This window comes from Rhizobium sp. GCM10022189 (assembly GCF_042656325.1).
In the GTDB taxonomy this organism is placed as follows: domain Bacteria; phylum Pseudomonadota; class Alphaproteobacteria; order Rhizobiales; family Rhizobiaceae; genus Rhizobium.
In genome coordinates this window covers 57,368-115,038 of the sequence record NZ_JBHSOR010000058.1, presented here as the reverse complement: position 1 = coordinate 115,038, position 57,671 = coordinate 57,368, and the positions used below count along the sequence as shown (strand labels likewise).

At 62.1% G+C, this 57,671-nt stretch carries 50 protein-coding genes, 1 tRNA gene and 1 riboswitch (2 of these 52 running past the window's edge); of the genes, 17 read left to right on the top strand and 34 right to left on the bottom strand.

All coding sequences use genetic code 11. The features are described 5' to 3' along the window. The 3 genes from ACFPWW_RS29520 to tesB form a co-directional block, all read right to left on the bottom strand. Window positions 1–849, bottom strand: partial view of an ammonium transporter gene (locus tag ACFPWW_RS29520; RefSeq protein WP_377314744.1) — the 5' portion only. Its footprint begins 585 nt before the window's first position; 849 of the gene's 1,434 nt are visible here — the first part of the coding sequence; it begins with the start codon at window positions 847–849; its stop codon lies off the left edge, out of view. 28 nt (window positions 850–877) lie between these two features. Then, complete coding sequence (locus ACFPWW_RS29515; protein ID WP_085990525.1) at window positions 878–1,216, bottom strand: P-II family nitrogen regulator; 339 nt, start codon at window positions 1,214–1,216, stop codon at window positions 878–880. Window positions 1,217–1,439: 223 nt separating this feature from the next. Further along, window positions 1,440–2,324, bottom strand: a complete 885-nt coding sequence (gene tesB / locus ACFPWW_RS29510; protein WP_377314742.1) for an acyl-CoA thioesterase II — start codon at window positions 2,322–2,324, stop codon at window positions 1,440–1,442. 85 nt (window positions 2,325–2,409) lie between these two features. Between tesB and ACFPWW_RS29505 the strand changes: the two genes are divergently transcribed. After that, window positions 2,410–3,624, top strand: a complete 1,215-nt coding sequence (locus ACFPWW_RS29505; RefSeq protein WP_377314777.1) for a ubiquinone biosynthesis hydroxylase — start codon at window positions 2,410–2,412, stop codon at window positions 3,622–3,624. 23 nt (window positions 3,625–3,647) lie between these two features. On the opposite strand, the gene ACFPWW_RS29500 is transcribed toward ACFPWW_RS29505, so the two are convergent. From ACFPWW_RS29500 to ACFPWW_RS29485, 4 genes are all read right to left on the bottom strand, one after another. Continuing rightward, complete coding sequence (locus tag ACFPWW_RS29500; protein ID WP_112545684.1) at window positions 3,648–3,836, bottom strand: Trm112 family protein; 189 nt, start codon at window positions 3,834–3,836, stop codon at window positions 3,648–3,650. Between the two features lie 8 nt (window positions 3,837–3,844). Beyond that, a complete protein-coding gene (locus ACFPWW_RS29495; protein WP_112564459.1) occupies window positions 3,845–4,516 on the bottom strand; it encodes an LON peptidase substrate-binding domain-containing protein in 672 nt (223 codons plus the stop codon). Window positions 4,517–4,618: 102 nt separating this feature from the next. Next, complete coding sequence (trxA, locus tag ACFPWW_RS29490) at window positions 4,619–5,590, bottom strand: thioredoxin (RefSeq protein WP_377314740.1); 972 nt, start codon at window positions 5,588–5,590, stop codon at window positions 4,619–4,621. A 57-nt stretch (window positions 5,591–5,647) separates the two neighbouring features. Then, on the bottom strand, window positions 5,648–6,157 hold the full coding sequence (locus ACFPWW_RS29485) for a prolyl-tRNA synthetase associated domain-containing protein (RefSeq protein WP_112702661.1): 510 nt from the start codon (window positions 6,155–6,157) through the stop codon (window positions 5,648–5,650). Between the two features lie 258 nt (window positions 6,158–6,415). Between ACFPWW_RS29485 and ACFPWW_RS29480 the strand changes: the two genes are divergently transcribed. Continuing rightward, a tRNA-Gly gene (locus ACFPWW_RS29480) sits at window positions 6,416–6,490 on the top strand. Between the two features lie 67 nt (window positions 6,491–6,557). On the opposite strand, the gene ACFPWW_RS29475 is transcribed toward ACFPWW_RS29480, so the two are convergent. From ACFPWW_RS29475 to ACFPWW_RS29465, 3 genes are read right to left on the bottom strand one after another with little or no spacing between them, the layout of a single operon-like run. Beyond that, entirely contained in the window at window positions 6,558–7,427 is an 870-nt protein-coding gene (locus ACFPWW_RS29475) for an ABC transporter permease (RefSeq protein ID WP_377314738.1), read from the bottom strand. Beyond that, window positions 7,427–8,347, bottom strand: coding sequence for an ABC transporter permease (locus tag ACFPWW_RS29470; RefSeq protein ID WP_112702663.1), 921 nt, complete (start codon window positions 8,345–8,347; stop codon window positions 7,427–7,429). Before ACFPWW_RS29470 ends, ACFPWW_RS29475 begins: the two co-directional genes overlap by 1 nt. A 59-nt stretch (window positions 8,348–8,406) precedes the next feature. Next, window positions 8,407–9,957, bottom strand: a complete 1,551-nt coding sequence (locus ACFPWW_RS29465) for an ABC transporter substrate-binding protein (RefSeq protein WP_112702664.1) — start codon at window positions 9,955–9,957, stop codon at window positions 8,407–8,409. A 138-nt stretch (window positions 9,958–10,095) separates the two neighbouring features. On the opposite strand from ACFPWW_RS29465, the gene ACFPWW_RS29460 reads away from it, so the two are divergent. The 10 genes from ACFPWW_RS29460 to ACFPWW_RS29415 all read left to right on the top strand — a co-directional run bounded on the left by ACFPWW_RS29460 (window position 10,096) and on the right by ACFPWW_RS29415 (window position 23,111). Further along, complete coding sequence (locus ACFPWW_RS29460) at window positions 10,096–11,229, top strand: ROK family transcriptional regulator (RefSeq protein WP_112757032.1); 1,134 nt, start codon at window positions 10,096–10,098, stop codon at window positions 11,227–11,229. A gap of 8 nt (window positions 11,230–11,237) precedes the next feature. Continuing rightward, window positions 11,238–12,680 (top strand): M81 family metallopeptidase, encoded by a 1,443-nt coding sequence (locus ACFPWW_RS29455; RefSeq protein WP_112564447.1) that lies wholly within the window; start codon window positions 11,238–11,240, stop codon window positions 12,678–12,680. Window positions 12,681–12,875: 195 nt separating this feature from the next. Continuing rightward, entirely contained in the window at window positions 12,876–13,601 is a 726-nt protein-coding gene (locus ACFPWW_RS29450; protein ID WP_377314735.1) for a FadR/GntR family transcriptional regulator, read from the top strand. A gap of 79 nt (window positions 13,602–13,680) precedes the next feature. Beyond that, window positions 13,681–15,189, top strand: coding sequence for an ABC transporter substrate-binding protein (locus tag ACFPWW_RS29445; protein WP_377314733.1), 1,509 nt, complete (start codon window positions 13,681–13,683; stop codon window positions 15,187–15,189). Window positions 15,190–15,252: 63 nt separating this feature from the next. Next, window positions 15,253–16,200 (top strand): ABC transporter permease, encoded by a 948-nt coding sequence (locus tag ACFPWW_RS29440; protein ID WP_112564441.1) that lies wholly within the window; start codon window positions 15,253–15,255, stop codon window positions 16,198–16,200. Further along, entirely contained in the window at window positions 16,197–17,081 is an 885-nt protein-coding gene (locus tag ACFPWW_RS29435; protein WP_112564439.1) for an ABC transporter permease, read from the top strand. The genes ACFPWW_RS29440 and ACFPWW_RS29435 overlap by 4 nt, the downstream gene beginning before the upstream one ends. Window positions 17,082–17,102: 21 nt before the next feature. After that, window positions 17,103–18,887, top strand: coding sequence for a gamma-glutamyltransferase family protein (locus ACFPWW_RS29430; RefSeq protein ID WP_377314731.1), 1,785 nt, complete (start codon window positions 17,103–17,105; stop codon window positions 18,885–18,887). Between the two features lie 2 nt (window positions 18,888–18,889). Next, window positions 18,890–19,645, top strand: coding sequence for a DUF1028 domain-containing protein (locus ACFPWW_RS29425; RefSeq protein WP_112702670.1), 756 nt, complete (start codon window positions 18,890–18,892; stop codon window positions 19,643–19,645). A 38-nt stretch (window positions 19,646–19,683) separates the two neighbouring features. Next, window positions 19,684–21,522, top strand: coding sequence for an ABC transporter ATP-binding protein (locus ACFPWW_RS29420; protein WP_377314729.1), 1,839 nt, complete (start codon window positions 19,684–19,686; stop codon window positions 21,520–21,522). A gap of 257 nt (window positions 21,523–21,779) precedes the next feature. Next, window positions 21,780–23,111 carry a glucoamylase family protein gene (locus ACFPWW_RS29415; RefSeq protein WP_377314727.1) on the top strand — a complete coding sequence of 444 codons (1,332 nt, stop codon included), beginning with the start codon at window positions 21,780–21,782 and terminating at the stop codon, window positions 23,109–23,111. Window positions 23,112–23,211: 100 nt separating this feature from the next. Here ACFPWW_RS29415 and ACFPWW_RS29410 read toward each other — a convergent pair whose 3' ends face one another. From ACFPWW_RS29410 to ACFPWW_RS29385, 6 genes are all read right to left on the bottom strand, one after another. Further along, complete coding sequence (locus tag ACFPWW_RS29410; RefSeq protein ID WP_112757020.1) at window positions 23,212–24,249, bottom strand: ABC transporter ATP-binding protein; 1,038 nt, start codon at window positions 24,247–24,249, stop codon at window positions 23,212–23,214. After that, window positions 24,246–25,826 (bottom strand): ABC transporter permease, encoded by a 1,581-nt coding sequence (locus ACFPWW_RS29405; RefSeq protein ID WP_112564524.1) that lies wholly within the window; start codon window positions 25,824–25,826, stop codon window positions 24,246–24,248. Before ACFPWW_RS29405 ends, ACFPWW_RS29410 begins: the two co-directional genes overlap by 4 nt. A 150-nt stretch (window positions 25,827–25,976) precedes the next feature. Further along, entirely contained in the window at window positions 25,977–27,002 is a 1,026-nt protein-coding gene (locus tag ACFPWW_RS29400) for an iron ABC transporter substrate-binding protein (protein WP_112564421.1), read from the bottom strand. Between the two features lie 205 nt (window positions 27,003–27,207). After that, window positions 27,208–28,746, bottom strand: coding sequence for an aldehyde dehydrogenase family protein (locus ACFPWW_RS29395; protein WP_112702676.1), 1,539 nt, complete (start codon window positions 28,744–28,746; stop codon window positions 27,208–27,210). 25 nt (window positions 28,747–28,771) lie between these two features. Beyond that, complete coding sequence (locus ACFPWW_RS29390; protein WP_377314724.1) at window positions 28,772–30,055, bottom strand: NAD(P)/FAD-dependent oxidoreductase; 1,284 nt, start codon at window positions 30,053–30,055, stop codon at window positions 28,772–28,774. A gap of 69 nt (window positions 30,056–30,124) precedes the next feature. Beyond that, on the bottom strand, window positions 30,125–31,531 hold the full coding sequence (locus ACFPWW_RS29385; protein WP_377314722.1) for a VOC family protein: 1,407 nt from the start codon (window positions 31,529–31,531) through the stop codon (window positions 30,125–30,127). Between the two features lie 103 nt (window positions 31,532–31,634). Between ACFPWW_RS29385 and ACFPWW_RS29380 the strand changes: the two genes are divergently transcribed. From ACFPWW_RS29380 to ACFPWW_RS29370, 3 genes are all read left to right on the top strand, one after another. Then, the gene (locus ACFPWW_RS29380) at window positions 31,635–32,543 is read left to right on the top strand and encodes a LysR family transcriptional regulator (RefSeq protein WP_377314720.1); all 909 of its coding nucleotides are present in this window, start codon (window positions 31,635–31,637) and stop codon (window positions 32,541–32,543) included. A gap of 70 nt (window positions 32,544–32,613) precedes the next feature. Beyond that, on the top strand, window positions 32,614–32,850 hold the full coding sequence (locus ACFPWW_RS29375) for an Lrp/AsnC ligand binding domain-containing protein (protein WP_007825394.1): 237 nt from the start codon (window positions 32,614–32,616) through the stop codon (window positions 32,848–32,850). Between the two features lie 103 nt (window positions 32,851–32,953). Then, window positions 32,954–34,120, top strand: coding sequence for a glycosyltransferase family 4 protein (locus ACFPWW_RS29370; protein WP_377314717.1), 1,167 nt, complete (start codon window positions 32,954–32,956; stop codon window positions 34,118–34,120). Window positions 34,121–34,233: 113 nt separating this feature from the next. On the opposite strand, the gene ACFPWW_RS29365 is transcribed toward ACFPWW_RS29370, so the two are convergent. From ACFPWW_RS29365 to epmA, 9 genes are all read right to left on the bottom strand, one after another. After that, on the bottom strand, window positions 34,234–37,542 hold the full coding sequence (locus ACFPWW_RS29365) for an oligosaccharide flippase family protein (protein WP_377314715.1): 3,309 nt from the start codon (window positions 37,540–37,542) through the stop codon (window positions 34,234–34,236). A gap of 88 nt (window positions 37,543–37,630) precedes the next feature. After that, a complete protein-coding gene (locus ACFPWW_RS29360) occupies window positions 37,631–38,809 on the bottom strand; it encodes a glycosyltransferase family 4 protein (RefSeq protein ID WP_377314775.1) in 1,179 nt (392 codons plus the stop codon). Window positions 38,810–38,855: 46 nt separating this feature from the next. Beyond that, window positions 38,856–41,330 carry a glycoside hydrolase family 2 protein gene (locus ACFPWW_RS29355; protein ID WP_377314713.1) on the bottom strand — a complete coding sequence of 825 codons (2,475 nt, stop codon included), beginning with the start codon at window positions 41,328–41,330 and terminating at the stop codon, window positions 38,856–38,858. A 16-nt stretch (window positions 41,331–41,346) separates the two neighbouring features. Further along, window positions 41,347–42,327 (bottom strand): DUF1839 family protein, encoded by a 981-nt coding sequence (locus tag ACFPWW_RS29350; RefSeq protein WP_377314773.1) that lies wholly within the window; start codon window positions 42,325–42,327, stop codon window positions 41,347–41,349. Beyond that, window positions 42,318–43,226, bottom strand: coding sequence for an amino acid--[acyl-carrier-protein] ligase (locus ACFPWW_RS29345; RefSeq protein ID WP_112756101.1), 909 nt, complete (start codon window positions 43,224–43,226; stop codon window positions 42,318–42,320). The genes ACFPWW_RS29350 and ACFPWW_RS29345 overlap by 10 nt, the downstream gene beginning before the upstream one ends. A gap of 4 nt (window positions 43,227–43,230) precedes the next feature. Continuing rightward, window positions 43,231–44,412, bottom strand: a complete 1,182-nt coding sequence (locus tag ACFPWW_RS29340) for an acyl-CoA dehydrogenase family protein (RefSeq protein ID WP_112702685.1) — start codon at window positions 44,410–44,412, stop codon at window positions 43,231–43,233. After that, window positions 44,412–44,663 carry an acyl carrier protein gene (locus ACFPWW_RS29335; RefSeq protein ID WP_377314710.1) on the bottom strand — a complete coding sequence of 84 codons (252 nt, stop codon included), beginning with the start codon at window positions 44,661–44,663 and terminating at the stop codon, window positions 44,412–44,414. Before ACFPWW_RS29335 ends, ACFPWW_RS29340 begins: the two co-directional genes overlap by 1 nt. 264 nt (window positions 44,664–44,927) lie before the next feature. After that, window positions 44,928–45,980, bottom strand: coding sequence for a lysine-2,3-aminomutase-like protein (locus ACFPWW_RS29330; RefSeq protein ID WP_377314708.1), 1,053 nt, complete (start codon window positions 45,978–45,980; stop codon window positions 44,928–44,930). Beyond that, a complete protein-coding gene (gene epmA / locus ACFPWW_RS29325) occupies window positions 45,977–47,041 on the bottom strand; it encodes an EF-P lysine aminoacylase EpmA (protein WP_112564395.1) in 1,065 nt (354 codons plus the stop codon). The genes ACFPWW_RS29330 and epmA overlap by 4 nt, the downstream gene beginning before the upstream one ends. A gap of 150 nt (window positions 47,042–47,191) precedes the next feature. Here epmA and efp point away from each other — a divergent pair, with 150 nt between their 5' ends. Beyond that, on the top strand, window positions 47,192–47,761 hold the full coding sequence (efp, locus tag ACFPWW_RS29320) for an elongation factor P (protein WP_112564393.1): 570 nt from the start codon (window positions 47,192–47,194) through the stop codon (window positions 47,759–47,761). Between the two features lie 134 nt (window positions 47,762–47,895). On the opposite strand, the gene ACFPWW_RS29315 is transcribed toward efp, so the two are convergent. From ACFPWW_RS29315 to metA, 6 genes are all read right to left on the bottom strand, one after another. Beyond that, window positions 47,896–48,624 carry an SIS domain-containing protein gene (locus ACFPWW_RS29315; RefSeq protein ID WP_112564391.1) on the bottom strand — a complete coding sequence of 243 codons (729 nt, stop codon included), beginning with the start codon at window positions 48,622–48,624 and terminating at the stop codon, window positions 47,896–47,898. A 12-nt stretch (window positions 48,625–48,636) separates the two neighbouring features. After that, window positions 48,637–49,788 carry an N-acetylglucosamine-6-phosphate deacetylase gene (nagA, locus tag ACFPWW_RS29310; RefSeq protein ID WP_377314705.1) on the bottom strand — a complete coding sequence of 384 codons (1,152 nt, stop codon included), beginning with the start codon at window positions 49,786–49,788 and terminating at the stop codon, window positions 48,637–48,639. After that, window positions 49,788–50,819 (bottom strand): SIS domain-containing protein, encoded by a 1,032-nt coding sequence (locus ACFPWW_RS29305; protein ID WP_112564387.1) that lies wholly within the window; start codon window positions 50,817–50,819, stop codon window positions 49,788–49,790. The genes nagA and ACFPWW_RS29305 overlap by 1 nt, the downstream gene beginning before the upstream one ends. Then, window positions 50,816–51,589, bottom strand: coding sequence for a GntR family transcriptional regulator (locus ACFPWW_RS29300; protein ID WP_112702690.1), 774 nt, complete (start codon window positions 51,587–51,589; stop codon window positions 50,816–50,818). The genes ACFPWW_RS29305 and ACFPWW_RS29300 overlap by 4 nt, the downstream gene beginning before the upstream one ends. Before the next feature lie 114 nt (window positions 51,590–51,703). Then, window positions 51,704–52,726 carry an aldose epimerase family protein gene (locus ACFPWW_RS29295; RefSeq protein WP_112756997.1) on the bottom strand — a complete coding sequence of 341 codons (1,023 nt, stop codon included), beginning with the start codon at window positions 52,724–52,726 and terminating at the stop codon, window positions 51,704–51,706. 140 nt (window positions 52,727–52,866) lie between these two features. Then, window positions 52,867–53,790 (bottom strand): homoserine O-acetyltransferase MetA, encoded by a 924-nt coding sequence (gene metA / locus ACFPWW_RS29290; RefSeq protein WP_112564522.1) that lies wholly within the window; start codon window positions 53,788–53,790, stop codon window positions 52,867–52,869. A gap of 47 nt (window positions 53,791–53,837) precedes the next feature. After that, window positions 53,838–53,915, bottom strand: a riboswitch (SAM riboswitch). A gap of 146 nt (window positions 53,916–54,061) precedes the next feature. Between metA and ACFPWW_RS29285 the strand changes: the two genes are divergently transcribed. Beyond that, a complete protein-coding gene (locus tag ACFPWW_RS29285) occupies window positions 54,062–55,903 on the top strand; it encodes an ABC transporter ATP-binding protein/permease (RefSeq protein WP_377314702.1) in 1,842 nt (613 codons plus the stop codon). Between the two features lie 67 nt (window positions 55,904–55,970). Here the strand turns inward: ACFPWW_RS29285 and ACFPWW_RS29280 are convergent, their stop codons facing one another. The 3 genes from ACFPWW_RS29280 to ACFPWW_RS29270 all read right to left on the bottom strand — a co-directional run. Continuing rightward, entirely contained in the window at window positions 55,971–56,600 is a 630-nt protein-coding gene (locus tag ACFPWW_RS29280) for a hypothetical protein (protein WP_112756089.1), read from the bottom strand. 164 nt (window positions 56,601–56,764) lie between these two features. Further along, window positions 56,765–57,163, bottom strand: coding sequence for a VOC family protein (locus ACFPWW_RS29275; protein WP_112564377.1), 399 nt, complete (start codon window positions 57,161–57,163; stop codon window positions 56,765–56,767). Between the two features lie 104 nt (window positions 57,164–57,267). Then, window positions 57,268–57,671, bottom strand: the 3' portion of a protein-coding gene (locus tag ACFPWW_RS29270) for an ABC-F family ATP-binding cassette domain-containing protein (RefSeq protein ID WP_377314700.1). It continues 1,420 nt past the right edge of the window; only the last 404 of its 1,824 coding nucleotides appear in the window; the start codon falls outside the window, past its right edge — the gene reads right to left on this strand; its stop codon occupies window positions 57,268–57,270.

Here is a 57,671-nt window from a genome sequence, read left to right as displayed (position 1 = left end):
CAGGTTGGAGCCGGCGTTGAAGCCGAACCAGCCGACCCACAGGAGCGATGCGCCGACCATGGTGAGCGTCATGGAGTGCGGTGCCATGATTTCCTTCTTATAGCCCGTGCGCTTGCCGAGCATGATGGCGCCGATCAGGCCGGCAATACCGGCATTGATGTGAACGACCGTGCCGCCGGCGAAGTCGATCGCGCCATACGAGAAGATGAGACCAGTTGGTGCAGTGTAAGCGCTCGGGCCGCCCCAGAACCAGACCATGTGCGCCATCGGGAAGTAGACGAACGTGACCCACAGGATGACGAAGAGCATGACGGCCGAGAACTTGATACGCTCGGCGAAGGCGCCGACGATCAGGGCCGGCGTGATGCAGGCGAAGGTCATCTGGAAGCAGATGAAGGTGAGTTCCGGAATGGCCACACCCTTCGAGAAGGTTTCGGCCAGCGAGGATGGCGTCACACCGGCAAGGAAGGCCTTGGAGAAGCCGCCGACGAAGCTGTTGAGCGAGCCGCCATCCGTGAAAGCGAGCGAATAGCCGTAGGTGACCCAGATGATCATGACGACGGCGGTGATCATGAAGACCTGCATGAGAACCGAGAGCATGTTCTTGGCGCGGACGAGACCGCCGTAGAACAGAGCAAGGCCCGGGATGGTCATCAAGAGAACGAGAACCGTGGAGACCAGCATCCACGTATTGTCGCCCTTGTCCATCGTCATGGCCGGAGCAGCGGCGGCTGCAGCATCGGCGGCTGCCGGGGCGGCTTCCTGCGCGAAAGCGATAACCGGCGCCAGCAGAGCGGCCGACAGGGCGCCTACCCGTGCGATGTTGGAGGAAAACTTCGAAATTGACATTGGAAATAGCTCCTTGATCTGCCGTTCTTTACAGCGCTTCTGAATCGGTTTCGCCCGTACGGATGCGCACGGCATGGTCGATCGAGTAGACGAAGATTTTGCCGTCACCGATCTGGCCGGTCTTGGCAGATGCTGCGATGGCCTCGACTGCCTTGTCGACGATCTCCGATGCGACCGCGATTTCGATCTTGAGCTTCGGCAGGAAGCTGACCGCATATTCAGTGCCGCGATAGATTTCGGTGTGCCCCTTCTGGCGACCGTAGCCCTTCACTTCGGTCACAGTCAGGCCCTGAATGCCGATCGCCGTGAGGGCTTCGCGGACCTCATCGAGCTTGAACGGCTTGATAATGGCCATCACAATTTTCATCTGTATCCCATCCTTCGTTATCCTCGGCGCGGAGCCGACTCTCCTTGCCGCTGACGGTTTCATGAACAGCGACCGGCGATAGACATTCAAAGGACGTGCCAGATTCGTGACAGTCTATAAGTTATTGAAATCTAAAGGCTATAACAGAAGGCGCCAATAAACAGGCAAATGATGGGCCAATAAGCGCATAAATAATGCGCAAATTTATAAATATGCACATTATTTATTCATTTGCCTTTTTCCGAATCAGGCCCTCCTGCGCGACCGACGCGATCAGGACACCCGATCGCGTAAAAAGGCTGCCGCGGGTCAATCCCCGGGCACCCGACGCCGAAGGACTGTCCTGCGTATAGAGCAGCCAGTCGTCGAGCGTGTCGGGGCGATGGAACCACATGGCATGGTCGAGGCTTGCAACCTGCAGGCTCTGATCGAAAATGGACGTTCCGTGCGCATGCAGCGATGCATCGAGCAGCGTCATGTCCGAGATATAGGCAAGCACCGCGGCCTGATAGAGCCGGCTGTCCGGTACCGGACCGGTGGCCCGCACCCAGACATCCTGCCGCGGTTCGAGCTTCTCCCGGGTAAAATAGTGCTTGAGCGAAACAGGCCGGATTTCGATCGGCCTTTCGCGCTCCCAATATTTGCGCACCGCCGCCGGCGCATGGGCAAGATATTGTTCCTTGATCTGCTGTTCGCCGAGCAGTGATTCCGGCATCGGCACCGACGGCATGAGGACCTGGTGGTCGAAACCCGGCTCCTCCAGCTGGAACGAGGCCGAAAGCGCAAAGATCGCCTTGCCGTGCTGGATCGCGACGGCCCGGCGCGTGTTGAAGCTCGATCCGTCGCGGATACGCTCAACCTGGTAGACGATGGGCACCGAAGGGTCTCCGGGACGCATGAAATAGGCATGCAGCGAGTGAATGAAACGCTCGCTGTCCACCGTGCGCTGTGCTGCCATCAGAGCCTGTGCGATCACCTGCCCGCCGAACACGCGCTGCCAGCCGACCTGCGGACTGCGGCCGCGAAAGATATCGACCTCGATCGGCTCGATATCGAGCGTCGCGATCAATGTTTCCATGGCGGTCGGTCTGCCCGTCTGTTCCGTCATTTTGTTCGGCTCCCGGCGGTAGGAAGTGATAACGTCATGATCTATATAGATCGCATCTGGTCGTAGGAAGTAACAGGAGCTGATGATGCTGGACATGCTGGTTGTGGGCGGAGGTTATGTCGGCCTGTCCGTGGCCGTGGCGGTCAAGCAGGCAGCACCTCATCTCGATATCGCCGTCATCGAGGCAGCACCCGACCATGTCTGGAAGAAAGACATGCGCGCTTCCGCCATCATCGCGGCCGCAACGAAGATGCTCGAAGTCTTCGGCATATGGGATGAAATCGAGCCGGAGGCTCAGCCGATCAACAAGATGATCGTGACCGATTCCAGGATGTCCGATCCTGTCCGCCCGATCTTCCTGACCTTCGACGGCGAAGTGGCCGATGGCCGGCCGTTTGCCCACATGATCCCCAATGTCGCCATGGTCGGCGCGCTGCGCGGGCTGTGCGAGCGGCTCGGCATCGAGATCCGCCACGGCCTCAGCGCCACGGGGCTGAAGACCGGCGACACCAGCATCGAGGTCAGCCTTTCGGACGGCAGTACGCAGCAATCGCGCCTGCTGGTCGCCTGCGACGGCGTACGCTCGACGCTGCGTGACTTCGCCGGCATCAGGACGGTGACCTGGGACTATGGCCAATCCGGCATCGTCACGACCGTCGAGCACGAGCGCCCGCACCATGGCTACGCCGAAGAGCATTTCCTGCCATCCGGCCCCTTCGCCATCCTGCCGCTGCGCGACAACCGCTCCTCTCTGGTCTGGACCGAGCGGACGAACGACGCCAACCGCCTCGTTGCCGCCGACGATCTGGTCTTCGAGGAGGAGCTGGAACGCCGCTTCGGCCACAAGCTCGGCGCTCTCAAGGTCGTCGGGGACAAGCGCGCCTTCCCGCTCGGCCTCACGCTTGCCCGCTCCTTCGTCGCCCCGCGCTTTGCGCTCGCCGGCGACGCAGCGCACGGCATCCACCCGATCTCCGGCCAGGGCCTCAATCTCGGTTTCAAGGATGTGGCAGCGCTTGCCGAAACCATCGTGGAGGCCGATCGCCTTGGCCTCGATATCGGCGCCATCAACATTCTGGAGCGCTACCAGAGCTGGCGCCGTTTCGACACGTTCCGCATGGGCGTCACGACAGACGTGCTGAACCGGCTGTTTTCCAACGACACGGCGCCGATCCGCATTGCCCGCGACTTCGGCCTCGGCATCGTCGACCGGCTGCCCGGTCTGAAATCCTTCTTCATCGGCCAGGCAGCCGGAACGACAGCCAGGGACAATCCGCGGCTGCTTTCGGGCCAGACGATCTGACAGAGAGCATCTGCAGGAAGAAATCAGTCTTCGAGACTGCGCGCTTCCGAAACCAGCATGATCGGAATGCCGTCCCTGATCGGATAGGCAAGCCGTGCCTTTTCCGAGACCAGTTCATTGTGCTCGCGATCGTATGAAAGCCGCCCCTTGGTGAGCGGGCAGACGAGCAGCTCGAGAAGTTTGGGATCGACGCGGCTCAGTTTTTCGTCCATCGCGCCCTCTACTGCAAAACGGTATCGGAATCGCCGAAAACGCGGGCAAGCACGATTTCGGTGATGGCGATCAGGGTTTCGGCCCGCGTCTTGAGGTCGGGCGCTTCGAGCAGCGCCTGTTTTTCCGCCGGGCCGAACGGCGACATCATCGCGAGCGAATTGACGAGGGTAAGGTTGCTCGCCCGCTCAACGCTTTCCCAATCCGCCTCGAGCTTGTTGGCATCGAGATAGGCCTTGAAGGCCGTCAGCAGCGCGTTGCGATCGACAGCATCCTCTTCGTTCTCGGCAGAAAGATCCGATATGAACGGCGCGATGCGAAAGCTGCGGAACGGTTGACCATGCGATTTTTCCTCCAGCAGCCGGAAGCGGCATACGCCCGTCAGCGAGACGATGTAACGCCCGTCGCCGGTTTCGGCATAGGAGGTAATTCGGCCGAGGCAGCCGACGGCCGCAAGCTCGGGGGCATGCGTCTTGTCTTCATGCTCGCCATGCGCCGGCTGCACCATGCCGATCAGACGGTTTCCGGTCAGCGCCGCATCGAACATCGCAAGATAACGCGGCTCGAAGATATTGAGCGGCAACTGCCCCGCAGGCAGGAGAAGCGCCCCCGTCAGGGGAAAAACTGCAATCTCATCCGGTAAATCGCCGGGCTTAAGATATCTCGCATTGCCGACTTGCATGAAGACTGGTCCCGCACTCTTCGGCGGGCGCATCTGCGGCGCCCGTCCTCACGAGAAATGTGGTGCCCTTGTGCAAAAACGCAAGGGCGGATGCGGCAAACCTCAGGAAAACAGGATCGAGGAAAGCTTGCGGCGCGCCGAAACCGTCGCCGGATCCTTGAAACCCCAGACTTCGAAGAACTGCAGGAGCTGGCGACGCGCACCGTCGTCATCGAAGGCACGATCCTTGCGCATGATGAAAAGCAGGTGTTCGGCTGCCTCCTCGCGCCTGCCCTCGACATTGAGAATCTTGGCGAGTTTCAGCCGGGCTTCGTGATGATCCGGGTTCAGCGCCAGCTCGCGTTCAAGCGCAACGGGATCGCCGAGCTTGCGGGCTTCTTCGATCTGGTCGAGCTTCGTCAGGACTGCCTGGATGCCGGCATCCTTGCCAAGCTCTTCCGGCAATTCGCTCAGCATCTGGCGGGCTTCTCCATGCTGGTCGGCTGCGATCAGGCATTCGGCCATGCCGGCAAGCGCCTTGGCATTTTCCGGATCCGCCTGGATCACCGCACCATAAAGCTGGCCCGCTTCATTGACGTTGCCGGCAGCGAGCAACTCGCCGGCCTCGGCCAGCGCGGCTTCGATCTCGCCAGCCTGGTCGGCGCCGGCCGGGCCTGCGAGACGATCGATGAACTGACGAACCTGGCTTTCCGGCACGGCACCCATGAAACCATCCGCCGGGCGGCCGTTGACGAAGGCGATGACGGCGGGGATCGACTGGATGCCAAGCTGGCCGGCGATCGAGGGGTGATCGTCAATGTTCATCTTGACCAGCTTGACGCGGCCCTGTCCCTCGTTGACGACCTTTTCCAGAACCGGCGTCAGCTGCTTGCAGGGACCGCACCAGGGCGCCCAGAAATCGACCAGCACCGGCTGGTTGCGCGATTCCTCCAGCACGTCCTTCGCGAAATTCGCCGTCGTCGTGTCCTTGATATGGCCGCCTGCGGCCACCGGCTGGGGTGGCACGCCATAACTTGCCGTCGCCGACATCTGATTGCCGAAGGAGCCGTTGTAAGGATTGTCGCTGCCGCTCATAGGTATCTCCCGCCGCGCCGATCTGCCGGCGTTTCTGAATAGCGCTAAAATCGTATGTCAGGACGTCACTTTCAAGACAAGCGGCTTATGCCCCGTCGCTTCCATGAATCGTATCAGGTCGGCCCTGCCGATCGAGGTTGTCGCATCGTTGGAAAGCGGGTGGCAATTGATAATCTCGTCATGCATCAGATCCGCGTCGAGCACGAAGGTGACGTTGTTGCCGGTATCGTTGATCGCGCCGAGTGCGGTGACAGCACCTGGAATGACGCCCAGATATTCCATCAGTTTCTCGGGCTTGCCGAAGGAGACACGGCCGGAGGCACCGATGATAGTGTGGACCTGCTTGAGATCGACCGTGGCGTTTTCCTCCACCGTCAGCAGGAAGTAGCGGTCCTTCTTATCCTTCACGAACAGGTTCTTGGTATGCCCGCCGGGAATCTCGTCCCTGAGAGCAACCGATTCGGCCACCGTGAAGACGGGCGCGTGGTCCTTTGTGCTGTGGGCGATGCCGAGGTCGTCGAGAAAGGCAAGAAGATCCTGGCGGGTCTTGGGCTTGTTGTCGGTCATCGTCGTTCCATGAAGCGCGAGAAGGGCAGATCGGATTGCCTGCTTACGTCCGCCTCGCAAGCTTGGCAATCTTCAGGACCGACGCTTTGCCCTGCATTCGCGGCGTTTCCGGACGTGGTTTTCCACTGCTGGAATTTTTCTTCGTTTTTCCGTCATTTCCCTGTTGCATTTGAAAATCGTTTGGGCGATATAGCGCCCGTCGCCGCAAGGTGGCGCCCACGGTCCGCTACTTACTACCCCGGACCGATGAGGATTTGAGCGGGTGTAGCTCAGGGGTAGAGCACAACCTTGCCAAGGTTGGGGTCGAGGGTTCGAATCCCTTCGCCCGCTCCAGTTTCTCCAAATTTCCCAACCGACACGACAAAATGCTCAGCGCGCCGCGCCTTTGCATCTTCGTTTCTTATTTTCTCGGATCGAGCAGGTCGCGCAGGCCATCGCCGAGGATGTTGAAGCCGAGCACGGTCAGCATGATCGCCAGTCCCGGAAAGAGCGACATGTAGATGTTAAGGCCGAGATAGTTGCGGCCGTCGCTCATCATCGCGCCCCATTCGGGAAGTGGCGGCTGCGCACCGAGACCCAGGAAGGAGAGGCTTGCGGCCGACAGGATGACGGTACCGGCCGTCAGCGTTGACTGCACGATGATCGGGCCGATCGCGTTACGCAGGATGTAATGTGTCATGATTCGGTGGCGCGAGACGCCGAGCGAAATGGCCGCTTCCACATAATCCATTGCCTTGAGGCCGAGTGTGAGGTTGCGGCTGAGCCGCGCATAGACTGGCACCGAGAAGATCGCAATCGCGATCAGCAGGTTGACGAGGCTGGTGCCGAGCACGCTGACGATCAGGATCGCGAGCACGATGCCCGGAAAGGCGAAAAGGATATCCATGCACCACATGATCGCCTGATCGGCATAACGCCCCGCCATGCCCGAAATAATGCCGAGCGGCACGCCGACGACTATGGCAAGCCCGACGCTGAGAACGACCTCCAGCAGCGAGATGCGCGCGCCATAGAGCACGCGGGCGAAAATATCGCGACCATTGTCGTCGGTACCGAACGGATGCTCGAAGGAGGGTTCCAGCATCGTCGAGAGCAGGTCCTGCGAATAAGGATCGGCCGAGGTGATGAGCGGCGCCAAGATTGCCATCAGCACGATGATGCCGATGAGCCCGCCGCCGATGGTGATGCCCCTGTGCGAGGCGAGCCAGCGCAGGATGCCGCGCAGGCTCCCGCTGCCGGTCGAAACCTGTTCCGCTTCGCTCATCGCCATCAGTCGAACCTTATTTTCGGATTGAGCGCGGCGATCGCCATTTCCGCCAGGAAATTCATGACGACAACGCCGGTGACGGCCACAAGCGTCACACCCTGAATGACCGGATAGTCACGATAGCGCACCGAATCGACCAGCAGCCGACCGATACCCGGCCAGTTGAAGACGGATTCGGTGACGACGGCACCGCCGATCAGGCTGCCGAAGTTCAGACCGACGATGGTCACGATCGGGATCAGGGCGTTGCGCAGCGCGTGGCTCCAATAGATCGAGCCGGGCGCGACACCCTTGGCCCGCGCCGTGCGGATATAGTCCTGTGCCAGCACTTCGATCATGCTGGAGCGCGTCATGCGCGCGATGACGGCCATCGGCAGCACTGCGAGCGTGATCGAGGGCAGGACGAAGCTTTTCCAGGACGTGGCGCCGAGAAGCGGCAGCCAGCCGAGACTGACCGAGAATGTATTCATCGCCATCAGCGCCAGCCAGAAATTGGCGATGGAGGCGCCGGCAATCGCGAGAAGCATGACGGCCTGGTCCGGCCAGCCATGCCGGTAGATCGCACCGATCATGCCGGCCGGCACACCGATCGCAATCGCCAGCAGATAGGCGGTGACGGCAAGGCCGAGCGTAAAGGGCATGCGCTCGGCAATCTCATCGACAACAGGCAGTTTCGACTTGATCGACATGCCGAGATCGCCCCTGACCGCGCCATAGGCGAACGAGCCGTATTGCTCGGCAATACTGCGATCGAGACCGAGGCGGGTGCGCATGTTGTCGACCGCCTCCTGCGTGGCCTCGGGACCGGCCATCATGCGGGCCGGATCGCCAGGAAGCGCGCGAATGGCAACGAAGATCAGCAGCGACACGCCGACAAGGATCAGCGGCAAGGCGAGCAGCTTCTTGAGAATATAGGCTTTCATCGGACCGTCATCGTCAGTGAATCGGGTGGGCGGCACAGCACCGCCCACCCGGTTACGCATCAGTCCTTGGTGGCTTCCTCGACCACGACCTGGCCACCCGGAATGACCCAGGCACCCTTCACATTCTTGCGAGCGGCGTAGAGATCCTGCGTCGTATAGAGGAGAACATGCGGCGCCTGCTCGTTGACCTCCTTCTGGGCATCGACATAGATCGCGTTGCGCGCCTTCTCGTCCAGCGTCGAGGCTGCCTTGTCGATCAGTTCATCGAGCTTGGGATCGTTGAAAAAGCCGAGATTGGCGCTGGCAGGCGAAGCGCTTGCCGAATAATAGAGCGGGCGGAACTGCAGGTCGGCACCGTTGACGCCCGAAGACCAGGAGGCAATGACGGAACCCGTGTTCGCGGCCGCCTTGCCGGCCGGATCGGCGAAGGCCGCCTTCGACCAGACGCCGCTTTCCATGCGCTGCACGTCGAGCTTCACGCCCGCTTTCGCCCACATGGCCTGCAGCAGTTCGCCGATACGCGCTTCCGGCTCCTGCACGATCGTCGTCATTGCGAAACCGTCGGGATAACCGGCATCGGCAAGCAGCTTCTTCGCCTTGTCGATATCATAGGTATAGGGCGCGAGCGTCTTGTCATAACCGGGCGTGACAGGCGCGAGCGGCGAATTGGCCGGCGTCGCGTTGCCCTGCATGATCGCCTTGACGAGGCCTTCGCGGTCGGTCGCATAGTTCAGCGCCTGGCGCACGCGCACGTCGTCGAGCGGCTTCAGCTTGGTGTTGAGCGACACCCAGAAGACCGCCGAACCGTCCGACTTGTTGACCACCATGTCCGGATTGGCTGCAAGCTGCTTGGCGAAAGCGGCCGGCAGCGGATTGACGATATCGGCATCGCCCGTCTGCAGCGCCATGTTCATGACCGACGGCTCGGCCGTCCAGGTCCACTTGATCTCGTCTGCGCCCTTCGGCGCACCACCCCACCAGTCCGCGTTCTTGGTTTCCAGCACATATTCGCCGGACTTGTATTCCTGCAGTTTGTAGGGACCGGTACCGACCGCCTTGCTGCCGATCGTACCGGCGGCATCCGCCGTCGGGCTGACCATCCAGCAGGCGCCGGTGGTCAAAAGTGCGAGGAACGCCGGATAGGGCTTCTTGAGTTTGAACTGGACGGTCGACGGATCGACGGCGGTGACGCTGTCGATGAAGGTACGCAGACGACCGCTGGCGGCAAGGCCGCGCTTGGTATCGAGATGGCGGGCGAAGTTCTTCACCACCGCATCCGCATCGAAGGGCGTACCGTCATGGAATTTTACCCCCTGGCGCAGCTTGAAGGTCCAGACGATGCCGGCATCGTCGCTCGACCATTCGGTGGCGAGCGCCGGCTGCAGGCTCAGATCCTTGGCGCGGACAAGAAGCCCCTCGTACATCGGATCCAGAACAGCAGCCGTGAAGGTCGCGGTCTGATCGCCCGGATCCATTGAACGGGGCGCTTCGGTCTGCATGATCGTCAGCGTGGAAGCGAAGGCCGAAAGCGGCGCAAACAGCGCTCCGGCAACAGCGCAACGCAAAGCGAATTGGCGGGTTCTAATAAATCTCTTGCGAATGATTTCCATTGGTTCACCCTCTTGCTGATTCTTGAAACCGGCCCTTCGGTCGGCTTTGATCAATTTTGTAATTTATTTTGGTTGATTGGTTCATTTTGTGAACTTATTGTCAAGGCGAAATCACTAGCGGCAGGATCAGGGATTTTAATGTTCAACTCATCGCAGCGTGAGCTTCTGCGGGTCATAAGCGAGTCCGGCCCCTTGAGCCGGACCGATCTTGCCTCCGCGATCGGGCTCAGCAAGGCGGCAATGAGTGGCATCGCCCGCGAGCTGATCGACCGTGGCGTTCTACACGAAACGCAAACCGTGTACGGCCAGGGCCGGCCTTCCGTCCTGCTCGACCTGAAGCCGGAATGCGCCTTCTTCATCGGCATCTCGCTTCTGGAAGAGCCGGCGCCGATGATCCTCAGCGATCTGAACGGCAATATCATTGCTCGCCAGCAGCTGCCCTATTCCAGAGATCCCAAGGTCATCGCGAACGCCATCGCCTACGGCCTGCCGGAAATTCTCAGAGCCCATCCGCAGGCGAGCTCCAAGCTGGCGGGCATCGGCGTGGCGCTGTCCGGCTTCGTGGACGAAAAACAGGCAACCTGTGTCCAGTCCACCCTGCTCGGCTGGCAGGATGTGCCGCTTGCCGAAATCATTCGCCAGGCAAGCGGCGTCGATACGTTCATCGAGAACGACGCCAAGGCCGTGGCCGTCAGCGAAAAACTCTTCGGCATTGCCCGTGATACACCGAACTTTTCGGTCGTGTCGCTCGGAGACGGCATCGGCTGTGCCCACTTCATCGACGGCCGGCTCTATCGCGGCAACCATGGCGGCGCCGGCGAAATCGCCCATGCCACGATCGAGCCGGGCGGCGCGCCCTGCCGCTGCGGCAAGCGCGGCTGCCTGGATACGATCGCTTCCATGAAGGCGATCAAGGAGATGGCGAGGGCTGCCGGCCTGAAATGCACCTCGCTGTCGGAGCTCGAAGAGGAAGCCTCGCACGGCACCGCCGAGGCGATCGCCATCATCCACAAGGCCGGCGCAGCGCTCGGCCTGGCGATCTCGCACCTGATCCAGATGAACGATCCCGGCATGATCCTCGTCACCCATGTCGAGGGCTCCTTCGACGGCCTGTTCGGCACCGTCGTGCAGCAGGCGATCGAAGCCAATGTCCTTCCGCGTTATGCCGGCCAGACGCCGATCCGCACCCGCCGCGTCGACAGCGACGTCTGGGCGCGCGGTGCCGCCAGCATTGCCGCCCATAATTTTCTGATTGGTCCTAATGTAAGCTGAGGTTTTCCATGCGCATCGCCGTTGGGGGCATTCATATCGAATGCAGCACGTACAATCCCGTCCTGAACGAGGAGAAGGATTTCCGGGTGGTGCGCGGCGATGGCCTGCTGGCAGCCCCCTATTTCGCGTTCTTGAAGGATTACGACGCCGAGTTCCTGCCGACCATCCATGCCCGCGCCATTGCCGGCGGTCCGGTCGCGCGCCACACTTACGAGGCCTTCAAGGCTGAATTCCTCGAGCGCCTGAAGCCGCTTCTGCCGCTCGACGGCCTCTATCTCGCCATGCACGGCGCCATGTATGTCGAGGGCATGGAGGATGCGGAAGGCGACTGGATCAGCGCTGCCCGCGCGCTCGTCGGCGACGATTGCACGGTTTCGGCAAGCTACGACCTGCACGGCAATGTCACCCAGCGCATCCTCGATGCGCTCGACATGTACTCCACCTATCGCACCGCCCCGCATATCGACGTCGAAGAGACGATGCGCCGCTCGGTCTCCATGCTGGTGAAGAGCCTGAAGAGCGGTGTGAAGCCGACCCTGCTCTGGGCGCCGATCCCCGTCGTCCTGCCGGGGGAACGCACGAGCACCGTCGACGAGCCGGCAAAGAGCCTCTATGCCGAATTGCCCGGCATCGATGCGCTGGATGGCGTCTGGGATGCTTCGCTGATGGTCGGCTACGTCTGGGCGGATGAGCCCCGCGCCACCGCTGCCGCGATCATGACCGGCACCGACCGCGCCGTGCTGGAGCGCGAGGCAAAGCGCATGGCGAAGGCCTATTGGGATGTGCGCGAAGAGTTCGTCTTCGGCTGCGAGACCGGTTCGATCGAGGAATGCGTCGCCAGGGCGATCGCCAGCCCCACCGGCCCCGTCGTGCTCGCCGAATCCGGCGACAATCCGACCGGCGGCGGTGTTGGCGACCGCGCAGACGTGCTCGCCGAGCTGATTGCAAGGGGCGCAACCGGCGTCGTCTTTGCGGGCATTGCCGACAGGGCCGCAACGGAGACCTGCTATGCGGCGGGCGTCGGCGCGACGCTGGATCTGACCGTCGGCGCCTCGCTCGACACCAAGGGCAGCAAACCGGTAACCGGCCGCTTCACCGTAAAATTCCTGCATGAGACCAGCGACGCGGCCGATCGGCAGGCGGTCGTCTCCATCGGCGGTATCGACCTGGTGCTTTCCGCCAGGCGCCGCCCCTATCACAATATTGCCGATTTCACCCGTCTCGGCCTCGATCCGCACAAGGCGAAGATCATCGTCGTCAAGTCGGGCTACCTTTCGCCGGAACTGGCGCCGATTGCCAATCCGAACCTCATGGCGCTTTCGGCCGGCGTGGTCGATCAATTCGTCGAGCGCCTGCCGCGCCTGCGCAAACAGCACCCGACCTATCCTTTCGACAAGGATTTCGGCTTCGAGCCGCAAACCTTCCTGTCCGCACGCTCGCTCAATCGCTGAACCAATTGCCGTTTGGTACCGCGCGCCTGCCCGGGTGCGCGGCGCCTGTGGACGCCTGTATCTGCCCCTCGCATCTGCCGCAAATCTGCGCTTCAAGGCGAAAAAACAGGCAAATATTTATCTGCACAAAAAAGCGCTTGACGATCGGCCCTATTTGATTTGCATTGAACCAATCTAAAATTGGTTCAGGCCACCATGGACGAAGCACAGGGCAATTCGAACTATGCGCTGGAGAAGCTGAGGGCTCTTCTTCAGTCGGATAGTCTCGACGCCGACGGCAAGCTGCCGACTGAGCGCACACTCTCCGAAATCCTTGGCGTCAGCCGCCGCTCCATCCGCCGCGCGCTCGAAGTGCTGGAGGCCGAAGGTCGCATCTGGCGCCGGCAAGGTTCCGGCACCTTTGCCGGCAGGCGCCCAGATGGCTGGAGTGAGCATGTCGATTCCATCGTCGCCGACACGGACCTGATGGAAATCATGGAGGTGCGCCTGCGCATCGAGCCGCAGCTTGCCCAGCTCGCGGCCATGCGCGCCAAGGCGGCCGATGTCGAGCGCATGTATGATCTCGTGAAAAAGATCTACGGCAGCACGGATGCCGACGGCCGCGAACTCTGGGACGGCGCGCTGCATCGCCAGATCGCCCAATGCGCCGGCAACTCGTTCTTCCTGACGATCTTCGATGTCATCAACCGCGTGCGCCAGGACGAAGCCTGGCAGACGATCCGCGAGCGCGCCCGCAGCGCCAGCCGCACACGCGAAGTCACCTACGGCCAGCACACGGCCATCGTCGACGCCATCGCCGCCCGCGATCCGGCAAAGGCCGGCGAAGCCATGCGCCAGCATCTGCTGACGCTGCAGGAAAGCCTCATCCGCATCACCTCCTTCGACCATAGCGAAGCGGAGGCCGAGAAGGAGCCCACTTGAGCGGGGAAATCGGCACGGCGGAGATAACCGCCGGCCCGACACGATAAACGTGAAACAAAAACATAAAGAGGAGAATGAAATGAAATTGACCAGATTGCTGACCACTGCCGCGGCGGCAGCGCTCTTTGCGCTTCCGGCCCTCGCCACTGAACTGAAGATCGGCCTGCAGGACGATGCCGACGTGCTCGATCCGGCGCAGTCGCGCACCTTCGTCGGCCGTATCGTCTATACCGCGATGTGCGACAAGCTCGTGGATGTCTCGCCCGACCTCAAGATCGTGCCGCAGCTTGCGACCGAATGGAACTGGTCGCCCGACGGCAAGGAACTCACCATGAAGCTTCGCCAGGGCGTGAAGTTTCAGGACGAGACGCCTTTCAATGCCGAAGCCGTCGTCGCCACCATCGAACGCAACATGACCCTGCCGGAATCGCGCCGCAAGAGCGAGCTGGCCTCCGTCCAGAAGGTCGAGGCGACAGGCGAATATGAAGTCAAGTTCACGCTGAAGGCGCCTGACGTTACCCTGCTTGCCCAGCTGTCCGATCGCGCCGGCATGATCGTTTCGCCCAAGGCGGCCAAGGAACTCGGCGCCAAGTTCGGCGATCATCCGGTCTGCGCCGGCCCCTTCAAATTCGTCGAGCGCGTGCAGCAGGATCGCATCGTGCTGGAAAAGTTCCAGGACTACTGGAACAAGGACAATGTCTTTATCGACAAGATCACCTATCTGCCGATCCCGGATTCGACCGTGCGCCTCGCCAACCTGCGCTCCGGCGATCTCGACATGATCGAGCGGCTGGCCGCGACCGACGCCGAGACGGTCAAGAGCGATCCGAACCTCGTCTACAAGGATGTCGTCAATACCGGCTGGCTCGGCATCTACGCCAATGTCGGCAATGGCGCGCGCGCCGATAACCCGATCGGCAAGGACAAGCGCCTGCGCCAGGCCTTCTCGCTGGCGATCGACCGCGACGCCGCCATGCAGATCGTCTTCGAAGGCACCGGCGTTGCCGGCAACCAGCCCTTCCCGCCGAGCAGCCCCTGGTTCGACAAGGATGTCCCGGTTCCCGCGCGTGATATCGAAAAGGCCAAGGCCCTGGTCAAGGCTGCAGGCTTCGACCGCATCCCGGTTGAAATGCAGGTTCCGAACAGCCCGGTCACGATGCAGATGATGCAGATCATCCAGTCCATGGTCGCCGAAGCAGGCTTCGACCTCACCCTGAAGGCAACGGAATTCGCCACCCTGCTCAACGAGCAGACCGCCGGCAACTATCAGCTCAGCCGGTCCGACTGGTCCGGCCGCGTCGATCCCGACGGCAATATCCAGCAGTTCGTCACCTGCAACGCCGGCCTCAACGACAGCAAATATTGCAATGCCGACGTCGACAAGCTGCTCAACGAAGCGCGCCAGTCTCCGGACGACGCCGTGCGCAAGCAGAAGTATGATGCCGCGACCGCCATCCTGAATGACGACCTGCCGATCATCTTTCTCGGCCACCAGTCCTGGATCTGGGCGCTGCACAAGAACATCACCGGCTTCGTTGCTTCGCCCGACGGCATGATCCGCCTCGTCGGCGTGAAGAAGGAAGGCTGATAGCCCAACACGTGAGGGACGTGGCGAACTTCGCCGCGTCCCGCTGATGCTATCGGAGCGCCCATGTACAGGTTCATCGCCAAGCGGCTGCTGGTCGCCATTCCAACCCTGCTGATCATTTCGATCTTCGTCTTCTCGCTGCAGAAGCTTCTGCCGGGCGATCCGGTCCTGGCCATGGCCGGCGAAGAGCGCGATCCGCAGGTGCTGGAATTCCTGCGGGAAAAATATCACCTCAACGATCCCGTCCCCTACCAGTATGTCTACTGGCTGGGCTCGGCGCTGCGGGGCGACCTCGGCATTTCGCTGCGCACGAACCAGCCCGTTCTCGACCTCGTCGCCGAAAAGCTGCCGGTCACGATCCAGCTGGCGATCATGTCGATGATCTTCGCCTTCATCATCGGCGTACCGATGGGCATTCTGGCGGCGGTCAAAAAGAACACCGTCATTGACTACCTTGCCAACCTCATCGCCCTTTCGGGCCTGTCGATCCCGAATTTCTGGCTCGGCATCATGCTGATCCTGCTGGTCTCGGTGAATCTCGGCTGGCTTCCGGCCTCGGGCTACGAACCGTTCTTCTCCAATCCGCTGCGCTCGATAGAGACTATGCTGATGCCCTCCTTCGTGCTCGGCAACGCGCTCGCCGCCACGCTGATGCGCCACACCCGCTCGGCCATGCTCAGCGTCTTGAGCGCCGATTATATCCGCACCGCCCGCGCCAAGGGACTGTCGGAAAGTTCCGTGGTGCTGGAACACAGCTTCCGCAATGCCGTGCTGCCGATCGTCACGCTGAGCGCCCTGCTCTTCGGCGAGCTGCTTGCCGGCGCCGTCCTCACCGAGCAGATCTTTACGATTCCAGGCTTCGGAAAGCTCATCGTCGATGCCGTCTTCAATCGCGACTATGCCGTGGTCCAGGGCGTCGTCATCTGCACGGCGATCGGCTTCATTCTGATGAACCTTGTCGCCGACGTGCTCTACGTCCTCCTGAACCCGCGTATGAGGGCTTCGCTATGACCGCCATCGATCAAGTCGCAGCCGCACCTGTCGCCTCGGCCGAGCAGCGTGCACCGAGCCGCGCCTGGCGCAAGCTCAGGGCCAACAAGGGCGCACTCGTCGGCCTCGCCATCATCGCCTTCTTCGCCATTCTCGCGATCATCGCGCCGCTCCTGCCGCTGCCCGATCCGAACGCCACGAGCTGGTCGGCGATCCGCAAGGCGCCGTCGGCGGCCCATTGGCTCGGCACTGACGATATCGGCCGCGATATCCTCTCGCGCATGATCTGGGGCGCCCAGGCCTCGCTGATGGCCGGCGTCTTCTCGGTGGCGATCGCGGTCGTCATCGGCGTGCCTTTCGGGCTGGTTTCAGGCTATTTCGGCGGCTGGGTCGACATGGTCATCTCCCGCATCACCGAAGCTTTCCTGGCGATGCCCTTCCTGATCACCGCGATTGCGCTCGCAGCCTTCCTCGGCCCAAGCCTCACCAATGCGATGATCGCGATCGGACTGTCGGCCATGCCGATCTTCGTGCGGCTGACGCGCGGCCAGGTGCTGGCCGTCAAGACCGAGGAATATATCGAAGGTGCGCGCTCCATCGGTCTTCGCCACTTCAGCATCATCACCCGTTACATCCTGCCGAACGTGCTCGCGCCGATCCTCGTACAGGCGACCTTGACGATCGCAACCGCCATCATCGCCGAGGCAAGCCTTTCCTTCCTCGGCCTCGGCCAGCAGCCGCCCGCACCGAGCTGGGGCTCGATGCTGAACGTCGCCAAGAATTTTCTGAGCCAGGCGCCGTGGATGGCAATGTGGCCGGGCATTGCCATCTTCCTCGTCGTTATCGGTTTCAATCTATTGGGCGACGGCCTGCGCGATGCGCTCGATCCGCGCGAAGCATGACCTTTCGAAAGGACATATGAAATGACCACATTCACGACCCGCCCCGAAATTCTGGGCACATTCGGCGTCGTTACCTCAACGCACTGGATCGCGTCCGCTGTCGGCATGAGCATTCTCGAAAAGGGCGGCAACGCCTTCGATGCAGCGGTTGCCACCGGCTTCACCCTGCAGGTCCTGGAGCCACACCTTGTCGGCCCCGGCGGCGACATGCCGGCAATCATCTATTCGAAGAAGAAGGACAAGGTCGAGGTCATCTGCGCGCAAGGCCCGGCCCCGGCGGGCGCCACCATCGAGCACTACACGGACGAAGGCCTGAAACTGATCCCCGGCGACGGGCTGCTCGCAACCGTCATCCCCGGCTCCTTCGACGGCTGGATGCTGATGCTGCGCGACTATGGCAGGCTGAGCGTGCGCGATGTGCTGGAGCCGGCAATCTATTATGCCGAAAGCGGCCATCCGCTGCTGCCGCGCGTTTCCGCCACCATCAAGGGGCTTGCCGAATTCTTCCAGAAGGAATGGCCGACCTCCTACGAGACATGGGTGCCGGGCGGTTCCGTTCCCGAACCGAACTCGCGCTTCAAGAACCCGGTGCTGGCCGAAACCTGGAAGCGCATAATTTCCGAGGCGGAGGCAAAGCAGGGTCGCGAGGCGCAGATCGAAGCCGCCCGTGACGCTTTCTATCGCGGCTTCGTCGCCGAAAAGATCGCGAACTATCTGAAGACTGCCGAAGTGATGGATGCGAGCGGCAGCCGCCACAAGGCGGTGCTGACGGCAGACGACATGGCAAACTGGTCGGCCACGATCGAGGAGCCGCAGACCTACGACTATCACGGCTGGACCGTCGCCAAGATCGGCCCCTGGGGACAGGGTCCGGTTTTCCTGCAGACGCTGTCGATCCTGAAGGATATGGACATCGCCGCGATGGCGTCCGACGGTGCCGATTTCGTCCACACCGTCACCGAAGCCATGAAGCTCGCCTTCGCGGACCGCGAAATCTATTATGGCGATCCCAAATTCGCCGATGTGCCGCTCGATCGGCTTCTGTCAGACAGCTACGCCGCCGCCCGCCGCAATCTGATATCAGGCGAAGCGTCCCTTGACCTGCGCCCCGGGAAACTGCCGGGCTTCGAACAGCAGCATGACGCGACGATGCAAATGCTCGGCGCCGATTCCAAGACCGGCGCCGTCTACGAGCCGACCATGGCGCATCTGACGGAAAAGCGCGGCGACACTGTTCATATCGACGTCATCGACCGCGAAGGCAACATGGTTTCGGTCACACCCTCGGGGGGCTGGCTGCAGTCCTCGCCGATCGTTCCGGGCCTCGGCTTCTGCCTGAATTCGCGCGCCCAGATGTTCTGGCTCAAACCGGGCCTGCCGACCTCTCTCGCTCCCGGCAAGCGCCCGCGCACGACGCTGACGCCCTCGCTCGCGCTCTACGAGGGCCGCCCCACGCTCGCCTTCGGCACTCCGGGCGGCGACCAGCAGGAACAGTGGCAGCTTTCCTTCTTCCTGCGTTACGTGCACCACGGGATGAACCTGCAGGCGGCCATCGACCAGCCGCTCTTCCACACCTCGCATTTCCCCGGCTCCTTCTACCCCCGCACGCGAGAGCCGGGCGGCCTGATGGCGGAAGGCAATTTCAGCGCCGCCGTGCTCGACGACTTGCGCGCCCGCGGCCACAGGCTGACCGTCTCCGAACCCTGGACCATTGGCCGCCTGACCGCGGCACGCCGCGATGCCGACGGCCTGTTGCGTGCCGCGGCAACGCCGCGCCTCATGCAGGCCTATGCGGTCGGGAGGTAGGCATGACCTGGTCCATCGTTGCCCGCGATCCCGACACCGGCTACCTCGGCATTGCCGTCGCCACCCGCTTCTTTGCGGTTGGCGGCCTGGTGCCGCATATTCGCGGCGGCATCGGCGCGGTCGCGACCCAGGCCTTCGTCAGCCCGCTCTACGGCACCGACGGACTGGCTCTGTTGGCCGCCGGCAAGGCGCCGGACGATATCATTACCGAACTGACCGCTCGCGATGCCGGCCGCGACCAGCGCCAGCTGCACCTGATTGACGGCAAGGGCCGCAACGCAGCCTTTACCGGCGCAAGATGCATAGACTGGGCCGGTCACCTGCTCGATGACAATGTCTCGGTCGCCGGCAATATGCTGGCCGGCCCCGATGTCGTTGCCGAAACGCTTGCCACCTACAAGAAGGCGATGGACAAGCCCTTCATCGAGCGCCTGCTCGAAGCCATGCAGGCCGGCGAGGATGCCGGCGGCGACAAACGTGGCAGACAATCCGCAGCCCTCCTCGTCCATCGCGATCAGGACTATCCCTGGCTCAGCATCCGTGCCGACGACCATCCCGATCCGCTCGCCGAACTGCGCCGGCTCTATGCGGTGGCACAGGAGCGTTACATGCACGTGGCCGAAACCATGGCGACGAAGGCCAATCCGAACGGGATGATTGACAGGCGCGAGATCGATGAAAAGATCGCAGCGCTGGAGGCGGCGCGTGTTGCGGAGGGGCGCCCGTCGGCCTCCTTCGCCACACCTTTGAAGACCTGAAAGCCCGATCACCAGGCGCAAGACAACAAGGGAACGACATGACCGATCAGCCTGCAGCATCCATCTCTCCGGTTCTTTCCGTCCGGAACCTGACGACCTCGTTTCTCGCTGACGGCGAATGGAAATCCGTCGTCAGCAACGTCTCCTTCGATGTCATGCCGGGCGAAACGGTCGCGATCGTCGGTGAAAGCGGGTCCGGCAAGAGCGTCACTTCGCTTTCCATCATGCGCCTGCTCGCCAAAGGCTCGAGCCGCGTCGAAGGCAGCATCAGGCTCAATGGCCGCGATATCCTTTCGCTTTCCGACAAGGAGATGCGGGCAATACGCGGCAAGGATGCGGCGATGATCTTTCAGGAGCCGATGACCAGCCTGAATCCGATCTTCACCATCGGCAGGCAGATTTCCGAGGCGCTCACCTGCCACGGCGACATCAGCAAGGCTGACGCGCGCGCCGAAACCATCCGCCTTCTGGAGAAGGTGCGCATCCCCAACGCCGCGTCCCGGTTCGACGAATATCCGCACCAGTTCTCCGGCGGCATGCGCCAGCGTGTGATGATCGCGATGGCGCTCGCCTCGAGGCCGAAACTGTTGATCGCCGACGAACCGACCACCGCGCTCGACGTCACCATCCAGGGCCAGATCCTCGACCTCATCAAGATACTGCAGGAGGAAGAGGGCATGTCCGTTCTCTTCATCACCCACGACATGGGTGTTGTCGCCGAGATCGCCGACCGCACGATTGTCATGTATCGCGGCGAGGCCGTCGAAACCGGCACGACCGACGACATTTTCAACCGTGGCAAACATCCCTATACGCGCGCCCTGCTTTCTGCCGTGCCGCGCCTCGGCTCGATGGACGGCCGCAAGTGGCCGTTGCGCTTCCCCGTTGTCGATACGGCAACCGGCGAGCGGCGTGAGCCGGCGGAGGTCGCCGAAACCGTCGATCGTCGCAAGACACCGATCCTCGAAGTGAAGAACCTTGTGACCCGTTTCGACATTCGCGGCGGTCTCTTCGGCCGCAGGACCGGCGCCATCCATGCCGTGGAGGACGTTTCCTTCGACCTCTTCCAGGGCGAGACGCTGGCGCTCGTCGGCGAATCCGGCTGCGGCAAGTCCACGACCGGCCGGTCGATTACCCGCCTCGTGCAGCCGAACGCCGGCTCCGTCAGCCTCGACGGCTATGACGTGCTGAACCTCGATGCGATCAGCCTGCGCAATATGCGCCGCAGCATCCAGATGATCTTCCAGGACCCCTTCGCCAGCCTCAATCCGCGCATGACGGTCGGTGCGGCCGTCGCCGAACCTTTCACCGAACATGGCCTTGGCACCCGCGCGCAGGCGCGGGACAAGGCGGCCGACCTGCTCGAACGCGTCGGCCTGAAGCCGGATATGATGAAGCGCTACCCGCATGAATTCTCCGGCGGCCAGCGCCAGCGCATCTGCATTGCCCGCGCCCTTGCTCTCGACCCGAAGGTCATCGTCGCCGATGAAAGCGTCTCGGCTCTCGATGTCTCGATCAAGGCGCAGGTCTGCAACCTGCTGATGGACCTGCAGCAGAGCCTGAATCTCGCCTTCCTGTTCATCTCCCATGACATGGCCGTCGTCGAACGTGTCAGCCACCGTGTTGCCGTCATGTATCTCGGTGAGATCGTCGAGATCGGCCCGCGCGAAGAGCTGTTCCGCAATCCGCAGCACCCCTACACCAAAAAGCTGATGGCAGCCGTCCCCGTACCCGACCCCGCGCGCCGCGGCATCCGCCGCAACCTCGGCACCGACGAGCTGAAAAGCCCTGTCCGCCCGGTGGGTTACGTCCCGCCGAAACGCCAGTATCGCGAAGTCGCGGCCGGCCATCTGGTCCGGATGGAGGAAGCCGCCTGAATTAGTCCGGGCGGTCTAGGCGGCTGCCCGAAGAGGGCAGGTAAAAGCAGGAAATGGACCGCCCCGGTAGGATGCTATGTAATCCGTTTTGCTGCATCGCTTATATTATTTATTCCAGATATTATTTCACTGAGAATTATTAACGCCAATGGCGGCCGTTTGTGTTCTCTTATCCCTACGAATCAAAAAGGTTTGATTTGCGTGGGGGCAGCCACCATGTTGAACCATGGGGCGATAGAACAGTTGGGCAGGAGCACATGCTGCAACGGATTGAAGACATTGATGCCGCGCTAGTCGACAGGCTGCAGCATTCAGCGTTCAAGTATTTCCTGAAATATTCCAATCCTGAAAACGGCCTTGTACCGGACACGTCGATCCCGGGCGTCCCGGCCAGCATTGCCGCAATCGGCTTCGGGCTTTCCTCCTATCCGGTTGGCGTCGAGCGCGGCTGGATCAGCCGCGAAGAGGCCGCCGAGCGTGTGTTCAATACGCTGCATTTCTTCGCCAACGCCAAGCAGGGCACGGAACGCCACGCGACCGGGCATCGCGGCTTCTTCTACCACTTCCTGCACGTGGACACCGGCAATCGCGCCTGGAACAGCGAACTTTCGACCATCGATACCGCTCTGCTCGTCGCCGGCATCCTGACCGCCGCACAATATTTCGACGGCGAAGATCAGACCGAAACCGAGATCCGCGCGCTCGCGAAATTCATCTATGAGCGCATCGACTGGCGCTGGGCGCTGAACAAGGGCGATTGCATCTCGATGGGCTGGAAGCCGTCTTCCGGCTTCCTGCGCTGGCGCTATCACGGCTTCGACGAGGCGATCATTCTCTACACGCTCGCGCTGGCTTCGCCGACGCACCCGATCCCGCAGTCGTCCTACGATGCCTTCACGGCAAGCTATTCGTGGATGATCTTCAACGAACAGCCCTACCTCTACGCCGGCCCGCTCTTCATCCATCTCTTCTCCCATGCCTGGATCGACTTCCGCGGCATCCAGGACAAGCCGATGCTCGAGAGGAACTGGGATTATTTCCGCAACACGCAGGTCGTCATCAACGTCCAGCGCGATTATGCCGAACGCAACCCCGGCCAGTTCGTCGGCTACAGCAAGGATATCTGGGGCTTTACCGCCTGCGATGGCCCGCCGCCGACGCGGCGCATGCGCGGCGGCCGCAGCCCGAAAGTTCTGGGCTATGCTGCCCGTGGCGCTCCGCTCGGTCCCGATGACGGCACGATCGCGCCCTGGGCGGCCCTTGCCTGCCTGCCTTACGACCGGCAGGCCGCTATCGACGGCACCAAGGCACTGCTGACCACCTATCCGAACCTGCTGCTGGAAGGCGGCTTCCCTGGCGGCTTCAACCCGACAGTCCAGACCAAGCGGCCGGAAGGCTGGGTCGATGACCGCACCGTCGCCATCGATCAGGGCCTTCTCGTCATGACCGTCGAGAACGACCGTTCCGACTTCATCTGGAAGCTGATGCGCAAGAACCCGATCATCCGCCTCGGCCTCGAGCGGGCCGGCTTCACCGGCGGCTGGCTGGCCGGCGAGGAATCGGAAGAACTGGCTCTGAAGGCAGGCTAAGCAATTCCAGCAAAAGCGTGCAGCGGTTTTGCGTCCGGAATTGCGTTAAACAAAAGAAAGAGCATTTTCGGGTTTCGAGAAAAACGGAAATACGCTGACCCTACCGCACAAAGACATGTGCTTTGCCGGCGATATCGAGGCGGACAAGATCGCCCCGCGCCGGCAATGCGACGCTTGAGGTCTTGATCAGGATCGGCGGAAGGGCGACAGCCGCAAGCGACACCGCCACCGTGCAGGTCGCTCCACCGAATTCCACGTCCACGACACGCCCGCCATATTTCGCGTTGGCCTCGTCGACGACGACGCGGATCTGCTCCGGCCGCAGCATGATTTCCGCCTTGCCCTGATGGGCTCCTTCGACCGGCACGTTGCCGAGCGCGCAATCGGCAAAACCATTCTTGATGATCGCCGGCAGCATCACGGCATCGCCAAGGAAAAGGGCGGTCTCGCGATCCCGCGGCTTGAGGTAGAGCGTCTGCGGCGTTCCGGCCTGCACCAGTTTCCCTTCGCGCAGCACCGCCACCTGATCGGCAAAGGACAGCGCTTCACCCTGGTCATGGGTGACGAGAACGGCCGTGATACCTGCCGCCTGCAGCACGCGGGCGACCGCCTTGCGCATGTTTTCCCTGAGCCCCGTATCCAATGCCGAAAACGGCTCGTCGAGCAGCATCAGGCGCGGCCGGCGGCCGAGCGCGCGGGCAAGCGCCACACGCTGCTGCTGACCGCCCGAAAGCTGGTGCGGGCGGCGATCCAGCATGCTGTTTTCCAGCTCCACCATCTCAAGAAGCTCGCGAATGCGCGTTTCGCGATCCGGCGCACCACGCTCGAAGCCGAAGCCGATATTTTCTGCGACACTCAGATGCGGAAAAAGGGCACCATCCTGGGAAACGATGCCGATGCCGCGCTTATGGGCGGGCACGCAGGCCGGACCGTCGGCCAGCACCTCGCCATCCAGCGTCACGCGGCCGGCATCAGGCTGTTCGAAGCCGGCAATGATGCGCAAGAGCGTCGTCTTGCCGGAACCGGAGGGACCGACGACAGCAGTGCGGCTGCCCGCCTGCACTTCAAGCGAGATATCCTTCAGCGCCTGAACCGTGCCGTAGCGCTTGCTGATAGTATCGATCGTAAGCAGCGTCATTGGCCGGCAGTCCGTTTCGATTGGGCATAGAGCATGAGGGTAAGCGGGAACGACAGCACGACCATCATCAACGCGTAAGGCGCCGCAGAGACATAGTCGATTTCGCTCGTCAGCGACCAGAATTTCGTCGCCAGCGTATCGACACCGTTCGGCGACAGCATCAGCGTCGCCGTCAATTCATTGGTGATGCCGAGCGCGACAAGCGCCACGCTGGCGGCGGCTCCGGGTGCCGCGAGCCGCATGGTGATCTGCCTGACCGCCTGTCCGGGCGTACGGCCAAGCCCCATCGCCGCCCGCTCCAGTTCGACGGGCGCCTGCGCGATGCTGGCGCGCAGGCCGACCATTGCGCGCGGCAGGAAGAGCAGCACATAGGCGACGAGCAGCGTCGCGAAGGTCTGGTAGAGCGGCAGGACAAGGCGAACGGTAATCGAAACCAGCGCCAGCGCCACAACGACGCCCGGCAGCGAACCGACATAATAGTGGCAGGCCTCAAGGATGCGCTGAAGGCGGCCCGGCGCACGCACCGACAGCCAGGCCATGGGGGCCGCAACGATCGTCGTCAGCACACCGCCGGCAAGAGCAAGGACAATGGTCTGCACGAAGGCGCTCACCAGGTCGATGCGCCAGATGCCGAGCCCGCCGAGATAAAGCCAGCGCCCGAGTGTCACCAGCGGCACGCCGAGCGTCAGTACCGCAAGGGCGATCGGCAGCGCTATGGCGGGCACCACGAACCAGCCGAGCCGGCGGCGATCGGCAGGACGCGCCGAACCGGAGCCGACACGCGCATAACGCTCGGTACCGCGCAGCAGGATCTCGACGCCGAGCAGGAACAGGCAGCAGGCGACAAGCACGCCGCCGAGCATGTTGGAAGCCGGACTGTTATAGGAAGACTGGAACTGATCGACGATCGCGGTTGCAAACGTGTCGAAGCGGATCATCACGAACAACCCGTATTCCGACAGGAGGTGCAACGCAATCAGCAGCGAGCCGCCGCAAATCGCAAGGCGAAGCTGCGGCAGGATCGTGCGGAAGAACACGCGCCACGGATCGAGGCCAAGCGAGGCGGCGGCATCCTCGATTGCCGGGTCGAACCGGCGCAGTGCCGCAGCAACCGGCAGGTAGAGGAAGGGGTAATAGGCAAGCACCGAAACGAAGACGCCGCTCTGCAGCCCGCGCATGCCCGGAAGCAGGCTCACCCAGGCATAGGAATGGACAAAGGCCGGCACGGCGAGCGGCGCGATGGCGAGCCATGCCCAGAGCCGCGCGAAGGGAATGTCCGTACGTTCCGTCAGCCAGGCGAGCGTGACGGCAAGGACGATCGACAGCGGAATGGTGATCGATTCCAGAAGCACCGTATTGACGAGAAGCTCGCCGACGCGCGGGCGGAAGACCAGCGTCTTCACCGTTTCCCAGCCCACATCGTAAGTCACCCAGGCGATGAAGCCGAGCGGCACGAGGCTGAAGATCGCCACAACGGACGCGAGGAGAACGACGGAAGCGTGCGGCATGCGTCCACGCGGCAAAACCAGTCGCGTGGCCCTGGGTGCCACCGGCGCCCTATTGCCGGATGCAAGCAATCTATTGTCCTGCAGCAAGGCCGATGCCTTCACACGCTGAAAAAGGAAGGCAACCGCCTTTCATGGCGGTTGCCGGATTTCGTCATGCCCTAAGGTTTTCTTGAGCCAAAAGCAATAGTTTTGGCGGGAAATAGCCTGCGGCAGAAAGGCTTAGATGAGGCCGGCGGCCGTCATCAGCTCCACGACCTTCTTGCTGTCCAGCGTCGAAGCTTCGACTTTCGGTGCGTCGAGATCGGCAAGCGGCGTGAGCTTGTCGTTGGAGGCCGCATCCTTGCCGATGGCATATTCATAGGAATCGCCGTCCTTGAGGATTGCCTGGCCCGCCTTGCTGGTAAGGAACTTCAGGAAGGCCTGGGCTTCCTTCATGTGCTGCGTGGACTTCAGGATACCGCCGCCCGAAACGGAAACGAAAGCGCCCGGATCCTGGTTCTTGAAATAATGCAGGCCGACATTCTTGCTGTTTTCGCCGGTCTTCGCCTGATCGCCGAACCAGTAGTAGTGATAGATGATCGCGCCTTCGACCTCACCGGCATTGACGGCCTTCATGGCAACGCTGTTGCCCTTGTAGGGGGTGGCGTTGTCCTTGAGGCCCTTCAGCCATGCCTTGGTGGCATCCTCGCCCTTCAGCTGCAGCAGGGCTGCCACGATGGCTTGGAAGTCGGCACCGGCCGGAGCTGCACCCCAGCGGCCCTTCCAGGCCGGGTCCTGAAGGTCGAGCATCGACTTCGGCAGCTTGTCTTCGGAAAGCTTCGTCTTGTCATAGGCAAAAACAGTCGTGCGGGCGGCGATGCCGGTCCACATGCCGTCGGCGGGGCGATACTGCTCCGGAACCTGATCCAGCGTATCCTTCTCGATCGGCGCGAACAGGCCGGCGCCGTCGACCAGCGTCATGGCCGGCGAGTTTTCGGTCAGGAACACGTCCGCAGGCGAGGCATCGCCTTCCTGGATGATCTGGTTGGCGAACTGCATGTCGCTGCCCTGGCGCATGGTGACCTTGATACCGGTCTCCTTGGTGAAGGCATCGATCCATTCACGGCCGAGGCTTTCGTGCTGGGCGTTGTAAACGACAATGCCTTCGGACTCCTGCGCATTGGCACTGCCTGCAAGCGCGGTCGCGGCAAGGAGCGAAGCGACAAGCGCGAACGCGCCGGAAAGTCGGTTAAGAGCAATTTTCATGATGGCCTCCGTAGCGATGTCACCCGAATTCCCCAGGGGTGATGGCAGCCGTATATTTTTGTTGACTGATTACTTCAAGTTTCAACGGCAAAATAGGCATCACATTATCTTGACTCAATTTTTCATCTTGGCGGGAATAAATCCAGATTTCGCCAAAAAAGGCGACGTTCCGGGAACGCCGCCTTCAACAATTTTGTTGCCTGTCTTACTCGACGTCGAACTTGACGCCCTGCGCCAGCGGCAGGGTCCGGCCGTAATTGACGGTGTTGGTGGAACGCCGCATATAGGCCTTCCAGGCGTCCGAACCGGATTCGCGACCGCCGCCGGTTTCCTTCTCGCCGCCGAAGGCGCCGCCGATTTCGGCGCCGGAAGGGCCGATATTGACGTTGGCGATCCCGCAATCCGAACCGCGCGAGGAGAGGAAGGTCTCGGCCTCACGCATGTTGTTGGTGAAGATCGAGGACGACAGGCCCTGCGGCACGGCATTGTGCAGCTCCAGCACGGCGTCGAAATCACTGTATTTGATGACATAGAGGATCGGCGCGAAAGTTTCGTGCTCGACCGGGCCGGTCTGCTCCGGCATTTCGACGAGAGCCGGGCGAACATAGAAGGCTTCCGCCGACCCGTTCTCGACCCGCTCGCCACCGACGACGGTGCCGCCGGCAGCCTTGGCCTGGCCGAGGGCCGCCTGCATTTTCTCGAAGGCCTGCCCGTCGATCAGCGGCCCGACCAGCGTGCCGGCTTCCAGCGGATTGCCGATCGTGACCGACCCGTAGGCCTTCTTCAGACGCGGCACGAGCTGGTCATAGACGCTCTCATGCACGAAAAGACGGCGCAGCGTCGTGCAGCGCTGACCGGCCGTGCCCATGGCCGCGAAGGCAACGCCGCGCAACGTCAGGTCAAGATCGGCGGTCGGGCAGACGATAGCGGCATTGTTGCCGCCGAGTTCCAGGATAGCGCGGGCGAAACGCTGGGACAGGCGCGGGCCGACGGCACGGCCCATGGCGGTGGAGCCGGTAGCGGAAACGAGCGGGATCTTCGGATGATCGACAAGCACTTCGCCGATCTCGCGGCCGCCGATCAAAAGCGTCGAGAGATTGGCCGGCGCAGAGCCGCCTTCGGCAACGAACCGCTTCAGCGCCTTCTCGAACAGCGCCTGCACGGCAAGGGCGGTCAGCGGCGTCTTTTCGGAAGGCTTCCAGACGGTGGAATTGCCGCAGACGATGGCGAGTGCCGCATTCCACGACCAGACGGCGACCGGAAAATTGAAGGCCGAGATGATGCCGATGGCGCCAAGCGGATGCCAGCTTTCCATCATGCGGTGCTCGGCACGCTCCGTGGCGATGGTCAGGCCGTAGAGCTGGCGGGAAAGGCCGACCGCGAAATCGCAGATATCGATCATTTCCTGCACTTCGCCGAGGCCTTCGGAGGTGATCTTGCCGACTTCGATCGAGACCAGCCGGCCGAGTGCCGTCTTGGAGGCGCGCAATTCTTCGCCGAGCAGGCGCACCAGCTCGCCGCGCTTCGGCGCCGGAACCGCCCGCCATTCGAGGAAGGCCTTATGCGCCGCGTCGATCGCCGCCTTGGCATCCGCGACGGAATGTTCCTTCAGCTTGCCGATTTCCTTGCCCGTGATCGGTGAGGTGACGGAAAGCGTGCCGCCGCCATAGCTCCTGGCATCGACGCCGAGATCGGCAAGCAGCTTGGCGGTTTCGGTGGCGAGATCGAGGACGGCGATGTTCATTGTCTTGGTTCCAGTCTTGTTGTTCTCAGAAACGGGCATCGGCGAAATGGGCGACCTGAGCGCCGGCTTCGTACCACAATTCCTTAAGCCCGCGGAAGCTCGGCTCACGGGGGTCGGTCAGCGGCAAGGGCAGATCCGCCTCGGCCATGTGGCCAAGAATATGCTGCGCCAAAGTGCGGCCGAATACCGTGCCGGGCGCGATCCCGCGGCCATTATAGCCCGAAAACCCGATGACGTTGGGCGCGAATTTGTGGAAGCGCGGCAGGGCATTGTCGGTCATGCCGATCTGCCCGTACCACTCGCATTCGAAATCGACATCGCCAATCTCGGGAAAGAGCCGCTTCAGCGCGCGTTTGGCCCAGCCCTTATGCACGGAAAGGCCGGTATTGCGCAGCGCCCCGACACTGCCGAAGACGAGCCGGCCCGCCTGATCCATGCGGAAGGAGGAAAGGATTTCCTTCGTATCCCACACGCCTTCGCGATTGGGCAGGATCGACCGGCGCAGATTGTGGCCGAGCGGCACGGTGGCGAAGTTGAAATAGGGCAGAAATACCTGTTCGTTGCGCACCAGCTCCCAGGGGCCGGTGCTGTAGGCATCGGTCGCCACGACAATCCAGTCGGCGCTCACCTGTCCGCGCGCCGTCTTCACCACCCAGCGGCTGCCTTGCCGCTCGGTTGCAATGACGGGGCTTGCGGTGTGCAGCACGACGCCCGCCTTCTGCGCGGCATGGGCAAGCCCGCGCGCATAGGCCAGCGGCTGCAGCGTGCCGGCCCGCATGTCGAGCAGCGACCCGGCATAGGCATTCGTGCCGATACGCTTTGCCGTCTCGTTCGCATCCAGGAGCGTGACCGGCGCGCCCCGCGCCGACCACTGCTTGTAACGCTCCTCGACTTCCTTCAGCCCATCGGCGCCAACCGCGCAATGCAGCGTGCCCTGCTTCTCCAGCTCGCAGGCGATACCGTGCTTTTCGATCAGGTCCATCACCAGCCGTGGCGCGTTGCCGAGCAGGTCGAGCAGTCGTTCGCCATAAACAGGACCAAGAACACCCGGCAAATCGTCGGGCATGACCCACATGCCGGCATTGATGAGGCCGACATTGCGACCGGCTCCGCCGAAGCCGATTTCCTTGGCTTCAAGCAGCACGACCCGCGATCCGGCCTCAGCCAGATGCAGCCCCGAGGAAAGGCCGGTATAGCCACCGCCGACGATGACGACATCGGCCTCTGCAACGCCTTCCAGCGCGGATGTAAGCGGCGGCTGAGGAGCGGTCTTTTCCCACAGGCCGTGGGAGCGCGGATCATTGAGCATCGGACAGTCCAGTCAGGATCGAATTCGGCACTCTAGCGCCGCTCCCGCACCGGCGGAAGCGGCCAAATATCAGGCCACGGTCTTCAGCTTCAGGCCGGAAAGGCCAAGCTCTTCCATCGCCGTTTCAAGCGAGGCGGCTTGCAGCGCGCCATAGAGCGCGAGTTCGTCCTGCACATCGGCGCCAAGCGCTGCCTCGAAGGCGGCGCGGTTGGAGCGTGTCGCGTAATTCTGCTGCTGGTCCGTGCCGAGATTCGACTGGAAGATACCGGCCGCGCTGACCGGCAGGAAATCCTCGTAGACGATAGGATCGAAACGCAGATAACCCCTGGCAATCAGGACGTCCGGATCGGATGGCAGCTGCCCCTTTGCTGCGATTCCTTGGGGCGTGGCCGAATAGCGGAAGAAGGCAAGCCCTTCGCGCCTGAGTTCCTCCCAGCTGTCCGGCAGCGCCTTGAACCGTTCGGCAAGCTCGGCATCGTAATCGCTGGCCTTGGCACCGGATGCGCCGACCTGCACTTCGCCGCGCACCGAGGCAAGCAACTGGTCGTAGAGCGCCCGGCCCCTGGCCGTCAGTGCCACGCCACGTTGTTCGATTTCGCCGAAACGGGCGGTATGCGTGCCTGATGTCGTCCCGGTCGCGCCGGAAAAAGCGATCGGCTCTTCCAGAGCCTTGAAGCTCGTCTGCCGCAGCAGGATATCGCAATTGCGCCGCGGCGGGCCTTCGATGACGGCCTTGGGCGTAATGCCGCGTTCCGGCATGCGCCGCTGCACCTCGTCGATATCGAGCGTGCGGGGCGTCAGGTGGTTGATATGCGGCCCTTTGAAGCTGACGACATCGGCGATGAGGCGATGCGCATCATGCAGGCGTTTGTAGGTCTCGGCGCTGACGGTCGCCGCACCATGCCAGCGGAAGGTTTCCAGTGCCTCGGCGACGAATTCCGTCGCCTCCGCCTCCGTCAGCCCGCCGGCCGTCTCATACTGCTCAATGAGGGCGATGGCGCGCGGCGTGTAGATCTGCCGCTTGGCGAGAATGGCCGCGGCTTCGGCGCGCAACGCCTGATCCTCGATCAGCTCCAGCCGCAGAAGCGAAGTGAAGACACGGAACGGATTGACGTTCAGCGCCGCTTCCTCGACCGGCCTGAAGCAGGTGGAATGCACGGGGACGCCGGCCACCGAGAGGTCGTAATAGCCGACCGGCCGCATGCCCATCACGGCAAAGAGGCGGCGGATGGTGAAAAGTTCTGCGGCCGTTCCAAGACGGATTGCGCCATGGCGCTCGACATCGATGCGCTCGAGTTCGCCTGCACGCCGAAGTCGCTCGCTGAGTTCCTGGTCTTTCGCGAGGACTTCGGCGTTGACCTCCCCCACAAGCTCGATCAGCGTGCCGTATTGCGGCACTTCCGTCCGGTACATCTGCGACATGGCTTCCGTAAAGAGCGAACGGATGCGATCGGTCGAGACGAAAGCGCCGGGCATGGGGGAACTCCGCGTTCATTCCAATTTTGCAGGATGAAGTTCTTTACAAGCGCGCTCATCTTATGAATATCGACGTTTCGGAAATAGTTCATTCTGATATGGAATGATTATGCTTGCACCCAGGCGTTTTTTGCCGTCGACGTCCCATCTGGCCGCCTTCGAGGCGGTCGCCCGCAACGGCAGCGTAACCGCAGCCGCGCGAGAACTCGACCTGACGCAGAGCGCCGTCAGCCGCCAGATCAAGGCACTGGAGGAGCAGCTCGGCGTCGAACTTTTCCTGCGCGAGCGCCAGACGGTGCGGCTTACCCTTGCCGGCGATGCCTATGCGCGGGAAATCCGCGAGGCGCTGCGGCGCATCTCCAGCGCTTCGCTTAACCTGCGCGCCAACCCGCACGGCGGCACGCTGAACCTGGCCATTCTGCCGACCTTCGGTACGCGCTGGCTGGCGCCGCGCCTCGGCCGCTTCCTTTCCGCCAATCCGGGTGTGACGATCAATCTCGTCACCCGGCTGTCCTCCTTCGATTTCCGCCTCGATTCCATCGATGCCGCCATCCATTTCGGCCATCCCCACTGGCCGGGTGCGGAACTCGCCTTCCTGATGTCGGAACGCACGCTGCCCGCCTGCAGCCCGGATTTCCTGAAGCGCAATGCGATCTCCCGGCCGGAAGACCTGTTGACGGTGCCGCTCCTGCATCTGACGACCCGCCCCGACGCGTGGGAGCGCTGGTTTGCCGACAATGGCGTCGCCTTCGAAAGCGTACACGGCATGCTGTTCGACCAGTTTGCCACGGCAGCGCAGGCGGCGATCGCCGGCCTTGGCATTGCCCTGCTGCCGACTTTCCTCATGCAGGAGGAACTCAAGCGCGGCGATCTCGTGGCCGCCCTCGACAGGGAGACGGAAAGCCGCGAGCGCTACTATCTCGCCTTTCCGCCGGAACGCGCCGATTACGCCCCGCTTGCCGCCTTCCGCGACTGGATCGTCACCGAGGCCCGTTCGGGTTCTGAAACGTAAGGAAGGCTTGCATCGCGGCGGCGGTTTCGACCATTATGCGCGCCATCAGAATTCGATGCAGGAAATTCCCATGAAGCCGATCTTCGTCCAGCTCCAGTGCGCCCCGGGCAAGACCTACGAAGTTGCCGACGCCATCTACAAGACCGAACTGGTCTCGGAGCTCTACTCGACATCAGGCAATTACGACCTGCTGCTCAAGGTCTACATCGAAGAGGGCCAGGATATCGGCAAGTTCATCAACGACAACATCGCCAACATCCCCGGCATCGTTCGTTCCCTGACGACATTGACCTTCAAGGCGTTCTGAACCGGTTAACCCTTTTGCTAATAAACCCGGCCCCGAAACGCCCTTATAAACTGCGCCTTAAGCACGGTCATGGCTGATAATTCCCACAAAAAACAGGTGGGAAATGTCCGTCTCCATGATAGAGACCCTTCAACACAGGGCGCAGCCAAAAGCTGCCCCCCTCATCGTGCATGTCGTCCGGCAATTCCTGCCGAACCGCGGCGGGATGGAAGATGTGGTCGCCAATCTCGCGCGCCAGACGTTGAAACGCGGATTTCGCGTTCGCGTCGTCACGCTCGATTCTCTTTTTGTGGCTCCGGAAAACAGGCTTCCGGCACGCGAAACGATTGACGGCATCGACGTCGTCCGTATCCCCTGGTCCGGCAGCAGCCGCTATCCGCTGGCGCCGCAGGTCTTTCACCATATCGGCGATGCCGACCTCATCCATGTTCATGCCATAGACTTCTTTTTCGACGCACTTGCCTGGGGCAGCTTCCTGCACCGCAAGCCGATGGTCGTGACCACCCATGGCGGCTTCTTTCACACGAAGAAATACCTTGTCATCAAGAAGATCTGGTTCACGACGCTGACGCGGCTCTCGGCAACGGCCTATCGACAGGTCGTCTGCTGCAGCGCGTCCGACCTCAACCAGTTCATCCGGATCGTTCCTGACGGCATTACCATCGAAAATGGCGCCGACATCGGCAAGTTTGCCGACGTTGCCTCGCGCCAGCCCGAAAGGCGCATCGTCACGATCGGGCGCTTCTCCGTGAACAAGCGGCTCGATCACCTGCTGGATGCCGCAGCCGTGCTCGTCAAACGCCATCCCGGCTGGCATCTCGATATCGTCGGCGCCGAATCCGATCTCAATGCCGCCGATCTCAGGCGTGAAATCGCCGAACGGTCGCTGCAGGACGCCGTCACGCTCGCCATCTCGCCCGACAACCAGGCGATCCGCGACATCATTGCCAGGGCATCTCTCTTTGCTTCCGCCTCGGAATATGAAGGTTTCGGCCTCGTCGCGCTGGAAGCGATGAGTGCCGGCCTGCTGCCGGTCCTGAATGCCAACGACGCCTATCGTTCGTTGGCTGGACGCCACGAGGCGATCGTCCTTGCCGACTTCACGCGACCGGACGCAGCCGCGAGCGCGATCGAAGAGGCCTATCAGAAGTTTGCCGCCGAGGGCCTGGCCCTGCGCAGGAGCCTCATGGAAGCCGCAAACGCCTATTCCTGGGATGCGGTCGCAGAGCGCTATATCGACCTTTATCGGTCAATCGGGATCATCGCCTAGAACAGTTCCGCTTTCGTCAAGCCGCGGAAGCGCTCCATCTCCGTCTTTTCATGGGATTCCAGACGCAGGGCGCACGGCAAGTCTGCTGGCGTGATCCGGAAGATCAGGAAATCTCAGGCCTTCGCCAGCCGGACGATCTCGTCCAGCACCAGCTTGCGCGATTCCGGCGGCGTCAGGTTGTGATCGGCGTCCTGCAGCATCACCAGCCGCACATTCGGATGCCGGGCAAACTTGTGACCGCGTGGACCGAAATGGAAGTACATGTGGTCGAGGCCGACATCGCCTTCGCTGTAGATCAGCGTCAGCGGCACCTTGCGTCTGCCGAGCACAGCGAAGGACTGGCGCACCTGACGCGCGACGTGGCGGCGGCCCGGGATAAGCTCGACGAGCGGCGCAATACGCGGCGACAGCCGGCGCCCGACTGCAATGAAGATATTCTGCAGGGCTGCGATCACATCGACCTCGCCACGGAACAGCCGCTTGACCGTGTCGAGCCGCATCATCCGCTGGCCGTAATCGTCGACGCTTCGCGGGACGGAGACGACATGCTCGCGCCGCACCGGCATCTCGGGGTCCCAGTAGTAGACGAAGGGATTGATGGAAACGATCGCCTTCAGCCGCTCATCCTCGATGCCTGCGCGCAGCGCCACATAACCGCCGCTGCAGCGGCCCGCAACCATGATCGGCCCGGCCACGAAGCTTTCCAGGAGATCGAGCGAGGCGAGCGCATCTTCCGTCTGCGTCGCGGAATAGAGAACTTGCTCGGGCGCATCCGGGCGCGGAACGCTGTCGCCGACATTGGCGGAATCGAAACGCAGGGAAACGACGCCCTGACGCGCAAGCTCACGCGCCATATCGACGGTCGTGCGACCCCAACCGGCATGCCGGTCATAGGCCGTCGACATGAAGAGCACGGCATTGCCCTTGATCTCGCCCTGAGGCCGGCTGACGACACCGATGAGATGCTGGAAAGCGCCGAAACGAACCGGGATTTCCTCAAAACCGTCACCCACGAGCGGCGGGTTTTCGATCGCCTGGACCGAGTGCCCGGCAGACGCTGCAAACGTCGTCGTTTCGACGAGCCATTCGCTGAGCAGTTTGACGACCGCCATCGGCGTCTTGGCAAAGAGCGGGTTGGTGACCAGCTCGTCGTAACCTTCGAAGACGCGCTGCTCGACATTGCCGCCAAGCGCCTTCAGGGCATCGGCGAAGGCCGTGTCGTCGGCCCGAACCGGGCGTTCGAGGATGAGGTAGTTCGGCGCTCCCAGGCCCTGCGGCGAGCTGATGTTGAGCTTGCCGATTTCCGCTGCGATCGTGTCCGGCAGGGTCAGGCCCGCGATCTGGACCTGGGCGCTCGGCGCATGCTCCTTACCGAGACCGAGGTCGGCATGGATGATCCGCGACCACATGTTGATTTCGCGCAGATGGCCTCTGCCGCTCAGAACCGGCGCGAGCAGAACGATGCTGTCGACGCCCTCGATCTCATGGCCGGTCAGGTGGGCAAGCGTGCCGCCGAGACCCTGGCCGACAAGAATGACCTGCGAGCAACCGCTGAGCGCCTTCAGCCGCGCGGCGGCCGCGCCAATGCAATTCTTCCAGATTGCAAGGCTGGGTGTCTCGTCGCCGAAATCGAGCGCGTCACCCGTGCCCGTATAGTCGAAACGCAGGCTCGGCACGCCAATGTCGGAAAAATGCTCGGCTGCCACACGATAGAATTTCCGTGTGCACATTTCCTCGAAACCCCAGGGACTGACGAAGAGAACGGCAGCCGAACGTTTCGCCACGCCAGCCTTTTCCGGCATGAAGAGGCCGATCGTCCGGTCGAAGACAACAGGAAGAGCCGCCGCGCGGCCGGCGCCTTCTGCGGGCTCGCGCGAGAATTCTTCGTTGAGCGGCTTCTTCTCTTCCCCTTCTGGCGACGGGGTGATGAAATTGACCGCGCGCCTCGCCGGTCCCTGCAACAGCGCGGGCATCTTGTCGAGGATCGAGCGCAGCACGTGGATGTCTTCGGCCGGAACGGCACGAAGGACTTTCAGCGCAGCAAAATAGGCGAACGTGCCGGCGACGATCGCCGCGACAAGACCGATCGGCCCCTGCGCAAGCTCGAGCGCAGCAATAGCGCCGCAAGCGCAGAATAGAGCGGCGACAAAAATCTTCGCAAGGCTGAGATATAGGCCGGAAAGCTGAGTTCCGAAGCCCGTTTGTCTGACCATCATTACCGACATCGCAACAAATACGGCTATGCGCACGAGCGCGGCACCCTCGGCAGCCAGACTAGGTACGATGAGTAAACAACCCACTACCATCAGGAGGCCACCTATCACACTGATTTTCAACCGCACATTGGCCTTCTCGATGGAAAGCAGGTATAGGCTGAGAACCTGCATGAACGTATAGGCCGGTGCGACGAGCGCAAGCAGGGCGACAACCCCGCCGCTTCGGTCGAAAGCTTCGCCGAAGACCACATGCACCAGTTGGCTGGAGATCGCCGCAAGGCCGAGGCTCATGGGCAGCACGATATAGGCCATGCTGCGGATAACAGCGGCAAAGGCTTCGACCGGGAATTTCAGATCGGCGCTGGTATGCCGCCGTTCCGAATAATAGGGCAGCAGGCTGCCGCTCATCTGGATCGGAAGCTGCAGCGCGATATTGGCAATCGACAGGCCCGCGGCATAGAAGCCGACCATTTCCACAGACCAGAACTGCTGCAGAAAAAGCAGCTCGATACGATTGAGGAAGATCGAATCGATGATGAATTGCATCGACAGGATTACCGAAGACGAGGCCAGGTATTTGAGGGAAACGCCGCAACGATCGCGCCGGGCAAAAAGAATGGGCAGGGTGGCGATGAAAAGCACGAGCTGGCCGAGCGCATAACCGACGAGCACACCCTCGACCCCGTAGAAGACCGCACCGACGGCCACGCCCGCAAGCTGGAAAACCGAGACGATCAGCGTCAGCTGGAAGAAAGTGCCGAGCCGCTTTTCACCGATGAGGTAGAATTTGACGAAAGAGCCGATTGCCTGAATGAAGAAGAGGACGCCCGTCACAAGCGCTACCGAGGGGGCGGTATCGGCCCAGTGCATTTCCTCCGATGTCAGGAAGAACAGGGCATAAAGCCCAAGCAAGACCAGCGTGGAGCAGACCATGAACGTGACCAGGATCGAGGCAAAGCCCCTCCGCTGATCGAGGCTGTAGCCCTGCGCCGAGAGCTGCGGCAGCGTCTTCAGAAGCGTGATGCTGGAGCCGAGTTCGGCAATCGAGGCACCGGTGACGACGAGCCAGAGCGAGAAGGCGACGATACCGTTGGCCTCAGGTCCGAGCAGGCGCGCGGTTATGATCGAGGACACGAACCCCGTTATCAGAAGCAACATCCCCGCTGCCGCATTCATCACTGAGTTTGCGATAATGCCCTTCGACATCCGTCCATCCACTGGGGGCCGCATCGCGGCCGAAAACAAGCCATCTCTAGAGTGGAAATATTAAAATAAAGGGGAGTGAGGCCCCGGCTTAGCTCGCCTGCATCGCCGAAAGCCTTGAAAGCGCCTTGTCGTAGCTGTGCTCGGCAAGATGACGTATCAGATAGGCCCGCGCTCCCTCCGCCTTTCGCCGCGCGGCATCAGGATCGGAATGGATGTTCCTCAGATGCGCCGCAGCTGCCCTCGGCGAGGGATCGGCCCAAACGGCGTCCTTGAGATCGGCAAATTCCGGATGGCTGTCGACGACGGGAATGAGCGCCGGCTCGACCAGCCAGGTACTGTCGGGATCGCAAAAATCGGCCGTGCCGGACCATCCGGTCGATACGACGGGCGTGCGGTGCATGATCGCTTCGGCCACCGTCAGGCCGAAGCCCTCGGAACGGTGCAGCGAGAGATAGGCGTTGGAATCGCGAAGAATGCCGTTGATCTCCGAACTTGCCAGATTGTCGGTGACGATCCTGATGTTGCGGTCGCCTTCCACAGACTGCACGAGCGCCCGAAGCGCCTCATCGCGGTCAGGATGGCCACTGGCCTTCATCAGCAGGAAGGCATTGGGGCATTCGGCGCTGAAAAGCCTGAAGGCCTCGATCGCCGCCTGCGGGTTCTTGCGGTTGATCGAGGAGCCCGCACTGAAGATGAACGATACGAGGAAAGCATCCTCGGCGATCCCGAATTTCTGCCTGGTCCCGTCAGCCGCCGGCCGCTCGCTCACCGGATGCGGCACGACGATGACAGGTGCTGTCGTATGCGGCGCGATTGCCCGCCGGGTGAACTCTGAGGGAACGAAGACGGCATTCATGTAATGCATGGCATTGCGCCATTCCGCCGGCACCACCTCGAGCTCCCAGGCCCAGTAACCGATATTGAAAGCGCGGGCAAAATTGCCGAGGCCTTTCTTCAGGATCGCCCGCGGCAGCATGGGCGGATTGAGATGCCATATGCGGCTTCCCGGCTGGCCGCCGGAGACGTGGGCGAACGCCCACTCCACCAGCTTGCCTTCGTCCGGATGCGTGCTGACATCGGCAAGCATGATTTCCCGACCCGCATGCGAAAGCGCGGCCGCGCAAAGCCTTGCCGATTCCCCGACGCCGGCCGCCATCGACAGATAGCCGACGATCTCCACCGGCCGGCGCGGATTGAAAGCGAGCCGCGACCTCACAATGAGCCGCTGCAGCAGATGCCCGCGCACGCTCCGATAGACGCCCCGCAAAGCTTCTTCCGCCTGCACCCTGATGGTCATTGCCGTTCTCCAGACCTTAAAGCGCGAAACGGCGCGACGCGCCGACGCTCCTGATTTCGCCCACCGGCAACGCATCGCCGTCGATGCCCGCAGCGGCGATCAGCCTCACCCGCTTGGATGGACCTGGCGCCAGGTGGAACCAGTCCTCTTCCGCTCGATAGCCTTCAACGTCGATATGCACCGATTGGGCGAGCCTGTCGGTCGCAAGCGTGACGAACCAATCGTCGCCCTCTCGCATGAAGGACGCCTCGATCGTCGCGTCGTGGAACGCTTCGGCCCGGCCGCGCGGAAAATGGAAAGCTTGTGCGAGTAACGCGCCATCTATCGTCGAGCGCAGCCAGGCAACGCTGACATCATGCGAGGGCGCCCCGAAACGGAAGGCATAGGCCGCATCGAAAAAGCCGCCGAAGAGATCGGTGCAGGCGATACGCTCGGTGCTTCTGGGTTCCAGATTGAAGGCCTTGCTGCCACTCGCGACCTGCTGCCGCCCGTCGCGCAGGCACGCGACATCGAGTTCGAGAGCGACGACCTTGTCGGTTTCGTTGATGACATGTGCGTAGAGGCCGTTTGTTCCCTCATCCGTGAAGATGACCTGCACCGGGTGGAAGGCGCGGCGCATGGCATGCCAGACGGGCTTCGGCTCGCCGGTGGAATCGATCACGCCCCAGCCTGGACCTGGCAGCAGATCCTGCAGGGTCCAGACGAGTGCGCCGTTGCAGGACGATCCCTTGCGCCGCCATTCGGCAAAGGTTTCCTCGAGCACCTCGCCGGTCACGGCGCGCGAAAGCTCAAGATAGCGTTCGGGGTCTTCGCGGCGCAGCCTGGCCGGATCGACATCGTAGAGAAGGCCGAGATAAAAATCTCTGACATCCTCGAAATCCCACGAAGCGCCGCGGTCGCGCGGCACCCGCTCCTTCCAGAGCGGGCTGTGAACAGAGGGTACGTCGAGATGCCGCTGCAGGGTCCTTTGCTGCGGCACGTGAGCGAAAGCGAGGCTTTCGGCCGCAAAGCGCACGTCAGCGCGCCGCGCATCGCCGAGCGGCCGCATATAGGCGCCGACGCCATAATAGTGCGTCACGCCGGCATTGGGCGAGAAGGGCATGGCCCCGCCATAGGGCGAATTCGGCACATAGGGCGCATCGGGCCGCAGGCGCTGGCAGATCGCGGGGATGATCTCGTCGGTGATCGGTCCGCTCCAGAAATCCGCGGGCAGCCCGAACATCGCCGCCTGCTGGTGCATTTCGCTGCCGCCGCAGAGAACCGCAAGCGAGGGTGAAAGCTGCACGCCGTGCAGGAACTCTTCCACCTCGGCATGAACATGGCCGATGAAAGTCTTGTCATTCTTCGGATAGTCGAAATTGGCGAACATGAAGTCCTGCCAGACCATCAGCCCGAGTTCGTCGCAGAGCGCGAAAAATTCAGGCGTCTCATAGGCCATGGTACCGCCGACGCGGATCATGTTCATTCCAGCCTCGGCGGCCAGCCGCAGGAAGGGCTCGTAATCGGCCCGTTCGCCCGGCAGCCTTACAATATCGGCCGTCGTCCAGACGGCACCGCGGCAGAAGACCCGCTCGCCGTTGACCAGAAGCGCGAAATCATTGCCATCCGCGCCATGGTCGACCTCGATCCGCCGGAAGCCAGTCTTGCCGAGCGAATGTTCTTCACCGTCCAGAACGAGCGTCACGTCGTAGAGACGCGGTATGCCATGCGTGTGCGGCCACCATGTCTCGACGTCAGGCAATTTGAGGATCGCCGAATAGTGCCGGTCGCCGATCTTTTCGAAACCCTGCTCGGCGCCGGCACAGCGCAGCAGCATGACAGGCTCTTCGCCGGCTGTGTAAAGCGAGACGCTGAGCCGCCCCGTGCCGTTTTCCTCCAGCACGGCGCGTACCGTGACGTTATCGACCGAGGCCGCGCCCCGGCGCACCAGCGAAATCGGCCGCCATGGGCCGACTGCGTGGATTTCCGGGCACCAGCCGGGCATATGGCCGAGCAACGTGTTGCGCACGTTCTTCAGCCCTTGGGGCGTGATCATTTGCGGCCGCCAGCGCGCACGCGGCCCGGGTTCCGCCAGACGGGGGCCGATAGCCCGGAAGCAAAGCGCCAGCTCATCACCGCCTGTCAGCGTCACCGGCATCTCATGGGCCGTGAACATGCTCTCGGAAAACAGGATTTCCTGGCCGTTCAGGAAGACATGGCAAACCGTCGCAAGCCCCTGGAGGCGCAGGATCGCCTCGCCCGGCTCCGCGTCGAAGAGGCGGGTCAGATACCAGGCATCCCTGGTGTTCAGTGCCTGCGGATTTTCGCGGTCGAAGAGACCGGCTCTTTCGAGCGCGGCTGCGACAGTGCCCGGGACGGGCGCCGGAATGAACTGTGCGGAAAGGTGGATGTCGTGGGGGGTCGCGCAGGCGTCAGGCTCGGTCAGAACCAGATTCCAGCCTTCGGAAAGCAGGCTTTCCTCAGCCCCGATGCTTGCCAACCGCCCCCGCATGGTCAGATCTCCGGCGTCAGACTCGCTCCGCAAGCGAAGCCATCATCGAATCCCACGCATCGGCGGCCGGATCAAGAGCAGCCTTCAGCGGCTCGAACTTGCGGCGGGTGACGGCGCGGGCAAGCTGGAACTGAACCGACTTCGCCGCTTCCGAGATTCGACGCGCTTCCTCGACCGCGACACCAAATTCGCCGGCAGAAAGCCAGGCGAGGTGATCGGCAGCAAGCTCGAAATTCGCGCCCACCTGCCGCAACGTGTTGAAAGCGTACTTGTGGAAGAAGCCGAAGGGGCGGTCGGCCACCGCTTCGACCTGCAGCGGAAAAACCTCTGCGAAGGCACGGATCGGATTGCCCCCCGGACGGCGGCCGAAATGGAAACCGAGCAGCCGTCGGGAAACTGCGCGCAGATGCGCTTCGCCAGCCGGACGTTCCGGAAACTTGGCGAATTCCGTATAGGGCAGGAACGGCGCATCCTCATCCGTCAGATGAGTCTGGAACAGCCCGTCGAAATCCTCGCCCTCGATGCGGAAATAGCCCGCATTATGGAAATAATCGACGCGCTTGCCGGCAAAATCCAGCCGGTTGATCGCAACTGTGGTCTTGCCGTGTTCCTGCCGATAGGCCGTGCCGCGCGTATCCGGCATGTAGAAGGAATCCATCTCGATCAGGCAGAGCCGGCCGCGGGCGATCTGCACCTCGACATGCCGTTCGACACGGTCATAGATCGCAAGCTCGGTGGCGCGGATGCCGTAAAGCGCTTCGAGATCTTCGAGCGGCACCTTGAAGAAGGTGAACTGGTCGCCTTCGAAATCCTGCGTCAGCGTGAAGCCGAGCATGGCCTCCGGCGCAACGCCGAAGGTCGAGAGCACCTCGATCCAGAGATCGATATAACAATTGGTCTCCGGCCACATGCGCTCGCCCGAATGCAGCGCATGCGTCTTGTAGGTATCGGGATCGATACCCGCGAAGACCGACGTCATGGAACCGCTCAGCCCCACAGCACTTTCCGCACGCTTGCAGGCCATTCCTTCACGTCGAGGCCGTGGGTGTGGAACAGGGCGAGCGCGATACGCTCGAGGCCGAAGCCGACGCAGGCCGTATGGGCCACGCTGCCGTCTTCAAGGTTCAGGCCCCACTTCAGGCCGAACGAGTCCTGATGATAGTTGAAGCTCATGCAGGCCGTCGGCTTTGCCGCAGATGTGATCGGGATCAGCAATTCGAACTTCAGGTTCTGGTCGCGCTGGTTGTTGACCATCATCTTGCCGGCGCGTCCGAAGAACGGGTCGTTGGCAACGTCGATCGTCACATCGAGACCGACCTGTTTCATCATTTCGACGCCGCGATCCATCCAGCTCTGGCGGAAATCGGTCACATGCTGCTCGGTGCCCATGCAGACATATTCGCGCATGCGGAAGAGCTGCTGGCGGGCAGGATCCTTGGAAGGCTCATGGCGGAAGCAGTAGGACTGCAGGTCGAAAAGACCACCCTTGGCCGGCAGGTTGCCGCGTTTGGCAACTGTCGGATAGAGCGGATAGCAGGCGGCCGGCGTCAGCACGATATCCGTCGCTTCCTGGCCCTTGGTCCAGTCGTCGCCGACTTCCATGCATTGCAGCAGGCTCATGTGGTCGAGTTCGCTGCCGCAGAAGCTGTGTACCGTACCGGCAAGCTGCGGGAAGCTCTTCATGTAGCCGCTCTTTTCGAAAAGCGCGCGGTTCATGCCGGGCGGAAAGCGCATCGCCTCGGCGCCGTCTGCGCCGCCGAACGTGTCGATCAACCGCTCGAAGGCGGCAATAACGTCTTCGAACTGGCCGCTGCGGCCATAAAGGCCGTCAACGCCGGTATCGATCAGCAGGCCGGACTCGAAGAGCCGGTCCAGAAACGATGTCTGCATATCCATGGCTTTACCCCAGTAGGCTAGTGTCCTGCTTATGGACAAGGAGCATGCTCGACGTATTGCCGAGGATGCGGTCGTTCGAAATCATGAGCTGCGCGGAATGAGCGTCGCGCAGATGGCGTCCGAGGCTGAAGGGCGTGCCGTTCTTGTAGCCCATGATGCCGCAGATCAGCATGGCGTGATTGACGATCTCGAGGATCGTTTCCGAAGAGGCGATCTTGACGTTGTTCATCGCCACGGCAAAGCCCATCGAGGAGAGCTTGTCGCCGTCCGCCTTTGCCTCTTCATAGGCCTTGAGACCGGCAACCACATTCGATTTCACCATCTGCAGAAGATTGGAGACCTCCGCAAGACGAAGCGCGCCGGGCGGCGTGGCGTCGGGAGACTTGCGGGCGGCAGCGCGCACGAAGGCCTGCGCGCGGGAAACGGCATCGACCGCGATGCCGTACCAGACGCCGCTCCAGAGAAGGTGCGAGGAGGCGAGCATCGATTGCGCGGCGATTTCCGCGAAAGGTTTCGGCAGGATCTGTTTGGCCGGCGCCTCGCCCCTGAAGAGAAAGCCATCGGAGCAGGTGCCGCGCATGCCGAGCGTGTTCCAGACATGCGTCTTTTCGAGCGTGTACTGATCCTTCAGGAAAGCAGTCAGCACCTGATCGGACGAAGCCGCCTGCGGATGGCTGCGCGAAGTGATGAGAATGGCATCGGCGTGCGAACCGTAGGAAATGACGGTCGCATCCTTTTGCAGCCGGCAGATGTCGCCGTCGATTTCGATGGCGCAGATGCTGTTGCGCAGGTTGCCGCCGATCCCGCCCTCGGTGGTGGCGGAAGCGATCAGCAGCTGTTCGGCAACGATGCGGCGCATGAAGGCGCTATGCCACTCGCTGTCGGCGCCGTGTTCGACGAGGCTCGAAAGCTTGATCTGGTGCATGGCAAAGACCATTGCGCTTGCCGCGCAGGCCTGGCCGAGCATTGAGCACAATTCGGCAATATCGGTCGTGGAAGCGGCCTCGCCGCCGAGATGGCGCGGAATCTGGATGCCGAGCAGGCGCTCGGCCTTCATCGCGTTGACGGCCTCCTGCGGGAACCGGCCTTCGAAATCGACGGCATCCGCATGTCTTGCCGCAATTTCGGCGACGCGGGCAGCCCTTGCGACCAGGCTGTCTTCCGTGATTTTGACCGGGACGTTCATCAGGCGACCTTTCGGCTATCCCGAATGAGATCGACCGTCTTGGCAATCGCCGAGATGCTCGCGAAGGACTTGCGGTTCAGGAGATTGTCTGGAAATTCGATGTCGAATGCTTCTTCGATGCCGAGCATGAGCTGCACCGAGGCGAAGGACGTCAGGCCCGCAGCGTAGAGATCCGCATCGTCGGCAACCTGATCGACGGGTACAGGAAGCTTACCGAACTTGGTTACGAGGTCGCGGATTGTCTTGTTCATCCCATTCACTCCAGATTTTCATGATCCTGAGCCGGCATTCATCGCCTTTTCATGGGAGTGCTTTTAGTACGGAAAACAGAACATTCCGCTAATACAACTGGTTAAATATGACTGTGACTCACACTTTGCATTTTACAGATCTTGCTCGCACGATGACTGATAATTAATATCTATCAATAGCTTGACATGACCTGAGAAAGCCGGCGGCAAATGGCTTTGGCTGCGTCGAGTGCAGAAATGGTACGCCGGGGCCACGCTTCTGCGTTAACCGGCCGGCGGATAAGAATGCTCGCCTCCGCGATAGTCCGAGACCGAGTAGCAACCCTCGCCGGTCGCCTGCACGGCGCTTTGGCCGATCACGGCCTTGCCGTAGCCGCCGGGAATATCCAGGATGTAGGTAGGCTGGCAGAGGCCGGAGATACGGCCGCGAAGCGCGGCGACGATCGTCTGCCCCTCCTCTATCGACAGCCGGAAATGGCTGGTGCCGGGCGCAAGATCCGGATGGTGCAGATAATAAGGTTTCACCCGCGTCTCAACGAAGGCCCGCATCAATTCCGCCAGCACATCGGCATCATCGTTGACACCCTTGAGCAGGACCGACTGGCTGACCATGACGATGCCGGCATCGACGAGCCGGGCGCAGGCAGCGCGCGCTTCCGCCGTCAACTCGCGCGGATGATTGGCGTGAAGCGCCACATAGACGGTCTTGCCGCTTGCTTTCAGCACCGCGACCAGATCCGCATCGATCTTCTGCGGATCGACGACGGGCACGCGCGTGTGGAAGCGCACGATCTTCACATGCTCGATCGCGGCAAGCTCGCTCAGAATTTCGCCGAGACGGCGCGGCGAAAGCACCAGCGGATCGCCGCCGGTCAGGATCACCTCCCAGATTTCGCCGTGGCGACGGATATAGTCGAAGGCCGCCGACAGGGCCGCGGGATCGAGCGTGCCGAGCCCCTGCGGCCCCACCATCTCGCGCCGGAAACAGAAGCGGCAATAGACCGGGCAGACATGCACGGCCTTCAGCAATACGCGGTCCGGATAACGATGGACGATACCCTCCACCGGACTGTGGGCATGGTCCCCGATGGGATCGGACCGCTCCTCGGGCCTTGTGACAAGCTCCGCCGTATCGGGCACGAACTGCCGGGCAATCGGATCGGCCGGATCGGCGTGATCGATCAACCGTGCCATCGCAGGCGTCAGCGCAATGGCATAGCGCGCAGCGACCTCCTCGAGCGCCAGCCGCTCGGCCTCCTCGATCAGGCCTGTCCTGACGAGATCGTCGACGCTCTTGAGAGGACGCATGACATTCATCGGCCATACTCCGCGACAGGCGCCCAGAGCACCTGATCGATCCGCGAGGCTCCTGTCGCCAGCATCACCAGCCGGTCGAAACCGAGCGCGATACCGCTCGCCTCGGGCATGACCGAGAGTGCTGCCAGAAAATCCTCATCGAGCGGATAGGTCTCGCCATAGACCCGCATCTTCTCGGCCATCTCGATCTCGAAACGCCGCCGCTGCTCGGCAGCATCGGTCAGTTCCCCGAAGCCGTTGGCAAGCTCGACCCCGCAGGCATAGAGCTCGAAGCGCTCCGCTACCCGCCGATCGCCTGCCGAAGGCCGCGCAAGGGCGGCTTCCGAAACCGGGTATTCGTCGAGAATGGTAACGCGACCGAAGCCGAGATGCGGCTCGACCTTTTCCACAAGGACCCGGCTGAAGAGATCGGCCCAATGATCGTCATCGGCAACCCGCATGCCCGCCCGCCGCATTTCTGCGGCCAGATGTTCGCGATCCGTCGAGCCGTCGGCGCCAACCGAAGCCAGAAGATCGATACCGGCATGGCGGCCGAAGGCTTCCGCGACGCTCAGCCGCTCCGGCCCCGCAAAGGGATCGCACTCGGCGCCGCGATAGGTGAGTTTCGCCGTCTTTACCGTTTCAGCGGCGAGCGCCAGCATACGCACGCAGTCCATCATCAGGCTCTCATAGCTCTCGCCTGCCCGATACCATTCGAGCATCGTGAACTCGGGATGGTGCAGCGGCCCGCGCTCGCGGTTGCGGTAGACATGCGCAAAACAGGCAATGCGCTGCTCGCCGGCCGCCAGCAGCTTCTTGCATGCAAATTCCGGCGACGTATGCAGGTAGAAGGCTGCGGCCTGTCCGTCGGTCGTGAGCGCCTCTGTAGCAAAGGCGTGCAGGTGGGCCTCGTTGCCCGGCGAGATCTGCAGCGTGGCGGTATCGACCTCGACGAAGTCCTCACGAGCGAAATAACCGCGCAATGCCGCCTGGATCGCGTTGCGCCCGATGAGGAACGGGCGGCGATCGGAATGCACTGATGGCGTCCACCAGGGAGACGCTTTGGTGCTTGTAAGGTTCATTCAACGCTTTCCTTGCCGGAATCGGCCGGGATGGGGTGGCTATTTCCGCGATTTTAGGTTAGTGCGCCCCCGAAGAAAAAATCATTTGCGTCTTCAGGGCCATTCCGACAGTCCTCTACGACGCCGAAAGCCGACTTACAAGGAAGTCTTATGGTCAAGATCATCGCCTCTTCGGTCCGCAAGGGCAACGTTCTCGATGTCGACGGCAAGCTCTACGTCGTTCTCACCGCCCAGAATTTCCACCCGGGCAAGGGCACGCCGGTCACGCAGGTCGACATGCGCCGCATCGTCGACGGCGTGAAGGTTTCTGAACGCTGGCGCACGACCGAGCAGGTCGAGCGCGCCTTCGTCGAAGACGTCAACTTCCAGTACCTCTATGAGGATGGTGAAGGCTTCCACTTCATGAACCCCGCGACCTACGACCAGGTGGTCGTCAGCGAGGAAACCATGGGCGACCAGAAGGCCTATCTCCAGGAAGGCATGACCTGCATCCTGTCGATCCACGAAGGCGTCCCGCTCGCTCTCGAACTGCCGCGCCACGTGACCCTCGAGATCGTCGAGACCGAGCCGGTCGTCAAGGGCCAGACGGCTTCCTCTTCCTACAAGCCGGCAATCCTCTCCAACGGCATCCGCACCTCGGTTCCGCCCCATATCGACGCCGGCACGCGCGTTGTCATCGCGACCGAAGACAATTCCTACGTCGAGCGCGCCAAGGACTGAGCGCATCGCTTTTAGGGATTCGAACGGCCCGGAGCACGCGCTTCGGGCCGTTTTCGTTTGATCGGAAATATCCGCTCGCTTCCGCGGCGCCGATGCCGAACAGTGGAAGGCAGGCAAAAGCGCGAGCCTCCGGTTCAAAGATGCGGGTTGCGCGGCCTGTATTTCTTCACGAGCTTCTGGTTGATCTCGGCCGCACCCGGCATGTTGGCGCTGAGATAGACGGGCGCATCGCCCAATTTCGAAAGCTCGGAGGCGACGTCCGCGAAGATGGCATTGATGACAGTGACGCCCACCGCCGTCGAGACCGGCCCGACCCGGAGCCCCGTGCCGTCAAGACCGAGAACGGCATCGCCCGGCGGCAGCCCGTTGTCCAGAACCACGTCGGCCACGTCGGCAAGCCGGCGGCGCCCGTTGGCGATCGCCGTCGAATAGGCGATCGAAGTAATGGCGATCACCTTGGCGCCGATTTCGCGCGCGTAGTCGGCCGCCTCGATCGGTGCAGCATTCACGCCTGAATTGGAAGCGATGATGATGACATCGCCCGGCTGCATGCCGTAACGCTCCAGCATCGGCCGCACCAGGCCCTGTGTGCGCTCATAGACCGAACTGATGACGGCACCCTCATGCAGCATGGCCGAACCGACGAGAACGGGCACGGTGAAAGCAAGCCCGCCGGCGCGGTAATGCACCTCTTCCGCCAGCATATGCGAATGGCCGGTACCGAAGACATAGACACGCTTGTCGGCGCGGGCGGCTGCGAGGATCGCTTCGGCGGCCTGCGCCATCGGTTCGGCAAGTGCCCGCTTCAATTCCTCCAGCCGGCCGATGAGATTGGAGAAATAGGCGTCGGTGATGTCGCTCATCCACCGTCCTCCTTACGCCGGCTCGCCGCTGAGCCAGGTCGCAGTGACTTCGATCGCATCGGTGAAATGCACCAGATCGGCGCGTGCGCCCGGCGACAGGTGGCCGCGATCGGCAAGCCGCAGGAAACGCGCCGGGTAGAGTGTCGCCATCCTGAGCGCCTCGGCAAGCGTCAGATCCAGATAGGTGACGCCATAGCGGATAGTCGAGGCCATATCGACATCCGAACCTGCAAGCGTGCCGTCCGAAAGCACGAGCTTCGAGCAGAAACCGCCCCTTTCGCGCCGCACGGTGCGGCCGTTCAAAGTGAACGTATCCGTCTGCGAGCCGACCAGCGACATCGCATCGGTCACGAAGAAAAGCCGGCCCTCGCCACGTTTGGCGCGCAGCGCCGTGCGCAGGGCCTTGGGATCAACATGGTGGCCGTCGGCGATGATGCCGCACCAGACCGCCGGATGGTCGATCGCAGCGCCAACCAGCCCCGGCGCCCGGTGCGCCAGCTGGCTCATGGCGTTGAAGAGGTGCGTCACACCCCGAGCTCCGGCATCGAAGCGGGCTTCCGCCGCCTCGCTGGTGCTGTCGGAATGGCCGATACTGACGATGACGCCGGCTTCGCTCAGTTCACGCACCTGCGCAACCGTCACCTGCTCTGCCGCCATGGTCACGAGCAGCGTGCCGATCGCCTCGCGCGCGGCAATGAAGGCCTTGACGTCCCGATCCTCGACCGGACGCATCAGTTCGGCCAGATGCGCGCCCTTGCGGGCCGGCGCCAGATGCGGACCTTCCAGATGCAGGCCGGCCACGCCGCGATTGCTCTTCACCGCAATCTTGGCCGCTTCGATCGCCGCGGCCGTCGCCGCGGCCGTGTCGGTGATCAGCGTCGGCAGCAATGCCGTCGTGCCGTAAGGGCGATGCCCGTCGGCGATCATGTACATGGAATCCGGCGATGGTTCGTCGTTCAGCATGCGGCCGCCGCCGCCATTGACCTGCGCATCGACGAAACCGGCGGACAGCACGCCGCCCGCCAGTCTTGCGACCTCGCCCTCGGGCAGATCGTTCAGGCCGACGATCGCCTCGACATGTCCGTCCTTGACGATCAGCGCCCGCTCGTCATGAAAGCGTTCGCCATCGAAGATACGGGCTCCGGTGAAGATCTTGCGGGTCATCAGACGGTCTCCGTCACCTTGAGCAGGTTTGCCGGCTTGTCCGGATCGAAGCCCTTGCGGCGGGTGACGGACTCGATCAGGCGATAGTAGACGAGCAGCGAAACCAGGGGATCGACAAGGCCGTTGCCGGTCGTCGGAACCTGCAGATTGACGCCGGCGAGCGCCTTTGTCGAGAAGGGTACGGTGGTGGCGCCGAGCTTCTGCAGCCGGTCAAGCGCTTTCACATTGTTGTCGAAGGCGGCATCGTCAGGCACGAAGCCGACGATCGGGAAGCCAGGCTGTACAAGGCGCATCGGGCCATGCATCAGTTCCGCAAGAGAGAAAGCTTCTGCATGAAGGCCGGCCGTTTCCTTGGCTTTCAGCGCAGCTTCGAGAGCAATGGCGAAAGCGGTGCCGCGGCCACCGGTATAGAGCGAAGCGGCATTGAACAGCACGTCCTCGGCCGCCTTGGTATCGATGCCGGACGTCTGGGAAAGAGCGGCCGGAAGCTTTTCGAGCGCCGCCTGCAGATCGGCCTTGCCGCCAATCGCAGCCGTAACGCCAGCGAGCGCGGCAACCGATGCGATGAAGGACTTCGTCGCCGCCACGCTCTTTTCGGCGCCGGCATTGAGGCCGAGAACGATATCGGCCTGCTTGGCAAGCGGGCTGTCGGTGACATTGACGACGGCGATCGTCGTCGCCCCGCCTTTCTTGGCCGCGTCCTGCAGCGCCACGATGTCGGGGCTCGCGCCCGACTGGGAAACGGTGAAATGGATGCCGCCCTTCAGATGCAGGGGGGCGCCGTAGACCGAGGCGATCGACGGACCGATCGAGGCGACCGGCACGCCGCAGGTGATCTCGAAGAGATATTTGAAGAAGGTCGCCGCATGGTCGGAGGAGCCGCGTGCCGCGGTCGTCACGACGCTTGGGCGGGAGGCGGAGAACAGCCGGGCAATTTCGGCAAAGACCGGTTTTTCCTTTTCGAGCAGGGTAGCGACCACCTCGGGCGACTGGCCCGCCTCCTGCAGCATCAGCGACTGGTTCTCACTCATAGGTCATCTCCAATTCTCAGTTCGGCGACGAAATCATAGGCGTCGCCACGATAGTGCGAGCGGGTGTATTCAACGACGCGCTGGTCTTCCAGGCGCGAGACGCGTTCGATCAGAAGGGCCGGCGCGCCGGATTTAACGTTCAGGATAGCCGCCGACGAAGGATCGAGCGTGACGGCGGTCAGCCGCTGCATGGCGCGTACCGGTTTGTGGCCTCGGGCCGCGAGCGCATCATAGAGCGAACCTTCGCCGCCGGCATCCTCGCCCAGAAACTTGACCGGTACGACGGCGCGCTCGATTGCGAGCGGCAGTCCGTCGGCGAGGCGAAGGCGGTCGAGCCGCAACACCGGTTCGTCGACTCCAAGACCGAGCAGGAAGGATTCTTCCGGCGAAGGGTTGTTGACCGTACGCGACAGGATCTTCGCCGCCGGCGAGCGCCCGCGCGAGCGCATATCCGCCGAAAAGGAGGAAAGCCGCCACAGCGACTGCTCCATCCGCTCCACTTTGCTGGAAACGAAGGTGCCGCTGCCGTGGCGAGACTCCAGCGCACCTGACGTCATGAGATCGCGATAGGCTGTCCGCACCGTCACGCGGCCGAGCTTGAGCGCTTCTGCCAGATCGCGCTCGCCCGGCAGCGCGGCGCCGGGTTTCAGGAGACCTTCCTGAATGAGGCCCGTCAGGGCCTGCGCCAGCCGCTTGTAAAGCGGACCCGTTGCCGCCTCGTCGCGCAGCCCGCGGCCGTTCAGCTCTGCTATCAGACTGGTTCTATCCATGAGGATGCAATAGAACCTATCTAGGACCATTCAGCAAGTCGGATTCGCTTCGCAGAAAGAAAAACCCTCGCGGAACGGCCGCGAGGGTCATAGATCCCGACAGGATGAGCGAGCTCAGCCCTTCGTGAAGATGTAGTCCGTTTCCTGCCGCAGCACTTCGCCCGGGCGCAGAACCGCGTTCGGAAAGCCCGCATGGTTGACGGCGTCGGGCCAGACCTGCGTTTCCAGGCAGAAGCCGGCGAAGGGGCCGTATTTGCGGCCGTCTAGGCCTGGAACCGGAACACCGAGCTTGAAGCCGGCATAGAACTGAACGCCAGGCTCCGTCGTGCGCACTTCCAGCGAAACGCCGGAATGCAGGCTGCGGGCAAGCACGACGGAACGTTTGGCCGTGCGCGCGTTCGAGAAGCAGAAATTATGGTCGTAAAGCGCCTGCTCCTGTCCGGAAAAACGCTTCATCGGCGCCATCGTCCGGAAATCGAACGCGGTGCCCTCGACCGGGCGGATCTCGCCGGTCGGTATCTGCTTCTCGTTGGTCGGCAGATAGTGGTCGGCGGCGATCATGATGTCATGCGCCAGCGCATCCTCCCGACCGTCGAGATTGAAATAGGAATGCTGGCAGACATTGGCGAGCGTCGGCTGGTCCGTCACCGTCTCGTAGTTGACGGAAAGCACGCCATTGCCATGCACATGATAGCTGGCCTGGATGGTGCAATTGCCGGGGTAGCCGGCGCGGCCATCGGGATCGACGATCTTCAGCACGACCCGGTCGGCCTCGTGTTCGACGATCGTCCAGACGAGCCTGCCGATATTGTTGCTGCCGCCATGAAGGTGCGTGACGCCCTTCTCGTTGAGCTCAAGCTGGTAGGCCTTGCCATCGAGCGTGAACTTGCCGTCGCCGATGCGGTTGGCACAGCGTCCCGGTGTTGCGCCGAAGAATGGCGAATGGTCGAGATAGCTGTCGAAATTCTCGAAGCCGAGCACCAGCGGCGCATCGTGCCCGTCGAGCCTGATATCCTGGATGACCGCGCCCCAGTTCAACACATTGACCGTCAGTCCGCCGCCGCTGATGGCGACGCGATGAACGGTCTCTCCCTCTTTCGTCTGGCCGAAAACTTCCCGTTCCAACTTGTCCGCCATGATCGACGCTCACTCCGCCCCTGGGTTTCAGAAACCGGAACCTGCCCCCTTTCGCCGCAAACCGCAACCGGGCGGAACCGGAAAACAAAACGCCGTCGCAGAAATGCGACGGCGCCGTTCGCAAACCCGGCCGATGACGCTCAGATGTCCGAACCGATCTCCTCGATATCGTAGGGCGTCGTCTGATAGATCTCGTTGATCCAGTTGCCGAAAAGCAGATGCGCGTGGCTGCGCCAGCGGTTTTGCGGCGGAAGCGCCGGATCGTTATGCGGGAAGTAGTTATGCGGCATCTTGATCGGCACGCCGGCATTCACGTCGCGGAAATATTCGTCCGAAAGCGACGTGGAATCATATTCGACGTGATTGAAGATATAGAGCCGCCGCCCCTTCGGCTCGTGGACGAGACAGACACCCATCTCGCTCGATTCCATCAATATCTCAAGGCCATCGACCTTCTCGATATCGGCCCGGCGCACTTCGGTCCAGCGCGACACCGGAACCTCGAAATTGTCGGAGAAACCGTTGAGATAGACGGAGGAAGGCTTGAGGTTGCGGTGGCGGTAGACGCCGAAGGCCTTTTCCTTCAGCTCGTATTTCGGCACGCCGTGGAAATGATAGATTCCCGCCATCGCGCCCCAGCAGACATTCATGGTCGAATGGACATTTGTCTGCGTCCAGTCGAAAATCTGCTGCATTTCCTTCCAATAGGTAACATCCTCGTAGGGCAGCGTCTCGATTGGCGCGCCCGTGATGATGAAGCCGTCAAACTTGCGGTGCTTCACTTCCTCCCAGGTCTGGTAGAAAGCAAGCAGGTGTTCTTCGGACGTATTCTTGGCCTTGTGATTGCCGACGCGGACAAGCGAGAATTCGACCTGCAGCGGCGAAGCGCCGACCAGGCGCGCCATCTGCACTTCGGTCTTGATCTTGTTCGGCATGAGGTTGAGCAGCCCGATCTGCAGCGGGCGGATATCCTGACGGATCGCCACCGTTTCGGTCATCACCCGCACGCCCTCGTTTACGAGGGTTTCGAAGGCGGGCAGCGTATCGGGGATCTTGATGGGCATTGCGGTCAACTCGATCAAAATAAAAAACCGGCGGCGAAAGAATCGCTACCGGTCCGCACGCGGCCCTTTAGCGACTTATTTAACGTGGCTGCAAGCCGGCCGGCCAAATCACCACGAGGCATCTTAATTAGCGCCAGTCCGCCCGCGAATCAACTGTCAATACGGACAGCTGCGCAAACCATCACGCTTTCTTTATGGGTGGTGGAATCTGTTGATGGACCAGTAACGTCCCCATGTTAATAATGGAGGATGGGCGATTTTGGAAAAAATAATGAAGAATGACGTCAACGGGAGGAAGGACATCCAGCGTCAGGACCGGGTGGGATACGATCTCAGCCTGACGTATCGGCTTGGGGTGATGTTCTCCGCATTCTGGAATTCGCAGGTTCGGGGCAAGGTCGTTGCGCTTGCGATCCTGCTTGTCGTCATCATCCTGGCGACTGCCTATGGACAGGTGATCCTCAACGAATGGAACGCCCCTTTCTACGATTCGCTGGAGCGTCGTGATCTCGGCGAGTTCTTCCGCCAGCTTGAAGTCTTCGCGATGATCGCCGGCGCGCTCTTGCTGCTCAACGTGCTGCAGGCATGGCTGAACCAGATGACGGCCCTCTATATGCGCGAAGGACTGTCGCGCGATCTCGTCGATCAGTGGCTGGAGCGCAAGCGCGCCCTCAAGCTCTCCACCATCGGCATCCTCGGCGTCAATCCCGACCAGCGCCTTCACGAGGATTCCCGCAATCTCGCCGAAAGCACCACCAACCTTGCGCTCGGCCTCCTGCAGTCGACCATCCTGCTCGTCAGCTTCATCGGTGTCCTGTGGGAGCTTTCGAGCGGCTTCATCTTCCGCATCAACGGCTACAGCTTCACCATCCCCGGCTACATGGTCTGGGCGGCAATCTTTTACGCCGCATCTGCCTCGGTCTTGAGCCAGGTCGTTGGCCGCAAGCTCGTCAAGCTCAATGCCGACCGGTTCTCGAAGGAAGCCGAGCTACGCTTCGCGCTGATGCACGCCAACGAGAACATGCCGGCGATCACGGTGGCGCGTGGCGAAGAGAACGAGCGCAAGCGCATCAACGGTGATATCACCAACGTTCTCTCGGTCATCAAGCGGCTTGCCATGGCCAATACCAACCTCACCTGGGTTTCGGCAGGTTACGGCTGGCTGGTCATCGTCATACCGATCATCGTCGCAGCACCCGCCTATTTTTCCGGCGGGCTGACCTTCGGCCAGCTGATGATGTCGGTCGGCGCCTTCAACCAGGTCAACACGGCGCTGCGCTGGTATGTCGCCAATTTCGGCCCGATCGCCGAATGGCGCGCGACACTGATGCGCGTCACCGATTTTCGCCAGGCGCTTCAGGACATGGACGATGGCTTCGAAGTAGAGGACGCCATCACCTATGAGGAAACGGCTTCCGATACGCTGACGCTGAAAGACATCGTTATCGTTGCCAAGCTTGGCGAGGATATCGACGAGTGCGGCGGCTTCCGCATGCGTGAGAACGACGTGACGATCAAGGCCGGCGAGAAGGTCATGATCAACGGCGATCACAGCGTGAACCGCCGCCTGCTCTTCCAGGCAATGGCCGGCCTCTGGCCCTCCGGTCACGGCACCATGGGCCTGCCGCCGATCAAGGATATGATGTTCATCCCGCAGCTTGCCTATGTCCCGGGCGGCACGCTGCGCGAGGCGATCGCTTTTCCCGAAAAGCCTGAAGCCTACGACACGGCCGCGGTCGAGGCCGCGCTTGAGGCTGCCGGCCTGCATTCGCTGGTCGCCCGGCTCGACAACCGCGCGCGCTGGGATAAGCTTCTCGATGCCGATGAGCAGAAGGCGATCGGCTTTGCCCGCCTGCTTCTCGTCAAGCCGCGCTGGGCCGTTTTCGACGAAGTGCTCGAAGGCATGGAACCGGAATGGCAGCACACGATGACGAAGCTGCTCGCCACCCTGCCGCAAACCGGCATGATCTATATCGGCCGCTCGGAGACCTATCTGGAGACGCTGCATCCGCGCACGCTGCATCTGGAGGCGCTGCCTTCCAAACCCCAGGGAGAACCGGCAGCGTCGGCTCCGGGATCGAGCGCCGCGGCGGCTCCTGCCCCGGCACTCTAAGCCAATTCAAGAAACGCGGCCGCGGCCCTTCGCCCGGAATGGCGTAAAACCGAGGCGCCAGACAAATTCACATCGGCGGCATCACGCCATTGATGCCGACGCTGACCTGCGCAGCCGAAATGCGCCCGTCGGCCGCCTTTTCCGCCATGACGATGACCCCGGCACCGGGCTTCAGGTCATCCTTCGTCGCCGGCGCAAAAGTGACGATCGGCGTGCCGTCGGCAATCGAGATGGTCTTTTCCTTGCCCTGATAAGTCAGCGTGATCGTATGCCCGTCGACCGCCTTGACCGCATTGCTGACAGTCGCGTTCGTCATCGAACTGTTCGGCTGCACATCCCAGGGGCGGCTGCCTTCGCCGGCCCCCTTCATCGCGGCGGGGAAGATCAGCACCTCGATTGCGCCGTCAGGCCCCGTGCCTTTCGGAAGCGAGGCGACGCCGACGAAATCGCCAACCTTGATGTCGTCGACCGACGCATTCCTGATGCCGGCGACCTTCCAGCCGGACTTGAGCGCAATCGTCGCATCGCTGCCTTCACGGGTCTTGACGACCAGCGTATCGCCACTGAAGCTTTCCACCGTGCCGCGCACCCGCACGCGCTGGTTTTCCTGCGCGCTCGCCGCCTGCGAAAGACCGAAAGCGACGAAGCTGCTGGCGGCAAGCGCCATGAATAATCCGGTATAGAATCTGCGAGGCATGTGGCTCTTCCTTGTCGCCATTGGTCGGCACCAGCCCCCGGCTGCCGGAGCGGCACTCTATGCCGCATGACGTGGCGCCGGCGAATCAAGGAAAAGTGAGGGAAGCGGACCCCGATGCCGGGTCTTGGCCGCCGGAGGTCCGCGAAAGCCTGTGAAAGGCCCGCTCAGCCGGCCGCAGACATGTCCATGTACATGATTTCCCAGACATGACCATCGAGATCCTGGAAGCTGCACCCGTACATCGGCCCCATGTCGAGTATCGGCTTCCAGGGCTTGCCGCCGGCTGCCAGCGCTTTCTTCAGGTAATCGTCCACCTCGGCGCGGCTGCCGGCCGAAAGGCAGGTCAACACTTCCTTGCCCTTCGACGTATCGGCGATCTCGCCGTCGATGAACTGCCGGAAGTGCCCGTGCGTCAGCAGCATTACATAGATATTTTCCTCTACGATCATGCAGGCGGCATCGTCGTTGGTGAAGGCGGGATTGTAGGAAAAGCCGAGCGCCGAAAAGAATTCCTTCGACTTGACCAGGTCCTTGACCGGCAGGTTCACGAAAATCATGCGCATGAAAAATCTCCCTTATGAGGTGGCGGCACCATGCCGTCGATCACGTTCGGCCCAAGGACGGCGCAAGACCACCCGATCCGACATTTCGGGAAATTATTGTTGGATCAGCCTTCCAGCTCCTCGCGCAGCATTTCCAGTTCCAGCCACTCCTCTTCCATTCGGGTCAGGCTGTCGCGCAGCTTTTCCATCTCCGATGCCATCCGGCTGAAGGTTGCGGGGTCCTTTGTGAAGAGGTTCGGGTCGGCCATCTTCTCTTCGCGCCTGGCGATTTCGGCTTCGGCTTTTGCCATTTCCTTGGGCAGGTTTTCGAGCGCGAACTTCTGCTTGTAGGACAGCTTGCCTTTGGAGGCGGAAGGAGCGGCAGCCGCAGTCTCCTGTGTCTTGGGCTTGTCGGCAGCCTTCTCGGCCTTCCGGCGCTCTTCGGCCGCACCCTTGCGCTGTGCCAGCATGTCGGAATAACCGCCGGCATATTCGATCCAGCGTCCATCGGGCGCTTCCGGATTGGCCG

Coding starts and splice junctions, on each gene's coding strand:
- ACFPWW_RS29285 (WP_377314702.1), top strand. CDS start 54,062: ATGAAGAATGACGTCAACGGGAGGAAGGACATCCAGCGTCAGGACCGG.
- ACFPWW_RS29485 (WP_112702661.1), bottom strand. CDS start 6,157: ATGACCGACAACAAGCCCAAGACCCGCCAGGATCTTCTTGCCTTTCTC.
- tesB (WP_377314742.1), bottom strand. CDS start 2,324: ATGACGGAACAGACGGGCAGACCGACCGCCATGGAAACATTGATCGCG.
- ACFPWW_RS29410 (WP_112757020.1), bottom strand. CDS start 24,249: ATGACGCTGCTTACGATCGATACTATCAGCAAGCGCTACGGCACGGTT.
- ACFPWW_RS29455 (WP_112564447.1), top strand. CDS start 11,238: ATGCGCATCGCCGTTGGGGGCATTCATATCGAATGCAGCACGTACAAT.
- ACFPWW_RS29305 (WP_112564387.1), bottom strand. CDS start 50,819: ATGAGTGAGAACCAGTCGCTGATGCTGCAGGAGGCGGGCCAGTCGCCC.
- ACFPWW_RS29495 (WP_112564459.1), bottom strand. CDS start 4,516: ATGCAAGTCGGCAATGCGAGATATCTTAAGCCCGGCGATTTACCGGAT.
- ACFPWW_RS29330 (WP_377314708.1), bottom strand. CDS start 45,980: ATGAATGTCATGCGTCCTCTCAAGAGCGTCGACGATCTCGTCAGGACA.
- ACFPWW_RS29505 (WP_377314777.1), top strand. CDS start 2,410: ATGCTGGACATGCTGGTTGTGGGCGGAGGTTATGTCGGCCTGTCCGTG.
- ACFPWW_RS29425 (WP_112702670.1), top strand. CDS start 18,890: ATGACCTGGTCCATCGTTGCCCGCGATCCCGACACCGGCTACCTCGGC.
- ACFPWW_RS29465 (WP_112702664.1), bottom strand. CDS start 9,957: ATGGAAATCATTCGCAAGAGATTTATTAGAACCCGCCAATTCGCTTTG.
- ACFPWW_RS29450 (WP_377314735.1), top strand. CDS start 12,876: ATGGACGAAGCACAGGGCAATTCGAACTATGCGCTGGAGAAGCTGAGG.
- ACFPWW_RS29445 (WP_377314733.1), top strand. CDS start 13,681: ATGAAATTGACCAGATTGCTGACCACTGCCGCGGCGGCAGCGCTCTTT.
- ACFPWW_RS29430 (WP_377314731.1), top strand. CDS start 17,103: ATGACCACATTCACGACCCGCCCCGAAATTCTGGGCACATTCGGCGTC.
- ACFPWW_RS29355 (WP_377314713.1), bottom strand. CDS start 41,330: ATGCGGGGGCGGTTGGCAAGCATCGGGGCTGAGGAAAGCCTGCTTTCC.
- ACFPWW_RS29370 (WP_377314717.1), top strand. CDS start 32,954: ATGTCCGTCTCCATGATAGAGACCCTTCAACACAGGGCGCAGCCAAAA.
- ACFPWW_RS29475 (WP_377314738.1), bottom strand. CDS start 7,427: ATGGCGATGAGCGAAGCGGAACAGGTTTCGACCGGCAGCGGGAGCCTG.
- ACFPWW_RS29335 (WP_377314710.1), bottom strand. CDS start 44,663: ATGAACAAGACAATCCGCGACCTCGTAACCAAGTTCGGTAAGCTTCCT.
- ACFPWW_RS29460 (WP_112757032.1), top strand. CDS start 10,096: ATGTTCAACTCATCGCAGCGTGAGCTTCTGCGGGTCATAAGCGAGTCC.
- ACFPWW_RS29280 (WP_112756089.1), bottom strand. CDS start 56,600: ATGCCTCGCAGATTCTATACCGGATTATTCATGGCGCTTGCCGCCAGC.
- ACFPWW_RS29400 (WP_112564421.1), bottom strand. CDS start 27,002: ATGAAAATTGCTCTTAACCGACTTTCCGGCGCGTTCGCGCTTGTCGCT.
- trxA (WP_377314740.1), bottom strand. CDS start 5,590: ATGAGCGGCAGCGACAATCCTTACAACGGCTCCTTCGGCAATCAGATG.
- metA (WP_112564522.1), bottom strand. CDS start 53,790: ATGCCCATCAAGATCCCCGATACGCTGCCCGCCTTCGAAACCCTCGTA.
- ACFPWW_RS29390 (WP_377314724.1), bottom strand. CDS start 30,055: ATGCTCAATGATCCGCGCTCCCACGGCCTGTGGGAAAAGACCGCTCCT.
- ACFPWW_RS29415 (WP_377314727.1), top strand. CDS start 21,780: ATGCTGCAACGGATTGAAGACATTGATGCCGCGCTAGTCGACAGGCTG.
- ACFPWW_RS29380 (WP_377314720.1), top strand. CDS start 31,635: ATGATTATGCTTGCACCCAGGCGTTTTTTGCCGTCGACGTCCCATCTG.
- ACFPWW_RS29500 (WP_112545684.1), bottom strand. CDS start 3,836: ATGGACGAAAAACTGAGCCGCGTCGATCCCAAACTTCTCGAGCTGCTC.
- ACFPWW_RS29365 (WP_377314715.1), bottom strand. CDS start 37,542: ATGTCGAAGGGCATTATCGCAAACTCAGTGATGAATGCGGCAGCGGGG.
- ACFPWW_RS29345 (WP_112756101.1), bottom strand. CDS start 43,226: ATGGATATGCAGACATCGTTTCTGGACCGGCTCTTCGAGTCCGGCCTG.
- ACFPWW_RS29315 (WP_112564391.1), bottom strand. CDS start 48,624: ATGAGCGACATCACCGACGCCTATTTCTCCAATCTCATCGGCCGGCTG.
- ACFPWW_RS29435 (WP_112564439.1), top strand. CDS start 16,197: ATGACCGCCATCGATCAAGTCGCAGCCGCACCTGTCGCCTCGGCCGAG.
- ACFPWW_RS29385 (WP_377314722.1), bottom strand. CDS start 31,531: ATGCCCGGCGCTTTCGTCTCGACCGATCGCATCCGTTCGCTCTTTACG.
- ACFPWW_RS29340 (WP_112702685.1), bottom strand. CDS start 44,412: ATGAACGTCCCGGTCAAAATCACGGAAGACAGCCTGGTCGCAAGGGCT.
- ACFPWW_RS29295 (WP_112756997.1), bottom strand. CDS start 52,726: ATGGCGGACAAGTTGGAACGGGAAGTTTTCGGCCAGACGAAAGAGGGA.
- ACFPWW_RS29470 (WP_112702663.1), bottom strand. CDS start 8,347: ATGAAAGCCTATATTCTCAAGAAGCTGCTCGCCTTGCCGCTGATCCTT.
- epmA (WP_112564395.1), bottom strand. CDS start 47,041: ATGAACCTTACAAGCACCAAAGCGTCTCCCTGGTGGACGCCATCAGTG.
- ACFPWW_RS29440 (WP_112564441.1), top strand. CDS start 15,253: ATGTACAGGTTCATCGCCAAGCGGCTGCTGGTCGCCATTCCAACCCTG.
- ACFPWW_RS29275 (WP_112564377.1), bottom strand. CDS start 57,163: ATGCGCATGATTTTCGTGAACCTGCCGGTCAAGGACCTGGTCAAGTCG.
- ACFPWW_RS29420 (WP_377314729.1), top strand. CDS start 19,684: ATGACCGATCAGCCTGCAGCATCCATCTCTCCGGTTCTTTCCGTCCGG.
- ACFPWW_RS29375 (WP_007825394.1), top strand. CDS start 32,614: ATGAAGCCGATCTTCGTCCAGCTCCAGTGCGCCCCGGGCAAGACCTAC.
- efp (WP_112564393.1), top strand. CDS start 47,192: ATGGTCAAGATCATCGCCTCTTCGGTCCGCAAGGGCAACGTTCTCGAT.
- nagA (WP_377314705.1), bottom strand. CDS start 49,788: ATGACCCGCAAGATCTTCACCGGAGCCCGTATCTTCGATGGCGAACGC.
- ACFPWW_RS29300 (WP_112702690.1), bottom strand. CDS start 51,589: ATGGATAGAACCAGTCTGATAGCAGAGCTGAACGGCCGCGGGCTGCGC.
- ACFPWW_RS29515 (WP_085990525.1), bottom strand. CDS start 1,216: ATGAAAATTGTGATGGCCATTATCAAGCCGTTCAAGCTCGATGAGGTC.
- ACFPWW_RS29395 (WP_112702676.1), bottom strand. CDS start 28,746: ATGAACATCGCCGTCCTCGATCTCGCCACCGAAACCGCCAAGCTGCTT.